Annotated in this window: 53 protein-coding genes and 1 pseudogene (2 of these 54 cut by a window edge); 38 read left to right on the top strand and 16 right to left on the bottom strand. The window is 72.7% G+C overall.

The genetic code is table 11. The features are described from left to right. The 8 genes from K4S16_RS39425 to K4S16_RS39390 form a co-directional block, all read left to right on the top strand. Positions 1-284, top strand: the end of a protein-coding gene (locus K4S16_RS39425) for a FadR/GntR family transcriptional regulator (protein WP_149264194.1). It extends 421 nt beyond the left edge of the window; the window shows 284 of its 705 coding nt (coding positions 422-705); its start codon lies beyond the left edge, outside the window; it ends in the stop codon at positions 282-284. Between the two features lie 112 nt (positions 285-396). Then, positions 397-1,656 carry an ABC transporter substrate-binding protein gene (locus K4S16_RS39420; RefSeq protein WP_149264193.1) on the top strand — a complete coding sequence of 420 codons (1,260 nt, stop codon included), beginning with the start codon at positions 397-399 and terminating at the stop codon, positions 1,654-1,656. Positions 1,657-1,659: 3 nt separating this feature from the next. Then, a complete protein-coding gene (locus K4S16_RS39415) occupies positions 1,660-2,631 on the top strand; it encodes a carbohydrate ABC transporter permease (protein WP_149264192.1) in 972 nt (323 codons plus the stop codon). After that, entirely contained in the window at positions 2,628-3,458 is an 831-nt protein-coding gene (locus K4S16_RS39410; RefSeq protein ID WP_149264191.1) for a carbohydrate ABC transporter permease, read from the top strand. The genes K4S16_RS39415 and K4S16_RS39410 overlap by 4 nt, the downstream gene beginning before the upstream one ends. Before the next feature lie 204 nt (positions 3,459-3,662). After that, positions 3,663-6,749: a glycoside hydrolase family 38 C-terminal domain-containing protein gene (locus K4S16_RS39405; RefSeq protein ID WP_149264190.1), complete on the top strand. Its 3,087-nt coding sequence runs from the start codon at positions 3,663-3,665 to the stop codon at positions 6,747-6,749. A 17-nt stretch (positions 6,750-6,766) separates the two neighbouring features. After that, entirely contained in the window at positions 6,767-8,002 is a 1,236-nt protein-coding gene (locus K4S16_RS39400; RefSeq protein WP_149264189.1) for an enolase C-terminal domain-like protein, read from the top strand. 9 nt (positions 8,003-8,011) lie between these two features. After that, positions 8,012-8,491, top strand: a complete 480-nt coding sequence (locus K4S16_RS39395; RefSeq protein ID WP_149264188.1) for a GNAT family N-acetyltransferase — start codon at positions 8,012-8,014, stop codon at positions 8,489-8,491. A 59-nt stretch (positions 8,492-8,550) separates the two neighbouring features. Next, positions 8,551-8,910, top strand: a complete 360-nt coding sequence (locus tag K4S16_RS39390; RefSeq protein ID WP_149264187.1) for a hypothetical protein — start codon at positions 8,551-8,553, stop codon at positions 8,908-8,910. 72 nt (positions 8,911-8,982) lie between these two features. Here K4S16_RS39390 and sodN read toward each other — a convergent pair whose 3' ends face one another. Beyond that, positions 8,983-9,414, bottom strand: coding sequence for a superoxide dismutase, Ni (sodN, locus tag K4S16_RS39385; protein WP_149264186.1), 432 nt, complete (start codon positions 9,412-9,414; stop codon positions 8,983-8,985). A 152-nt stretch (positions 9,415-9,566) separates the two neighbouring features. On the opposite strand from sodN, the gene sodX reads away from it, so the two are divergent. The 6 genes from sodX (at position 9,567) to K4S16_RS39355 (ending at position 14,476) form a co-directional block, all read left to right on the top strand. Next, positions 9,567-9,971 carry a nickel-type superoxide dismutase maturation protease gene (gene sodX, locus K4S16_RS39380; RefSeq protein ID WP_149264185.1) on the top strand — a complete coding sequence of 135 codons (405 nt, stop codon included), beginning with the start codon at positions 9,567-9,569 and terminating at the stop codon, positions 9,969-9,971. Between the two features lie 117 nt (positions 9,972-10,088). Next, positions 10,089-10,979, top strand: coding sequence for an ABC transporter ATP-binding protein (locus tag K4S16_RS39375; RefSeq protein WP_149264184.1), 891 nt, complete (start codon positions 10,089-10,091; stop codon positions 10,977-10,979). Beyond that, the gene (locus tag K4S16_RS39370) at positions 10,976-11,995 is read left to right on the top strand and encodes an ABC transporter permease subunit (RefSeq protein ID WP_149264183.1); all 1,020 of its coding nucleotides are present in this window, start codon (positions 10,976-10,978) and stop codon (positions 11,993-11,995) included. The genes K4S16_RS39375 and K4S16_RS39370 overlap by 4 nt, the downstream gene beginning before the upstream one ends. A gap of 92 nt (positions 11,996-12,087) precedes the next feature. Beyond that, positions 12,088-12,591: a hypothetical protein gene (locus K4S16_RS45325; RefSeq protein WP_200842377.1), complete on the top strand. Its 504-nt coding sequence runs from the start codon at positions 12,088-12,090 to the stop codon at positions 12,589-12,591. 80 nt (positions 12,592-12,671) lie between these two features. Then, positions 12,672-13,823 carry a sensor histidine kinase gene (locus K4S16_RS39360; protein ID WP_149264182.1) on the top strand — a complete coding sequence of 384 codons (1,152 nt, stop codon included), beginning with the start codon at positions 12,672-12,674 and terminating at the stop codon, positions 13,821-13,823. After that, complete coding sequence (locus tag K4S16_RS39355; protein WP_149264181.1) at positions 13,820-14,476, top strand: response regulator transcription factor; 657 nt, start codon at positions 13,820-13,822, stop codon at positions 14,474-14,476. Before K4S16_RS39360 ends, K4S16_RS39355 begins: the two co-directional genes overlap by 4 nt. Positions 14,477-14,515: 39 nt before the next feature. Here the strand turns inward: K4S16_RS39355 and K4S16_RS39350 are convergent, their stop codons facing one another. Beyond that, the gene (locus K4S16_RS39350) at positions 14,516-15,706 is read right to left on the bottom strand and encodes an NADP-dependent malic enzyme (RefSeq protein ID WP_149264180.1); all 1,191 of its coding nucleotides are present in this window, start codon (positions 15,704-15,706) and stop codon (positions 14,516-14,518) included. 365 nt (positions 15,707-16,071) lie between these two features. On the opposite strand from K4S16_RS39350, the gene K4S16_RS39345 reads away from it, so the two are divergent. From K4S16_RS39345 to K4S16_RS39330, 4 genes are all read left to right on the top strand, one after another. Further along, on the top strand, positions 16,072-16,983 hold the full coding sequence (locus K4S16_RS39345; protein ID WP_149264179.1) for an ABC transporter substrate-binding protein: 912 nt from the start codon (positions 16,072-16,074) through the stop codon (positions 16,981-16,983). Between the two features lie 4 nt (positions 16,984-16,987). Then, on the top strand, positions 16,988-17,899 hold the full coding sequence (locus K4S16_RS39340; protein ID WP_149264178.1) for an amino acid ABC transporter permease: 912 nt from the start codon (positions 16,988-16,990) through the stop codon (positions 17,897-17,899). Positions 17,900-17,967: 68 nt separating this feature from the next. Then, positions 17,968-18,720 carry an amino acid ABC transporter ATP-binding protein gene (locus K4S16_RS39335; RefSeq protein WP_149264224.1) on the top strand — a complete coding sequence of 251 codons (753 nt, stop codon included), beginning with the start codon at positions 17,968-17,970 and terminating at the stop codon, positions 18,718-18,720. A gap of 76 nt (positions 18,721-18,796) precedes the next feature. After that, entirely contained in the window at positions 18,797-19,765 is a 969-nt protein-coding gene (locus K4S16_RS39330) for a zinc-binding dehydrogenase (protein ID WP_149264177.1), read from the top strand. A gap of 48 nt (positions 19,766-19,813) precedes the next feature. Here K4S16_RS39330 and K4S16_RS39325 read toward each other — a convergent pair whose 3' ends face one another. From K4S16_RS39325 to K4S16_RS39305, 6 genes are all read right to left on the bottom strand, one after another. Continuing rightward, complete coding sequence (locus K4S16_RS39325; protein WP_149264176.1) at positions 19,814-20,536, bottom strand: PadR family transcriptional regulator; 723 nt, start codon at positions 20,534-20,536, stop codon at positions 19,814-19,816. Between the two features lie 4 nt (positions 20,537-20,540). Further along, complete coding sequence (locus K4S16_RS39320; protein ID WP_235037377.1) at positions 20,541-21,392, bottom strand: DUF4097 family beta strand repeat-containing protein; 852 nt, start codon at positions 21,390-21,392, stop codon at positions 20,541-20,543. 48 nt (positions 21,393-21,440) lie between these two features. Beyond that, a complete protein-coding gene (locus K4S16_RS45320) occupies positions 21,441-21,617 on the bottom strand; it encodes a DUF6104 family protein (protein ID WP_168221026.1) in 177 nt (58 codons plus the stop codon). A 71-nt stretch (positions 21,618-21,688) separates the two neighbouring features. Then, a complete protein-coding gene (locus tag K4S16_RS39315) occupies positions 21,689-25,399 on the bottom strand; it encodes a multifunctional oxoglutarate decarboxylase/oxoglutarate dehydrogenase thiamine pyrophosphate-binding subunit/dihydrolipoyllysine-residue succinyltransferase subunit (protein WP_149264175.1) in 3,711 nt (1,236 codons plus the stop codon). A gap of 183 nt (positions 25,400-25,582) precedes the next feature. Beyond that, positions 25,583-26,254: an AIM24 family protein gene (locus K4S16_RS39310; RefSeq protein WP_149264174.1), complete on the bottom strand. Its 672-nt coding sequence runs from the start codon at positions 26,252-26,254 to the stop codon at positions 25,583-25,585. Between the two features lie 62 nt (positions 26,255-26,316). Then, positions 26,317-27,225 carry a glutathione S-transferase family protein gene (locus tag K4S16_RS39305; RefSeq protein ID WP_149264173.1) on the bottom strand — a complete coding sequence of 303 codons (909 nt, stop codon included), beginning with the start codon at positions 27,223-27,225 and terminating at the stop codon, positions 26,317-26,319. A 153-nt stretch (positions 27,226-27,378) separates the two neighbouring features. On the opposite strand from K4S16_RS39305, the gene K4S16_RS39300 reads away from it, so the two are divergent. Beyond that, entirely contained in the window at positions 27,379-28,074 is a 696-nt protein-coding gene (locus tag K4S16_RS39300) for a DedA family protein (RefSeq protein WP_149264172.1), read from the top strand. Between the two features lie 25 nt (positions 28,075-28,099). Here K4S16_RS39300 and K4S16_RS39295 read toward each other — a convergent pair whose 3' ends face one another. Then, positions 28,100-29,164 carry a dihydrodipicolinate reductase gene (locus K4S16_RS39295; protein WP_149264171.1) on the bottom strand — a complete coding sequence of 355 codons (1,065 nt, stop codon included), beginning with the start codon at positions 29,162-29,164 and terminating at the stop codon, positions 28,100-28,102. 245 nt (positions 29,165-29,409) lie between these two features. Between K4S16_RS39295 and K4S16_RS39290 the strand changes: the two genes are divergently transcribed. Both K4S16_RS39290 and K4S16_RS39285 read left to right on the top strand, forming a co-directional pair. Beyond that, positions 29,410-30,312, top strand: a complete 903-nt coding sequence (locus K4S16_RS39290; RefSeq protein WP_149264170.1) for an SDR family oxidoreductase — start codon at positions 29,410-29,412, stop codon at positions 30,310-30,312. A gap of 4 nt (positions 30,313-30,316) precedes the next feature. After that, positions 30,317-31,114 (top strand): enoyl-CoA hydratase/isomerase family protein, encoded by a 798-nt coding sequence (locus K4S16_RS39285; RefSeq protein WP_149264169.1) that lies wholly within the window; start codon positions 30,317-30,319, stop codon positions 31,112-31,114. Between the two features lie 91 nt (positions 31,115-31,205). Here the strand turns inward: K4S16_RS39285 and K4S16_RS39280 are convergent, their stop codons facing one another. Then, a complete protein-coding gene (locus tag K4S16_RS39280) occupies positions 31,206-32,048 on the bottom strand; it encodes a sirohydrochlorin chelatase (protein ID WP_149264168.1) in 843 nt (280 codons plus the stop codon). A 351-nt stretch (positions 32,049-32,399) separates the two neighbouring features. On the opposite strand from K4S16_RS39280, the gene K4S16_RS39275 reads away from it, so the two are divergent. The 14 genes from K4S16_RS39275 to K4S16_RS39215 all read left to right on the top strand — a co-directional run bounded on the left by K4S16_RS39275 (position 32,400) and on the right by K4S16_RS39215 (position 48,144). Then, entirely contained in the window at positions 32,400-35,045 is a 2,646-nt protein-coding gene (locus K4S16_RS39275; protein WP_149264167.1) for a nitrate- and nitrite sensing domain-containing protein, read from the top strand. Next, positions 35,045-35,497 carry a roadblock/LC7 domain-containing protein gene (locus K4S16_RS39270; protein WP_149264222.1) on the top strand — a complete coding sequence of 151 codons (453 nt, stop codon included), beginning with the start codon at positions 35,045-35,047 and terminating at the stop codon, positions 35,495-35,497. The genes K4S16_RS39275 and K4S16_RS39270 overlap by 1 nt, the downstream gene beginning before the upstream one ends. 3 nt (positions 35,498-35,500) lie before the next feature. Further along, complete coding sequence (locus tag K4S16_RS39265; protein WP_149264166.1) at positions 35,501-35,881, top strand: DUF742 domain-containing protein; 381 nt, start codon at positions 35,501-35,503, stop codon at positions 35,879-35,881. After that, positions 35,862-36,512, top strand: coding sequence for an ATP/GTP-binding protein (locus tag K4S16_RS39260; protein ID WP_149264165.1), 651 nt, complete (start codon positions 35,862-35,864; stop codon positions 36,510-36,512). The genes K4S16_RS39265 and K4S16_RS39260 overlap by 20 nt, the downstream gene beginning before the upstream one ends. A gap of 105 nt (positions 36,513-36,617) precedes the next feature. Further along, positions 36,618-39,254, top strand: coding sequence for a nitrate- and nitrite sensing domain-containing protein (locus K4S16_RS39255; RefSeq protein ID WP_149264221.1), 2,637 nt, complete (start codon positions 36,618-36,620; stop codon positions 39,252-39,254). Next, on the top strand, positions 39,251-39,697 hold the full coding sequence (locus K4S16_RS45315; RefSeq protein WP_200842376.1) for a roadblock/LC7 domain-containing protein: 447 nt from the start codon (positions 39,251-39,253) through the stop codon (positions 39,695-39,697). Before K4S16_RS39255 ends, K4S16_RS45315 begins: the two co-directional genes overlap by 4 nt. Position 39,698: 1 nt before the next feature. Continuing rightward, the gene (locus K4S16_RS45310; RefSeq protein WP_200842375.1) at positions 39,699-40,091 is read left to right on the top strand and encodes a DUF742 domain-containing protein; all 393 of its coding nucleotides are present in this window, start codon (positions 39,699-39,701) and stop codon (positions 40,089-40,091) included. Then, a complete protein-coding gene (locus tag K4S16_RS39245) occupies positions 40,072-40,680 on the top strand; it encodes an ATP/GTP-binding protein (protein ID WP_149264163.1) in 609 nt (202 codons plus the stop codon). Before K4S16_RS45310 ends, K4S16_RS39245 begins: the two co-directional genes overlap by 20 nt. 207 nt (positions 40,681-40,887) lie before the next feature. Then, complete coding sequence (locus K4S16_RS39240) at positions 40,888-42,075, top strand: ROK family transcriptional regulator (protein ID WP_200842374.1); 1,188 nt, start codon at positions 40,888-40,890, stop codon at positions 42,073-42,075. A gap of 28 nt (positions 42,076-42,103) precedes the next feature. Then, complete coding sequence (locus tag K4S16_RS39235; RefSeq protein WP_149264162.1) at positions 42,104-43,627, top strand: sugar ABC transporter ATP-binding protein; 1,524 nt, start codon at positions 42,104-42,106, stop codon at positions 43,625-43,627. After that, entirely contained in the window at positions 43,624-44,703 is a 1,080-nt protein-coding gene (locus K4S16_RS39230; RefSeq protein WP_235037376.1) for an ABC transporter permease, read from the top strand. Before K4S16_RS39235 ends, K4S16_RS39230 begins: the two co-directional genes overlap by 4 nt. Before the next feature lie 142 nt (positions 44,704-44,845). Continuing rightward, positions 44,846-45,910: an ABC transporter substrate-binding protein gene (locus K4S16_RS39225; protein WP_149264161.1), complete on the top strand. Its 1,065-nt coding sequence runs from the start codon at positions 44,846-44,848 to the stop codon at positions 45,908-45,910. 96 nt (positions 45,911-46,006) lie between these two features. After that, positions 46,007-47,146: a Gfo/Idh/MocA family protein gene (locus K4S16_RS39220; RefSeq protein WP_149264160.1), complete on the top strand. Its 1,140-nt coding sequence runs from the start codon at positions 46,007-46,009 to the stop codon at positions 47,144-47,146. After that, on the top strand, positions 47,146-48,144 hold the full coding sequence (locus K4S16_RS39215; protein ID WP_149264159.1) for a sugar phosphate isomerase/epimerase: 999 nt from the start codon (positions 47,146-47,148) through the stop codon (positions 48,142-48,144). The genes K4S16_RS39220 and K4S16_RS39215 overlap by 1 nt, the downstream gene beginning before the upstream one ends. Positions 48,145-48,343: 199 nt before the next feature. Here the strand turns inward: K4S16_RS39215 and K4S16_RS39210 are convergent, their stop codons facing one another. Then, positions 48,344-49,195 (bottom strand): LLM class F420-dependent oxidoreductase, encoded by an 852-nt coding sequence (locus tag K4S16_RS39210; RefSeq protein ID WP_149264158.1) that lies wholly within the window; start codon positions 49,193-49,195, stop codon positions 48,344-48,346. Between the two features lie 65 nt (positions 49,196-49,260). Here K4S16_RS39210 and K4S16_RS39205 point away from each other — a divergent pair, with 65 nt between their 5' ends. Beyond that, the gene (locus K4S16_RS39205) at positions 49,261-49,746 is read left to right on the top strand and encodes a MarR family winged helix-turn-helix transcriptional regulator (protein WP_160161175.1); all 486 of its coding nucleotides are present in this window, start codon (positions 49,261-49,263) and stop codon (positions 49,744-49,746) included. 180 nt (positions 49,747-49,926) lie between these two features. Here the strand turns inward: K4S16_RS39205 and K4S16_RS39200 are convergent, their stop codons facing one another. The 3 genes and pseudogenes from K4S16_RS39200 to K4S16_RS39190 all read right to left on the bottom strand — a co-directional run bounded on the left by K4S16_RS39200 (position 49,927) and on the right by K4S16_RS39190 (position 52,127). Beyond that, positions 49,927-50,640, bottom strand: a complete 714-nt coding sequence (locus tag K4S16_RS39200) for a cupin domain-containing protein (RefSeq protein ID WP_235037375.1) — start codon at positions 50,638-50,640, stop codon at positions 49,927-49,929. A 9-nt stretch (positions 50,641-50,649) separates the two neighbouring features. Beyond that, positions 50,650-51,312 (bottom strand): annotated as a pseudogene (locus K4S16_RS39195) (NADP-dependent oxidoreductase); the annotation flags it as partial. Between the two features lie 230 nt (positions 51,313-51,542). Then, complete coding sequence (locus K4S16_RS39190; RefSeq protein WP_149264155.1) at positions 51,543-52,127, bottom strand: Uma2 family endonuclease; 585 nt, start codon at positions 52,125-52,127, stop codon at positions 51,543-51,545. A gap of 206 nt (positions 52,128-52,333) precedes the next feature. Here K4S16_RS39190 and K4S16_RS39185 point away from each other — a divergent pair, with 206 nt between their 5' ends. Further along, entirely contained in the window at positions 52,334-52,897 is a 564-nt protein-coding gene (locus K4S16_RS39185; protein ID WP_149264154.1) for a DUF1707 domain-containing protein, read from the top strand. Between the two features lie 112 nt (positions 52,898-53,009). Then, complete coding sequence (locus tag K4S16_RS39180; RefSeq protein ID WP_149264153.1) at positions 53,010-55,607, top strand: sialidase family protein; 2,598 nt, start codon at positions 53,010-53,012, stop codon at positions 55,605-55,607. 270 nt (positions 55,608-55,877) lie between these two features. Here the strand turns inward: K4S16_RS39180 and K4S16_RS39175 are convergent, their stop codons facing one another. After that, positions 55,878-56,063 (bottom strand): hypothetical protein, encoded by a 186-nt coding sequence (locus K4S16_RS39175; RefSeq protein ID WP_149264152.1) that lies wholly within the window; start codon positions 56,061-56,063, stop codon positions 55,878-55,880. A gap of 129 nt (positions 56,064-56,192) precedes the next feature. Further along, positions 56,193-56,469, bottom strand: the final stretch of a protein-coding gene (locus K4S16_RS39170; protein ID WP_235037374.1) for an endonuclease/exonuclease/phosphatase. 1,580 nt of this gene lie beyond the right edge of the window; only the last 277 of its 1,857 coding nucleotides appear in the window; the start codon falls outside the window, past its right edge — the gene reads right to left on this strand; its stop codon occupies positions 56,193-56,195.

Below are 56,469 nucleotides of genomic sequence, written 5' to 3'. Positions count from 1 at the left end.
AGGAGGCGGAGACCCGCCTGCACAAGGCCAACATGGCCTTCCACCGGGAGGTCGCCGGCGTCGCGGGCAACTCCGTGCTCTGCGAGGTCATCGACTCCCTGCTGTCGGTGCACGCCTCCGAGCAGCGGGCGATACAGCGGATCTTCGACGACCGCGTCCGCGACTTCGACGAGCACACCGCGATCCTCGCCGCCATCGAGGCGGGCGAGGAGCGGGAGGCGGAGTCCCTCATGCGGTCCCACCTCGCCGACATCAAGCACGTGATCGAACAGCGGCTCGCCTGAGCGGCCGCCCCACTGCCGCCGGCGCCCGCGCCGTGCGGCCGGTTCACCCTTCCCTGATTCCATCCTTCGACCACCCCGATCGGGCATCGCCGCCCGATGAAGGAGGCTCACCATGGTGCCGTCCAAGCGACTCCAGGTGACCGCGCTCGCCGCGGGCGCGCTGCTACTCGCCGTCGGCTGCGGGTCCGGCGACTCGGGCGGGAGCAAGTCCGAGCTCAAGCTCTACAACGACAAGGGCGCGTGGAAGCCCTTCTTCGAGCAGATGGGCGCCCTCGGCAAGCAGCAGACCGGCCTCGGCATGACGCCGGTCGGCTACACCGACGAGCCGACCTACACGGCGTTCATCAAGACCTCGTTCCGCACCAACGTCAAGCCCGACCTGTTCACCTGGACGACCGGCGGGCGCCTCGAAGAGATCGTCAAGCAGAACCAGGTCGCCGAGACCACGAAGATCTGGCAGGACGCCATCGGCAGTGGCGACCTCACCGAGGACCTGAAGAAGTACTACACCGTCGACGGCAAGCAGTACTGCGTCCCGCTGAACACCGCCTACTGGGGCATGTTCTACAACAAGAAGGTCTTCGCGAAGTACGACCTGAAGCCGCCGACGACGTGGGCGGAGCTGGAGAAGACCGCGCAGACGCTCAAGTCGAAGGGGCAGGTGCCCTTCAACCAGACCACCCCCACGTCGCTGTTCTCCTTCGCCTGGTTCGAGCAGATCCTCGCCGGCACCGACCCCGACCTGTACGAGCGGCTGTCGAAGGGCCAGGCGTCCTACACCGACCCCGGCGTCGTGAAGGCGATGGAGCGCTGGAAGTCGATGATCGACGCCGGGTGGTTCAGCAAGCCCGGCGACAAGGCCGACCCCGCCGACCACTTCAAGTCCGGCGACGCGGCCATGGTCATCAACGGGACGTGGTTCAACACGAGCATGACCCAGCGCGGCCTCAAGCAGGGGACGGACTACGGGTTCTTCTTCATCCCGAACGTGGACCCGGCGCTGCCGAAGCGGTCGCTGGTGTTCGAGAGCGGCCCGCTGTGCTCGCTGCGCAAGGCCCCCGACCCCGCCGCGAGCACCAAGTACCTCAAGTGGTGGATCACTCCCGCCGCGCAGGAGAAGTGGGCGAACGCGCGCGGCGACGTGTCCGGCAACCCGAAGGTCAAGGTCGCCGACCCCGAGCTGGACAAGGTCACCAAGGAGGCCGCCTCCGACGGCAACCGGCTGGTCCTGCGCTACTTCGAGGCCGCGCCCGCCCCCGTGCTCACCGAGGCGCTCAGCGGCTTCGACAAGTTCCTCAACAAGCCGGAGACCTACATGGACGTCCTCAAGAGCATCCAGAAGGTGAACGAGGACTACTGGAAGTCGCACTGATCCATGAGCACGAACAAGGCCACCGCCGACCGTCCCGGGCCGGCGGTGGCGCCCCCCGCGGGCGGCGGCCCCCGCAAGGCGTCCGGCGCCCGCCCCGGCAAGGGGTTCGCGCTGCACGGCCGGTTCCGGCACGTCTACATCTCGCCCGCCGTACTGTTCGTCGCCGTCCTGCTCTACCTGCCGTTCCTGTGGACGGCGTACCTGAGCTTCACCAGCTACGACGGCCTCGCCTCACCCGAGTTCACCGGCCTGGACAACTACAAGCGGCTCCTTGAGGACGATGCGCTCGTCACGTCGATCCGCAACACGCTGCTGTGGGTCGTCGGAACCGTCGTCCTGCCGGTGGGGCTCGGACTGCTCGTCGCCGTCCTCTCCTACGACCTCAAGCGCGGCGCGTGGTTCCGGCTGCCGTTCCTGCTGCCGTACGCGATGTCCGGCGCCGGTCTCGGCGTGATCTGGGGATTCATCCTGCAGCCGGACGGGATGGCGAACCAGATCCTGACCCTGCTCGGCATGCCGGGCGGCGACACCGCGTTCCTGCAGGACGGCCCCCGCAACACCATCGCGATGATCGTGGTGTGGACGTGGCAGCAGCTCGGCGTCAACATGCTGCTGTTCGTCGTCGGCCTCCAGTCGATCCCGAAGGGGCCGATCGAGGCCGCCCGCATCGACGGCGCGTCCGGATGGTCGATGTTCCGGCACGTCGTCTGGCCGCTGATGCGCCCGATCACCACCGTCGTGTTCGGCCTCGCGCTCGTCGCCGGGCTGAAGAACTTCGACATCGTCTGGGTGATGACGCAGGGCGGGCCCGGACGCTCGTCCGAGACCCTCGCCGTGACCATGTACCGGGACGTGTTCGTCGCCAACGAGTACGGCTACGGTTCCGCGGTCGCGGTGCTGCTCACCACCGTCACGGGACTCGCCTCGTACGTGTACCTGCGCCGCCAGGCGAGCAGGGAGGAGACGCCGCGATGAACGGAGCGAAACTGGTCCACGTGCGCCGGGCCGTGCTGGCGGTGCTGGGCCTGGTGTGGCTGTTCCCGACCTACCTGATCGTCGCGAACGCGCTCCGGCCGGCCCGCGACTACGACCCGTCGGACGCGGTGAGGCCGCCGTCCTCCATCGGCCTGCTCGACAACATCGCGCAGGCCTGGGACCGGACCGCCGTGGGCGACACCCTGCTCAGCACGCTGCTGTACAGCGTCGTCTCGCCCGCGCTGGCCGTCCTGATGGGCGCGCTCGCCGGATACGCGATCGTGGTGCTGCGGCTCAGGCACGGCTTCGCCTGGTTCGTGGTGATCTTCGCCGGGACGGTGGTGCCGTTCCAGATGCTCCTGGTGCCGCTGTTCGTCGGCTACAGCAAGGTGGCGCTGTACGACGGCCACCTCGGGCTGATCATCATCTACTCGGCGGTCAACGTGCCGCTGGCCGCCCTGGTGATGCGCAACTTCTTCGGCAACGTCGCCGTGTCGATCTTCGAGGCGGCCCGGCTGGACGGCGCGTCCACCTTCCGGATCTTCTGGCGGATCTACCTGCCGCTGTCGGCGGCGGCCCTCGCCGCCGTGTTCATCCTGGAGTTCACCTTCGTCTGGAACGACCTGCTGTTCGGCCTGACGCTCTCGCAGTCGGAAACCGTCCGGCCCGTGTGGGCCGAACTGTCCGCGCTGACCACCGACGTCTACGCCGGCACCCCCGTGCCGATCGCGCTGGCCGCCGGCCTGGTGGTCTCCCTACCGACCGTCGTGCTCTTCCTGGCGACCCAACGCCTCTTCACCCGCGGCCTAACGCTTGCGCAGCTTTAGCCCAGGGGGGCGACCCCCTGGAACCCCCGTCACGGGGAGGGGGCCGTTTCCCGATCCGCTCCGCGTTTCGTGAAACGGCCCCCTCCCCGGCGGGCCGGGCGACCTCCGGGCGTGACCGCCCTCCGGTCGCCCGGCCCGTGACCCCCGGACCTGACCCCGGACCTTCTGACCTCGGACTCCCAGAGAGGAATGTGACGCATAACGATGACGAGTCGCCTGCTGCAGGCGAGCCTCGGCTCGCCCGACTATGACGGGATCCGTGACGCGCTGCGCCAGGACACCTCCACTGAGGTGCTCGCCGTGCGCGGGCTGTCGGTGCGCGCTGCGGTGCTGCCGCTGTTCAGGCGGGACGAGGGCGGTGCGCTCCTCCAGGCCGTCCGGCTGACGCTGTCCGGGGGCGGCCCCTTGGAGGTGGCCCTCAAGGACGGTGACATCGAGGTCGCCTCGGCGGCGGTCGAGGGTGGGGTCGTCACGCTGCTCGTCCCTGAGGTGGACGGGCCCCGCCGGCTGACCCTGGAGGTGCGCGACTCCGGCGGGCTCGTCGGGGCGGCGCCGCTCGACGTCACCCCGCAGCGCAAGTGGAACGTCTTCGTCGTCCACCACTCGCATCTCGACATCGGCTACACCGACACGCAGGGCACCGTCCTGCGGCATCACCTCGACTACCTCGACGCGGCGCTGCGGCTGGCGCGGGAGACCGACGGGCGCCCGGACGACGCGCGGTTCCGCTGGTCGGTCGAGTCGTCCATGCCCGCCCTGCGTTGGCTCGCCACCCGTCCCGAGGACCAGGTGGCCGAGTTCGCCGAGCGGGCCCGCGCGGGCCACATCGAGGTCACCGCGTTCCCGATGCAGCTGCACACGGAGGCCTGCTCGACGGAGGAGCTGTACCGGCAGCTCCGCTTCGTGGAGCAGTTGCGGCGCGAGTACGGCATCGAGGTCCGGTCGGCGATGCACACCGACATCCCGGGCGCGGTCGTCGGGACGGTGGACGCCCTGAACGCGGCGGGCGTCCGGTACCTCGCCGCCGCGCACAACTGGGCCGGGCGCTCCGTCCCGTACATCACGGGCGGCGACCGGCTCGCCCGCCCGTTCCGGTGGCGGTCGCCGGGCGGCGGCGAGCTGATCGTCTGGTTCACCGACACCCCGCACGGCATGGCCTACATGGAGGGCAACACGGTCGGGCTCGTCGACGGCTACGACCTCGCCGAGGACCTGCTGCCCCGCTACCTCGGCTCCCTCGCCGACCGGCCCTACCCCTACGGGCCCGGGACGTTCGGCTGGTACGCCGCGCCCGGCCAGGTCGGCGCCGCCAAGGACCCCGACTTCCTGGACGCCGTCCACCTGCGCGTCCAGGGCGCGCACGCCGACAACGCCGGGCCGTCGATCGTCCCCGCCGACATCGCGCACCGCTGGAACGAGACCTGGGCGTACCCGCGGCTGCGGATGGCGACCAACGCCGACTTCTTCGAGTACGTCGAGGAGCACCACGGCGACCGGCTCCAGACCCACGAGGGCGACTGGACGGACTGGTGGGCCGACGGCCTCGGCTCCGGCGCCCGGCCGCTCGGCTACGTCCGGCGGGCGCAGAACGTCCTGCGGGCCGCCGAGACGCTGCACGCCCTCGCCGACGAGCGCAGCGGCGAGCGCACCGGCGCCTCCCTCACGGCCACCAGGGCGATCGACGAGGCCTACGACCGGGCCGCGCTGTTCGACGAGCACACCTGGGGCGCCGCCAACCCGTGGGAGGACGCCGAGGAGGGCGGCGACTCAGGCGGCCTCCAGTGGACCCGCAAGTCCCAGGTCGGCTACCAGGCCCACGACGACGCGCTCGACCTCCTCCAGGCCGGCGCGCGGCGGATCGGCGCGACGTTCGGCGCCTCGCCCGGCGCGCTCGCCTCGTTCCTCGTCGTCAACCCCGGCACCGCCGCCCGCACCGACGCGGCCCGCGCGTTCCTGCCCCGCGACATCGTCGCCGTGGACGTGCCCATCGCGCTCGTGGACGCCCGCACCGGCGAACCCGTCCCGCACCGCGAGGAGGAGGTCGACCCGGACGAGTGGCCCACCCGCCCCATCGGCCGCCACCTGGAGGCGGTGGTCCCGGACGTCCCCGGCCACGGGTACGTCCGCGTGGACGTCGTCCGGGCCGAGGCGGCGGCGCCGGAGCCGGCCGACCTCGGCCTCGGCGGGACGATCGAGAACGAGTTCTACCGGGTGTCCTACGACGTCCGCGAAGGGCACATCGGCTCCGTCTTCGACAAGACCGCGGGCAGGGAGCTGGTGAACGCCGACTCCGTCGCCGGGTTCGGGCAGTACGTCTACGACCGGTACGCGACCGCGCCGCACTTCAACCACATGTCCGGGCACATGCTCGTGCACGACAAGACGATGCTCGGCGACCGGGCCGTCGCCACCCACGCCACCGTCACCGAGTGCACCCGCACCCCTGCCGGGGAGCGGCTCGTCGTAGAGCTGCACGGAAAGGGCGTCGACTGGCTGCGCACGACCATCGACCTGTACGCCGGGGTGCCGCGCGTGGACGTCCGCTACCAGCTCGGCAAGCAGCCCACCGCGGCCAAGGAGGCGGTCTTCTTCGCCTTCCCCTTCGCCGTGGACGGCCCGCCCGCCGCCTGGGAGTTGACCGGCGGCGTCGGCGGCACCGGCGTCCCGAGCGTCCCGGGATCGGCGGAGCACATGCGCCCGATCCGGCACTGGGTCGCGTTCGAGGACCCCGACCTGACCGTCGCGTGGGCCACGCTGGAGGCGCCGCTCGTCCAGTTCGGCTCCATCCACATGCCCTACGCGCCGTTCCCGCCCACGCTCGACAACGAGGACGGCACCGTCTACTCGTGGGCGCTGAACAACATCTGGGACACCAACTTCCCGTCCCAGCAGCAGGGCGAGACCACCTTCCGGTACGCGTTCGCGTCCGGCGCGGCGGGTTCGGGCCGCCGGCTCGGCGCCCGCACGGCCGCCGGGATCACCGACCCGTTCGTCGCCACCCTCGCCACCGGCGACATGCCCGCGGCCGACTCGGGAACCTTCCTGCGCGTGGACGACCCGGACGTGCTCGTCACCTCCGTCGGCCGCGCGCGCGACGGCGACGGCCTGGCCGTCCGGCTCCAGTCGCTCGCCGCCGGCCCGGTCGAGACGGGCCTGCACGTGCCGGGCGCCGCGAGCGCCCTGCTGAGCGGCGGTCTGGAGCGTGACCCGGCGGAGCTGCCCGTCCGGGACGGCACCATGACGGTGCGGCTGCCCGCCTGCGGCGTCGCCACCGTCACGGTTCGGCGTTGAGTACGGATCGGGGACACATGAAGATCACAGGCATCCGCGCCACCACGGTCACCGTGCCGCTGGAGGCGCCCCTCCTGCACAGCAACGGCGCCCACTGGGGCCGCTTCGTCCGGACGATCGTCGAGGTCGAGGCCGACAACGGCCTGGTCGGGCTCGGCGAGATGGGCGGCGGCGGGCAGAGCGCCGAGGCCGCGTTCCAGGCCCTCGCCCCGCACCTGGAGGGCCACGACCCGTTCGAGCTGGAGACGCTCCGCTTCAAGATCGCGAACCCGACGGCGAGCCTCTACAACAACCGCACCCAGATGCTCGCCGCCATCGAGTTCGCCTGCCTCGACCTCGTCGGCAAGCACCTCGGCGTCCCGGTGCACGACCTGCTCGGCGGCCGCATCCGCGACTCCGTCCCGTTCGCGTCCTACCTGTTCTACCGCTACCCGGGCGCCGGGGGCTCGCCGGAGGTCCGCACCCCCGAGCAGCTCGTCGAGCACGCCAGCGCGCTCAAGGACGCGCACGGCTTCACCGTCCACAAGCTGAAGGGCGGCGTGTTCCCGCCGGGCCACGAGCTGGAGTGCTACAAGGCGCTCGCCGAGGCGTTCCCGGGCGACCGCTTCCGCTACGACCCGAACTCCGTGCTGAGCCTGGAGGAGGGCCTCCGCTTCGGCAAGGCCATCGAGGACCTCCCCAACGACTACCTGGAGGACCCCGTCCTCGGGCTGGAGGGGCTGCGGCTCGTCCGCGAGCGCGTGAACGTCCCGCTCGCCACCAACACCGTCGTCGTCAACTTCGAGCAGCTCGCCGCGAACGTGCTGCGCCGCAGCGCGGACGTCGTCCTGCTCGACACCACGTTCTGGGGCGGCATCCGGCCGTGCGTGAAGGCCGCCGGCGTGTGCGAGACGTTCCAGATCGGCGTCGCCGTGCACTCCTCCGGCGAGCTCGGCATCCAGCTCGCCACCATGCTGCACCTCGGCGCCGTCCTGCCCAACCTCACCTACGCCGCCGACGCGCACTACCACCACCTCGCCGACGACGTGATCGAGGGCGGCCCGATGCGCTACGAGGGCGGCAGGATCCCGGTCCCGGCGGGCCCCGGCCTCGGCGTCGGCCTGGACCGCGACAAGCTGGCCGAGTACGCGGAGCTGTACAGGGAGCTCGGCGGCTACGCCTACGACCGCGACCCCGGGCGCCCGGGCTGGTACCCGCTCGTCCCGAACGACCGGTGGGCCGACCCCGCCGCCGCACTGCCGCCGCTCGAATAGCCTGCCCCTGTGATTCGTTACGCGACACCCGCCGACGTCCCGGACATCCTGCGGCTGATCCGCGAGCTGGCGGACTACGAACGGGCCCTCCACGAGGTGAAGGCGACCGAGGAGCAGCTGCACGACCGCCTGTTCGGCGACGACCCCAAGGTCTTCGCCCACGTCGCCGAGCATGACGGCCGGGTCGTCGGGTTCGCCGTGTGGTTCCTCACGTTCTCCACGTGGAACGGCACGCACGGCATCTACCTGGAAGACCTGTTCGTCGAGCCGGAGTACCGCGGCCACGGCTACGGCAAGACGCTCCTCACCGAGCTGGCCCGCATCGCCGACGACCGCGGCTACGGACGCGTCGAATGGTCCGTCCTGAACTGGAACGAGCCGGCGATCGGGTTCTACGAGGCCCTCGGCGCCACCCCCCAGGGCGAGTGGACGGTCTACCGGCTCACCGGCGACGCCCTCACCCGCGCCGCCCGCCCCTCCGCCGGCTGAGGAGCGGCGCCCGGGCCGGGGTTGCATCCGGTACCGAGGTACGGGCTTACGTTCGGGCCATGGAACTTCAGCAGGTACCGGCCCGGCCGGACGACCAGGGATGGGCGCCGCAGGCGTGCGCGCTGCCGACCGCCGAGCGGCCGCTGCGGGTGGCCGAGTTCGACGCGCTGTTCGCCGAGGCGGTGACCGCCGTGCGGCCCGCCGGGCCGGGCCGGGTGCGGATGGAGCTGCGCCCCGAACCGCGGCTGGCCGCACGGGCCGCCGAACTCGCCGCCCGGGAGACGGGCTGCTGCTCGTTCTTCACCTTCGCCGTGACCGCCGCCGGCGGCGCGCTCACCATGGAGATCAGCGTCGACGCCCGGCACACCGAGGTCCTGGACGCCCTGGCGGCCCGCGCCGCCCGGCTGACCGCCTCCTGAACATCGCCGCGGCCCTGGCATGCCGCGAGGGCCGTCCGGAGGCGGACGGCCCTCGCGATGACCTGGAGGCGGTCAGGCCTGCTTGGTCTCCCAGAAGATCTTGTCGATCTCGGCGATCTTCGCGAGCAGGTCGTCGGCCGCCTTGGCGTCCATGCCGCCCTTGGTGCCCGAGGCGCCGGCGAGCTTGGTCGCCTCGTTGAACAGCTGGTGCAGCTGCGGGTACTTCTCGAAGTGCGGCGGCTTGAAGTAGTCGGTCCACAGCACCCAGAGGTGCTCCTTGACCAGCTGCGAGCGCTGCTCCTTGATCAGGATCGCCCGGGCGCGGAACTCCGGGTCCTCGTTGGCGGCGTACTTCTCAATGATCGCCTTCACGGACTCGGCCTCGATCCGGGCCTGCGCCGGGTCGTAGACGCCGCACGGCAGGTCGCAGTGCGCAGACACCGTGGTCTTCGGGCGCAGAAGCTTGAGCAACACCTGCGATTCCCTTCCCTCGTTGCGGATCATGCTCAGGTCACCGACATTACCCTTGTGCCCCGGGGCCCGTCCGGGCAGGGCGCTCGGTAATTCGGCCTAAGACCCGGGCCGTCCGGCCCGGAACCTCTCCAGCAGTGTTGTGACCGCCGCCCGCCGAAGTATGCGGGCCGACGAGGAGGACCATGCGGCTCCGGACCCCCCGCCACCGTTCGCTGTGCGCCCTCGCCGGAGCCGCGGCGCTCGCGGTGGCCGCCGCGCGCAGGCTGGCGACCGTGGAGGTCACCGGCGACTCGATGCTGCCGGGCCTGCGCCCGGGGGACTGGCTCCTCGTCTGGACCGGAGCCCGCCCCGCCCCGGGCGACGTGGTCGTGGCCGAGCACCCGGAACGGCGCGAACTGCTCATCGTCAAACGCGTCTCGCACCGCTCCGGGGACGGATGGTGGCTGGAGAGCGACAACCAGCGCGCCCGCGGCCGCCGCGACAGCTGGGACTTCGGCCCCGTCCCCGACGACCTCGTCGTGGGGCGGGTCGTGGGCCGCTACTGGCCCCGCCCGCGCGTACGCCCGGCCCGGCGGCCGGCGGGGTGACCGGACCCCCGTTCCGCTGAGCCGCGGCGTCGAACCGGCCGAAAGTACGACCGCCGCGGGCGTGAACCGTGCTTTGGGCCGGTGATCCGAGGCGGCGCCGTCGCCGACGATTCCGGCATGCCAATCGAAGATCCGGTCCCGATGCTGCACGCAGAGGGACTGACGAAGAGATACGGACGCAGAGCGGCGCTGAGCGACGTCGACCTGCGCGTTCCGGCCGGTCGCGTCGTGGGCCTGGTGGGCCCGAACGGGGCCGGCAAGTCGACGCTGCTGAACCTGGCCTGCGGGCTGCTGGAGCCGACGTCGGGCTCGCTGCGCGTCCTCGGGTCCAGGCCGGCGGCGAGCGCCGCGCATCTGGCCAGGGTCGGGTTCGTGGCCCAGAACACCCCGGTGTACCCGTCGTTCAGCGTGGCCGACCACCTGCGCATGGGGGCGCGCCTGAACCCGTCCTGGGACCGGGGGCTGGCCGAACGGCGCATCGGGCAGGTCGGGCTGAACCCGGAGCAGAAGGCGGGACGGCTGTCGGGCGGACAGCGCGCGCAGCTGGCGCTGACCGTCGCCGCCGCCAAGCGGCCCGAACTGCTGATCTTCGACGAGCCGGCCGCGGCGCTCGACCCGCTGGCGCGGCAGGGGTTCCTGGCGAACCTGATGGAGTTCGTCGCGGAACTCGGTGCCGGCGCCGTGCTGTCGTCGCACCTGCTCGGCGACATCGAGCAGGTCTGCGACTACCTCATCGTGCTGTGCGACTCGCGGGTCCAGGTGGCCGGCGACGTCCGGGACCTGCTGGCCGGCCACCACCGGCTGGTCGCGCCCGGCGGCGACCTCGGCTCGCTGCCCGCGGGCGTCGAGGTCGTCCGGGCCGAGCACGGCGGCGCGATCGTGCGCACCGGCCTCCCGCCCGCGGGGCTGCCGCTCCGGGCCGAGCCCGTCAGGCTCGAAGAGCTGGTGCTCGCGTACATGTCGCGGGCGAACGCGCCCGCCGGTCGGGAACGGGAGGGAGCACGATGATCTGGTTGAACTGGCGGCAGTTCCGCCTCCAGGCGATCGCCGGTGCGGCCGGGCTCGTCCTGATCGCCGCCTATCTGCTCTACCTGGGCGTGGACATCCGGGACGCGCACGACGCCTACCGGTCCCGGTGCACCGACCCGGCCGGCTGCGCGCAGGCCGCCGTCCAGTTCCAGGGGGCCTACCGGAACACGCTGCTGTTCCTCGCCGCCGGACTCCAGTTGATCGCCGTCGTCATCGGCGCGTTCTGGGGAGCGCCGCTGGTCGCCCGGGAACTGGAACTCGGCACCCACCGGCTGGTGTGGAACCAGAGCGTGACGCGCCGCCGCTGGCTGATCGCCAGGATGGCGTTCGTCGGCCTGGCCGCGGTGGTCGTGGCCGGCCTGGCCGCCCTGCTGCTCACCTGGGCCGCCGCCCCCTACGACGAGGTCGCCGCCGACCGGTTCGGGACGATCGAGTTCGGCGCCCGCAACATCGCCCCGGTCGGCTACGCCCTCCTCTCCTTCGCTCTCGGCACCACCATCGGCCTGCTCGTCCGCCGGACGCTCCCGGCGATGGCCATCACGGGCGTCGTCTTCATCGCCGTCCAGTTCGCCGTGCCGAACCTGGTGCGCCCGCACCTCATGCCGTCCGAGAAGACGGCCCTGCCGATGACCGCGCAGGCCATCAACCAGGCCAAGAACCTGGGCAGCATCACCGGCGCCCCCGTCATCGGCGGCCTCCAGGTGCCCGGCGCCCCGGACGCGTGGATCAGCGAGACCAGCCCGCTGCGCACCGCGGACGGGCGGACGCTCAGCGGGAGCAAGTTCAACGCGTGCCTCGACACCCCGCCGAAGACCGGCGCCGGCGGCACGTTCGGCGACGCCGCCGTGTGCCTGGCCGCACTCGACCTGCACGTCGACGTCGAGTACCAGCCCAGCGACCGCTACTGGGGCTTCCAACTGGCCGAGACCGGGCTGTACCTGGTGCTCGGCGCGCTCCTCACCGCGGTCGCTCTGCGGCGCGTCCGGCGCGCGTGAAGCGACCGATCCCCGACAGCGAAACCAGGTCTCCCATGTCGCATGCGAACGGTCATCAGGATGGTGCCGGCGGGTCTCCGGCGAAAACGGACGTGCTGGTCAACGCGGGGCTGGGTGTGGTGTTCGCCCTGGGCGCCGCCTTCACCGCGTACATGCTCATCCGCAGCTGGGGCGGTGCCTACTGGCTATACACCACCGCCGTCTCCGCGGTGGTGTGCGGGCTGGCGCTGCTGCGCGGGCGGCGAAGGGCGTGGCCCCCGGTCGCGGGCCTGGTCGTGGCGGCCGGTGCCGTGGCGGGGTCCCTGGCGGCCGACCTGCCGCGGGAGCCGTCGCCCACGACGGCCCTGGCCCTCGCCGTGCTCATCGGCTCCTCGCTCAGGTCGCTGCCGGTGCCATCGGCGGTCGCCGTCGCCGCGGGCGGTGCCGCGGTCACCGCTTTCGGCTGGTCCGCCGGGCCCACCGCCCCGATGGCCCTGGCCACGCTGCTGGTGGTCGGCGGGTTCGTCGCGGGGTCGGCGCTCCGCGCGGTCGACCTCGTCCGGCGGTCCGGGGCGCCGGGGGCCGGGTCGCCGCCGACCGGCCGGCCGCGGTGGTAGGGGCGGGCCGCGCCCGGGACGCCCCCTGCGGCGATCCGTCCGCATGCGGCGCCGGTCGGAGCGGGGATAGCCTCGTCGGCGTGACCGTTCCGGGTGGATGGGGCCGGGGCGCCTCCGTGGCAGGGCTCGCCGCCGTGTTCCTCGCGGCGATCGCCGTGCAGGCCGCCGCCATCGCGCAGACCTGGGGCGGCTGGTACTGGGTGCCGGGCGCCGTCTCCGCGGCGGTGGTGTGCGTCCCCGCGCTGCTGGGGCTGCGCAGGCCGCTCTGGCCGGCGGTCGCCGGGTTCGGCCTCGCGGCGGCGGCCGTCCTCGTCCGCCTGGCCGGCCCCGACCTTCCCGCCGAGCCCAGCCCGGCGATGACCCTGGGGCTGGCGGTGCTGACCGGCTCCGCCCTCCGGACCCTCGCGCCGGTGCGGGCCGCCGCCGTCGCGGCCGCCGGACCCGTGCTGATCATCGCCGGTCAGCTCGCCGCCGGCACCCCGTCCGGCGGCCTCGCGGCGCTGACGGCGCTGGACGGCCTGGTCTGGCTGGCCGCCGTCGGCGCCGGGCTCCCGCTGCGGCTCCTGGACGCGCGGGCGCGCCGGGTGGCCGAGGAGGTCCGCCGGGACGAGCGGCTGGAGCTGGCCCGGGAGCTGCACGACGTCGTGGCCCACCACATCACGGGCATGGTGGTCCAGGCGCAGGGCGCCCAGGTGGTCGCGCGACGGAACCCGGAGCAGGTGGGCGAGTACCTCGGCGAGATGGAGGCGGCGGGCACCGAGGCCCTGGCCGCGATGCGGCGGGTCGTCGGTCTGCTGCGCGACGCCGACGACGCGGCGCCGGCGTCCCCGGGGACGGAGCGCCTGGGCGCGCTGGTGGAGCGCTTCCGCCGGCAGGGCCCGGAGGTGCGGCTGAGCATGCCGGACGGGGCCGCGGACGCCCAGTGGCCGCCGGAGGTGACCACCACCGTGTACCGCGTCGCCCGGGAGGCGCTGACGAACGTGCTGCGGCACGCGCCCGGGGCCCGGTCCGTCACGGTCACCGTCGAGCGGGCCCCGGGCGGCGTCACCGTCGAGGTCGCCGACGACGCCCCGGCGGCCCCGGCCCGGCACCCGCATCGCGGCGGTTACGGATTGATCGGCATGCGTGAACGCGTCGAATCGCTCGGCGGCTCGCTGCGCGCCGGACCGCGGCCCGGCGGCGGCTGGTCCGTGCGGGCGGAGCTTCCCGTCCCCGCGGGGGAGCCCAAATGACGATCTCGGTCCTGCTCGCCGACGACCAGGCGATGATCCGCCGAGGGCTGCGGCTGATCCTGGAGGACCAGCCCGACATCAGCGTCGTCGCGGAGGCGGCCGACGGGGCCGAGGCGGTCGACCTGGCGCGTCGGCTGCGCCCGGACGTGTGCCTGGTCGACATCAGGATGCCCCGGCTCGACGGCATCGCGGTGACCCGGGCGCTGGCCGGCCCGCGGGTGCCCGACCCGATGCGGGTCGTCGTGGTCACCACCTTCGACCTGGACGAGTACGTGTACGGGGCGCTGCGCGGCGGCGCGGTCGGCTTCGTCCTCAAGGACGCCGGACCCGCGCTGCTCGTCGAGGCGGTCCGCGCCGCCCACAACGGCGAGGCGCTGGTCTCGCCCGCCGTCACCGTCCGGCTGCTGCGGCACCTGGCGGCCGCCTCGGCCCCGCCGCGCGCCGTGCGGCCCCCGCCCCTGTCGGACCGCGAACTCGAAGTCGTCCGGGCCCTGGCGCGAGGCCGGACCAATCAGGAGATCGCCGCCGAGCTGTTCATCTCGCTCAGCACCGTCAAGAGCCACCTGTCGGGCATCCAGACCAAACTGGGGGTGCGCAACCGGGTCGGCATCGTCACCTGGGCGTGGGAGAACAACCACGTCGAACCGTCCTGAACGGCCCGTGTCCCGGGCGGGACACGGGCCGTCGGAAGGTCAGATGCGGGCGACGCCCTCTTCGCGGGCCTTCGCGGCGACCGCGGCCGTGACGGCGGGGGCCACCCGGTCGTCGAAGGGGCCGGGGATGACGTAGTCGGCGGTCAGGTCGTCGCCGACGATGTCGGCCAGGGCGTTCGCCGCGGCCAGCTTCATCCCCTCGGTGATGGTGTGGGCCCGGACGTCCAGCGCGCCGCGGAAGATGCCCGGGAACGCCAGCACGTTGTTGATCTGGTTCGGGAAGTCGCTGCGGCCGGTCGCGACGACCTTGGCGTGCCGCCGGGCGACCTCCGGGTGGACCTCCGGAGTGGGGTTGGAGAGCGCGAAGACGATCGCGTTCTCCGACATCGTGGCGACGCACGACTCGTGGACGGTGCTGCCGGACAGGCCGATGAACACGTCGGCGCCGCGCAGCGCCTCCTCCGTGGAGCCCTTCAGGTGCGAGCGGTTGGTGATCGCCGCGATGCGCTCCTTGACGGGGTTCAGCCCGTCGCGCCCCTCGTGGATGATGCCCTTGCTGTCGGACAGGGCGATGTCGCCGATGCCCGCCTCGATCAGGATCTGCGAGACCGCGATGCCGGACGCGCCCGCGCCCGCCACGACCGCGCGCAGCTCCGACAGCGGCTTGCCGACGTAGCGCGCCGCGTTGGTGAGGGCGGCGAGCGCGACGATGGCGGTGCCGTGCTGGTCGTCGTGGAAGACGGGGATGTCGAGGGCGGCGCGCAACCGGTCCTCGATCTCGAAGCAGCGGGGGGCGCTGATGTCCTCCAGGTTGATGCCGCCGAAGCTCGGGGCCATCCGGATCACGGTGTCGACGATCTCGTCGACGCCGGTGCAGCTCAGCGCGATCGGCACGGAGTCGACGTTCGCGAACTCCTTGAACAGCAGGGACTTGCCCTCCATGACCGGCATGGACGCGGCCGGGCCGATGTCGCCGAGGCCGAGCACGGCGGTGCCGTCGGTCACGACCGCGACGACCTTGGAGGTCCAGGTGTAGTCGTAGGCCAGTTCGGGGTTGTCTGCGATCGCGGTGCACACGCGGGCGACGCCCGGCGTGTAGGCCAGCGAGAGGTCGTCCTTGTTGCGGACGGGGATGGTCGAGCGCATCTCGAGCTTGCCGCCGCGGTGCAGCGGGAACGCCGGATCGTCGTCCAGTGAGGGCGGTTCGGTGGGAATGGGCTCAGCAGCCACAGCGACCCCTGTCAGTGAAAGTTGGCTTTCTTGCGATGCCGCCGCGGGTGGTGGTGTGGTGTGGTGGCCGGTCACCCGGTGCTATCTCGCGACGCACGGGGGTCACCCGTTGTCTGATTGTGCCACACGGGGTGGTGCCCCTCCCGTGGCCGGGGTGGGTGGTGACCGTCACGTGACCGTGCCCACACCGTGTCCGGTCCGTCGCGTTGCGTGGGGCATACCCCGGTGAACGCATATTGATCTGGGGCTGCCTCGTTGCGTGATTGTTTCGCACCCTTTATCCAGATCAGGGACGTTGTACGCCAAACTGTGCACCTGACCTTCGGATCTACGCGGATCCGACGAAACCACCTGGAGGGGGACCAGTGATCACCGGTTCTCTGCGCCGCCGCGCCGTCGCGGCGAGCGCGCTCGTACTGACGGGCGCGCTCGCGCTGTCCGCATGCGGCGACAGCAACGACTCGGGCGACTCGGGCTCCGCGGCCTCGAACACGAGCGTGGACAGCAAGCTCGCGGCGATGGTCCCGGCCGCCATCAAGAGCGACGGGAAGATCTCGATCGGCACCGACGCCTCGTACCCGCCCAACGAGTCCGTCGACCCGGCGTCGCAGAAGATCGTCGGCTGGGACGTCGACCTCTTCAACGCCGTCGCGGCCAAGCTCGGCCTGAAGACCGAGTACAGCAACGCGGGCTTCGACACGATCATCCCGGGCGTCCAGTCCGGCAAGTACGAGGTCGGCGTCTCGTCCTTCACCGACACCAAGGAGCGGGAGGGGGCCGTCGACTTCGTCACCTACTACTCGGCCGGGACCACCTGGGCCGTGCTGAAGGGCAACCCGAAGGGCGTCAACCCCGACGACGCCTGCGGCAAGTCCATCGGCGTCCAGCAGGGCACCGTTCAGGTCGACGACCTCAAGGCGCGCAGCAAGAAGTGCACCGACGCGGGCAAGCCGGCCATCAAGCCCGTCGTGCGCAAGCAGCAGACCGAGGTCAACAACGACCTGGTGGCGGGCAAGGTCGACGGCATGGCCGCCGACTCGCCCATCGTCGGCGACGCGGTGAAGAAGACCGGCGGCAAGCTGCAGATCATCGGCCAGACCTACGACACCGCCCCCTACGGCTATGCGATCGGCAAGAACTCCGGCCAGTTCAAGGAGGCCATCCAGGCCGCGCTGAAGGCGCTGATCGCGGACGGCACCTACAAGAAGATCCTCACCGATGCCGGTGTGGAGACCGGCGCGATCACCGACCCGAAGATCAACGGGGCGCAGAGCTGATCGCATGACGGTCGACAACGACGTCGAGAAGGGACGGCCTGAGGCGATCAAGGCCGTCCCGGTCCGGCATCCGGGCCGCTGGCTCGGGGCGGCGGTCGTCCTCGTGCTGGTCGCCATGTTCATCCACTTCCTGCTGACCAGCAAGGCGCTGGACTGGGCGGAGCAGTGGAAGTACCTGTTCTCGGATCCGGTGCTCAAGGGCGTCCGGAACACCGTCTGGCTCACCCTGGCCGCCATGGTCGGCGGCGTCGTGCTCGGCATCGTGCTCGCGCTGATGCGGCTGTCGGCCAACCCCCTGCTCAGCGGCGCGGCCTGGGTGTACCTGTGGTTCTTCCGCGGCACGCCGCTCTACACGCAGCTGCTCATCTGGGGTGCGATCGGCTCGCTGTTCCCGACGGTCGGGATCGGCATCCCGTTCGGACCCGAGTTCGAAACGTGGAAGACGCAGGAGCTGGTCAACGCCGCGATCGCGGCGTCGCTGGGGCTGATCCTCAACGAGGCCGCCTACATGGCCGAGATCGTCCGGGCCGGCATCCTGTCGGTGGACGAGGGCCAGCAGGAGGCCGCGAGCGCGCTCGGCATGTCCCGGATGCAGACGATGCGGCGGATCGTGCTGCCGCAGTCGATGCGCGTCATCGTCCCGCCGACGGGCAACGAGGCGATCTCGATGCTGAAGAACACCTCGCTCGTCGTGGCCATCCCGTACTCGGAGCTGACCTTCACGGCGCAGACCATCTACGCCAGCACCTACAAGATCATTCCAATGCTGGTGATGGCCTGCCTGTGGTACCTGCTCATCTCCTCGCTCATGATGATCGGGCAGCACTACCTGGAGCGGTACTACAGCAGGGGCACCAGCAAGGGGGCGGACGCCAGGCAGCGGTTCCGCTTCCGCGGCGGAGGAGGCGGCCAGTGAACGGAGGCGAGGACATCGTGGGCGACGCCCCCGGCGTCCCGGAGCCGGCGGTCGAGAGCGGCGGGCTGATGGTCAAGGCCGAGGCGGTGCACAAGTCGTTCGGCCGCCTGGAGGTGCTCAAGGGCATCAACCTGGAGGTCAAGCCCGGCGAGGTGATGTGCGTCGTCGGGCCGTCCGGGTCCGGCAAGTCGACGTTCCTGCGCTGCATCAACCACCTGGAGAAGATCAACGCGGGACGGCTGTGGGTGAACGGCCACCTCGTCGGCTACCGGGAGAAGGGCGGCAAGCTCTACGAGCTGCGCGACCGGGAGGTCGCCGCCCAGCGCCGCGAGATCGGCATGGTGTTCCAGCGGTTCAACCTCTTCCCCCACATGACGGCGCTGGAGAACGTCATGGAGGCGCCCTGCCGGGTGAAGAGGCAGCCGAAGGCGCAGGTCCGGGAACGGGCCGTCGCCCTGCTGACCCGGGTCGGGCTCGGCGACAAGGTGAGCAGCTACCCGGCGCAGCTGTCCGGCGGGCAGCAGCAGCGGGTCGCGATCGCGCGGGCCCTCGCCATGGAGCCCGCGCTGATGCTGTTCGACGAGCCGACCTCCGCCCTGGACCCCGAGCTCGTCGGCGAGGTCCTGGAGGTCATGAAGCAGCTCGCCCTCGACGGCATGACCATGGTCGTGGTCACCCACGAGATGGGCTTCGCCCGCGAGGTCGGCGACTCCCTGGTCTTCATGGACGGCGGCGTCGTGGTCGAGGAGGGCACCCCCCGGGAGGTCCTGACCAACCCGAAACACCCCCGAACCCAGGACTTCCTCTCCAAGGTCCTGTGACGTCCGAGCACGCGGCCCGTCCCCGACAAGCGGGGGCGGGCCGTTTGCGCGGGCGGCCGGCGGTTAGTGTCGGTTCATGTTCGCTGTCACGGCCACACAGATCGACGCAGACAATCCGCTGAACGGGCTCACGCTGGGGGAGCGGCCCGATCCCGAGGCACCGGACGGGTGGACGACCGTCACGGTGAAGGCCGCCGCGCTCAACCACCACGACCTGTGGTCGCTGAAGGGCGTCGGGCTGTCCGCCGACCGGCTCCCCATGATCCTCGGCTGCGACGCGGCCGGAGTGGACGAGGACGGCAACGAGGTCATCGTCCACTCGGTGATCGGCGACCCGGCCCGGGGCGGCGGCGACGAGACCCTCGACCCGAAGCGGTCGCTGCTGTCGGAGACCCACCCCGGGACGCTCGCGGAGAAGGTCGCGGTGCCGCGCCGCAACCTCGTCCCCAAGCCCGCGGAGCTGTCGTTCGAGGAGGCGGCCTGCCTGCCGACCGCGTGGCTCACCGCGTACCGCATGCTGTTCGACAAGGCAGGGCTCCAGCCCGGCGCGTCCGTGCTGGTGCAGGGCGCGGGCGGCGGCGTCGCGACCGCGGCGATCGCGCTGGCGGCCGCCGCCGGGTACCGGGTCTACGCCACCAGCCGCAGCGAGGCCAAGCGCAAGCGGGCCGAGGAGCTCGGGGCGGACGCCGCCTTCGAGACGGGCGCGCGGCTGCCCGAGCGCGTCGACGCCGTGATCGAGACGGTCGGGCAGGCGACCTGGTCGCACTCGCTGAAGTCGCTGCGGCCCGGCGGCCGGATCGTGGTGTCGGGCGCGACCAGCGGGCAGGTGCCGCCCGCCGAGCTGAACCGGGTGTTCTTCCTCCAGCTCCAGATCGTCGGCTCCACCATGGGCACCCGCGACCAGCTGGAGCGGCTCGCCCGCTTCCTGGTCAAGACCGGCGTGCGGCCGCACGTCGACCGGGCGCTGCCGCTGAGCCGGGCGAAGGAGGGCTTCGCCGCGATGGCGGAGGGCGACCTCTTCGGCAAGATCGTCTTCACGCCGTGAGGACGTGACGCCGTGACGCCGTAGGGCGGGCCGTGGCCGGGAGGCCGGTCACGGCCTCCGGTCGAAGATCTCGTTCCGCAGCCGCTCGCGGGTCTCGTCGAGGAGGGCCTGCGCGGCGGCGAGGTCGTCGTCGTCCAGCCGGGCCTTCTTCGCCGACTTGCGGACGTCCTCGACGAACCGGCGGAGCAGGCGCTCCAGCTTGAGGCGGGCGACGTCCTCGCGGGTACCGGTCGCCGTCTTCCAGGCGTCGTCCCAGTTCTGCCGCCACTCCTCCTTCCACGCCTGCTTCTGCTCCCGCCAGTACTCCTTCTGCCGGCGCCACTCGTCCTTCTGGCGCTCGGTGGTCTCCTTCCACGCGTCCTTGGACGTGGTCTTGCCCTGGTCGCGCATCGTCCGGGCGGCCTGGGTCAGCTCCTCGCGCAGCGTCCGGACGGTCTGCCGGACGTCCTCCTGCACGCCGCGGGCGAACTCCTGCGCGGAGGCGGCGATCTCCTCCTCCAGCTCGGCCAGCTCGTCCATCCGGCGCTCCAGCTCCTCGCGGCCCTTGTCGGTCAGCGAGTACACCTTCTTGCCCTTGACCACCTCGTGGGTGACCAGGCCCTCGGCCTCCAGCCGGGCCAGCCGCGGATAGATCGTGCCGGGGGAGGGGGAGTAGACCCCGAGGAACCGGTCCTGCAGGAGCCGGATCACCTCGTAGCCGTGCCGGGGGCTCTCCTCCAGCAGCTTGAGCAGGTACAGCCGCAGGCGACCGTGGCCGAAGACGGGGCTCACGTCGTCACTTCTCCATTCGGGGTGTGGTGATCTCCGGCGCGTCGTCGTCGCGGCCGAGGAGGGCGATCGCGCCGGACACCGTGTTGACCGAGATCCGGCCCGAGCCGTCCCCCGTCTTGCCGGTGACGGCGCGCGAGACGGTGCGCTCCTGCCGGTCGAGCGCGAAGGACGTCTCGATCCGCCCGGCGGCCGAGTTGAGCGCGACCTGCGCGCCGGTGGACGCGGGGACGCGCAGCGCCACCTCGCCCGAGACCGTGTTGACCTCGACGGCGCCGTCCCGGGCCAGGTCGACGTCGGCGGCGATGCGGCCGCTCACCGTGCGGGCCGCCAGCCGCTCGACGGACGCGCCGGCCAGGGTCAGGTCGCCGGACACGGACGTGAACGACATCGTCCCGTCGAGCCCCTGCGCCTCGATCGCGCCGGAGACCGTGTTGGCGTCGATCGCGCCCGCCACCCCGTCGAGCGTCACATCGCCGGAGGCGCTCTTGATGGACGTGCGTGCCGTCGTGCCGGTCACCACCGCGTCCGCCGACACCAGGTTGAGGTTGACGGGGCAGTCGCGCGGGACGGTCACGGTGATCGACGCGCGGACCTTCTGGTTGCGCAGCCAGCCGAGCACGCCCTCCCAGAGCTTCTCGTGGGTGACGGTCAGCATCCCCGCCTCGTGCGTGACCACCAGCGGCGGGCCCTCGACGCTCCCGACCATGATGGAGGGGCGCTCGTCGGAGGCGAGCACCGACACGCTGCCCGCGATCAGCGTCACCCGCAGCGCGACCACGCCGTCGAAGTCGAGGGTGGTCGGTTCGTCGATCGTCCAGCGCGACATCGCGATGTGCCCTTCGTCCGAGGCCTGCATCCAGTAAACACGATATGTCGCGTTCGCCGGAAGTCAAGACATGTCGCGTTAGTCCTCCTCGTCGTCCAGCCTGGCCAGCCAGGTGGCGAGGCGGTCGACGGGGGTCTCGAACTCGGGGTTCAGGTCGACGAACTCGCGCAGCCGGCCGGCCAGCCACTCCAGGCTGACCTCCTCCGCGCCGCGCCGGTCGACCAGTTCCTCGATGCCCCGGTCGGTGAAGTACATGCCGTCTCTCCCCATGGAAGCCCGAGGGCCCCGGCGCGGTGCACCGGAGCCCTCGGGTCGAATCCGTACCGCTACTTCTGCTCGCCGAACAGGCGCGCGAGCAGCGCGTCCTGCTCCGCCTGGTGCAGCTTCGCCGACCCCACCGCGGGGGACGAGGACGCCGGGCGCGACACCCGCGACATCTTCAGCCCCTCGATGTGGTGCGGCAGCTTCAGCGCCATGAACGGCCAGGCGCCCATGTTGGCGGGCTCGTCCTGCACGAAGACGATCTCGACGCCGGCCGGGTACTTGGCCAGCTCCGCCTTGATCTCGTCGACCGGCGGCGGGTAGAGCCGCTCGACCCGCACGACCGCGGTGTCGTTCGCGCCGGCCGCCTGGCGGGCCTTCACCACGTCGTAGTAGATCTTGCCGGTGGTGAGCAGCACCCGCCGCACGCCCGCCGGGTCGATCGCCGGGTCGCTCTCGGGGATGACCGGCTGGAACGCGCCGGCGGTGATCTGCTCGACCGGGGACGTGGCCGCCTTCAGCCGCAGCAGCGACTTCGGCGTGAACACGACCAGCGGCTTGTGCCGGTTCGACAGGACCTGCCAGCGCAGCAGGTGGAAGTAGTTCGCCGGCGTCGTCGGGTAGACGACCGTCATGTTGTCCTGCGCGCACAGCTGCAGGTACCGCTCGATCCGCGCGGACGAGTGGTCGGGCCCCTGGCCCTCGTAGCCGTGCGGCAGCAGCAGCACGACGCCCGAATGCTGGCCCCACTTCTGCTCGCCGGAGGAGATGTACTCGTCGACGATCGACTGGGCGCCGTTGGCGAAGTCGCCGAACTGGGCCTCCCAGCAGACGAGCGCGTCGGGGCGGGTCATCGAGTAGCCGTACTCGAAGCCCATCGCCGCGTACTCGCTGAGCAGCGAGTCGTGCACGTAGAACTTCGACACGCCCTGCCCGAACTGCTTGAGCGGCGTGTACTCCTCGCCCGTCCTGCGGTCGACGAGCACCGCGTGCCGCTGGCCGAACGTGCCGCGCCGGGTGTCCTGCCCGACGAGCCGCACCGGGTGGCCGTCGATCAGAAGCGAGCCCATCGCCAGCAGCTCGCCGGTCGCCCAGTCGATCGCGTCGTCCTCGATCATCTGGGCGCGGCGCTGCAGGATCGGCTGGAGCCGCGGGTGCGGGGTGAAGCCCTCCGGCAGGCTGACCTGCGACTCGATGATCCGCTTCACGGTCTCCTGCGGGATCGCCGAGCCGGCCTTGCCGTGGTCGATCGGGATGCGCTCCTCGACGTCCGGCTTCACGACCGAGCCGGGTTCGAGGGGCTTCTTCACGGCCTCGCGGGTCTCGGTGAAGGCCCGCTCCAGCTGCTCCTGGTAGTCGCGGAGGGCCTGCTCGGCCTCCTCCACCGTGATGTCGCCGCGGCCGATCAGCGCCTCGGTGTAGAGCTTGCGCACGGACCGCTTGGCGTCGATCAGGTCGTACATGAGCGGCTGCGTGAACGAGGGGTTCTCGCCCTCGTTGTGGCCGCGCCGCCGGTAGCAGACCATGTCGATGACGACGTCCTTCTTGAACGTCTGCCGGTACTCGAACGCGAGCCGCGCCACCCGCGCGCACATCTCGGGGTCGTCGCCGTTCACGTGGAAGATCGGCGCCTGGATCATCCGCGCGACGTCGGTGGCGTAGACGCTGGAGCGCGAGTACTCCGGCGCCGTGGTGAAGCCCACCTGGTTGTTGATGATCACGTGCACGGAGCCGCCGGTGCGGTAGCCGCGCAGCTGCGACAGGTTCAGCGTCTCGGCCACCACGCCCTGCCCGGCGAACGCCGCGTCGCCGTGGATCAGGATCGGCAGGACGGTGAAGCCGGCCTCGCCGACGTCCAGGAGGTCCTGCTTGGCGCGGACGACGCCCTCCAGCACCGGGTCGACCGTCTCCAGATGGGAGGGGTTGGCGACCAGCTCGGTGTGGATCTTGGAGCCGTCGCTCGCGACGAAGTCGCCGGACGCCCCGAGGTGGTACTTCACGTCGCCCGAGCCCTGCGCGCTGCGCGGGTCGAGATTGCCCTCGAACTCGCCGAAGATCTGCCCGTAGGACTTGCCGACGATGTTGGCGAGGACGTTCAGCCGGCCGCGGTGCGCCATGCCGATCACGACCTCGTCCAGGCTGGCCTTCGCCGCCGCCGAGATCACCGAGTCGAGCAGCGGGATGACCGACTCGCCGCCCTCCAGGGAGAACCGCTTCTGCCCGACGAACTTCGTCTGCAGGAACGTCTCGAAGGCCTCGGCGCTGTTCAGCCGCCGCAGCACGTGCAGTTGCTCCTCGCGCGAGGGCTTCTCGTGCGGGACCTCCACGCGCTCCTGGATCCAGGCGCGCTCCTCCGGGTCCTGGATGTGCATGTACTCGATGCCGACCGTCCGGCAGTACGCCATCCGCAGCACGCCGAGGATCTCGCGCAGCCTCATCGTCGGCTTGCCGCCGAACCCGCCGGTCGCGAACTCGCGCTCCAGGTCCCACAGGGTGAGGCCGTGCTTGAGGATGTCGAGGTCGGGGTGGCGGCGCTGCTTGTACTCCAGCGGGTCGGTGTCGGCCATCAGGTGGCCGCGGACCCTGTAGGCGTGGATCAGCTCGTGCACGCGGGCGACCTTGGCGACGTCGTCCTCGTGGGTGGCGGAGATGTCCTTGACCCAGCGCACCGGCTCGTACGGGATGCGCAGCGCCTCGAAGATCTCGTCGTAGAAGCCGTCCTCGCCGAGCAGCAGCTGGTGGATGCGGCGCAGGAAGTCGCCGGACTGCGCGCCCTGGATGATCCGGTGGTCGTAGGTGGAGGTCAGCGTCATCACCTTGCTGATCCCCATGCGGGCCAGGGTGTCGCTGGACGCGCCCGCGAACTCGGCCGGGTACTCCATGGCGCCGACGCCGATGATCGTGCCCTGGCCGGGCATCAGCCGCGGCACCGAGTGGACGGTGCCGATCGTGCCCGGGTTCGTCAGGCTGATCGTGGTGCCCTGGAAGTCCTCGAGGGTGAGCTTGCCGCCGCGGGCCTTGCGGACGATCTCCTCGTAGGAGGCCCAGAACTGGCGGAAGTCCAGCGTCTCGGCGGCCTTGATGCTCGGCACGACCAGCTGCCGCGAACCGTCGTCCTTCTGCAGGTCGATGGCCAGCCCGAAGTTGACGTGTTCGGGCCTGATCAGCACCGGCTTGCCGTCCACCTCGGTGAACGCGGCGTTCATCTCGGGCATCGCGGTCAGCGCCCTGACGATCGCGTACCCGATGAGGTGCGTGAAGGAGACCTTGCCGCCGCGCCCGCGCTTGAGGTGGTTGTTGATGACGATGCGGTTGTCGATCAGCAGCTTGGCCGGGACGGCGCGCACGCTCGTCGCCGTCGGCACCGCGAGGCTGGCCTCCATGTTGGTGGCCGTCCGGGCGGCGACGCCGCGCAGCCGGACCTCCTCGGCGCCCGCCGGCACCGGCGGGGGGGCCGGCTTCTCGGCCTTGGGGGCCGGCGCCTTGGCGGCCTGCTTGGCCGGGGCCTTCGGCGGCGCGGCCGGCGGCTGCGGTGTCGGCGGAGCGGCCGCGGTGCCGTTCGCGGCCCTCGGGGCCGCGCCGTCGGCGGGGGCCTGGGGGGTGGCGGACGCGGGCCGGCTGTCCGGCTGGTAGTCCGCGAAGAAGTTCCACCAGGCTTCGTCAACGGAGTTCGGGTCGTCGAGGTACTTCTGGTACAGCTCGTCGACCAGCCACTCGTTGGCGCCGAAATCGGTCATCTTCGGGTCGGCACTTGTTTGCGACGACTCTGTCGACACGGCGGAGATCGCCCTCTTCCGCAGCTCGCAGGTAAGTTCTGAGACGCAACAAGGCTACTCGCACTTGCCCCCGAACCATGCCAGCGTGTCGCAAGCCCGCCCCCGCCGTCCCCCCGCGTTGGCCGAACCCGCCGAAGGCAGGGCCGTGCCTTCGGCAAGATCTACCAGGCGATCTTCGTGGGGTCAGTGAGTGTGCGGTGCGACCGTGGGGCCTTCGGAAGCCTGGATGAGGACGAAGCCCTGGCCCTGGTAGGCGAGCTGCATCGCCTCGCCGCTGCCGCGGCCGATGAGGGCGCCGGCCTTGAAGGTGCGGTTCACACCGACCTGGAGGCTGGTGCTCCACGCGACGGCGGACTGGCCGTCGGCGAACGTGGGGGCGCGGCCGCAGTCGAGCATCACGGGCGTCCCGTGCGTGGTCAGCGCCACCCAGCCGGTGCCCTGGAGGGTGGTGTTGAACAGGCCGCCCGCGGCGATGCCGGCGCCCTGGACGCGCTGGATGTCGGACTGCAGGTGCGAGTCGTAGGCGAGGATGTTCTTGCCGTTGACGGTGATCCCCTCGTTCTCCAGGTAGAACAGGTGGATGTCGTCGGCGTCGTTGGCGACGAACAGCAGTCCCTGGCCCTTGACGCGCATGAGGGGGACGCCCTCGCCGGTCAGGGCCTTCTTCATGAACTTGCCGATGCCGCCCGCGCCCTCGTAGTCGAACTCCATCTGGCCCTGGAAGGCGACCATGGACCCCTGCCGGGCGAGGACGTCGCCGTTCAGGTGGATCCGGAGCATCTTGGAGTTCTGGAGGGCGAAGTGGCCGGGGAGTTGCTGGCCCTGCTCGAGGTTGCCGAAGAACTGGCTGCGCATGGTCGGGTCGTGCCTCTCGTGCGGATTACAGGAGGTGCGCCAGCATAACGAGGCAGAGGCCGTCAACGTCCCCGGTCGTGCGGGGACGTCCAGTCCACGAGCGGACCCTTGGCGACGACGCCGGACGGGTTGATGTTGCGCTGCGTCACGTAGTAGTGCCGCTTGATGTGGTCGAAGTTAGTGGTCTCGCCGAACGCCGGGATCGAGTACAGGTCGCGGGCGTAGCCCCAGAGGTTGCCGTAGTCGGCGAGGCGCCGCAGGTTGCACTTGAAGTGGCCGTGGTAGACGGCGTCGAAGCGGGCGAGCGTCGGGTAGAGCCGGACGTCGGCCTCGGTGATCTCGTCTCCGAAGAGGTAGCGGCGGGTGCCCAGGCGCTCCTCCAGCCGGTCCAGGGTGTCGAAGAGGGCGTCGAAGGCCTCCTCGTAGGCGCCCTGCGAGGTGGCGAAGCCGGCCTTGTAAACGCCGTTGTTCACGGTGTGGTAGACGAGGTCGTTCAGCTCGTCGATCTCGGGGCGCAGCGCCTCGGGGTACAGGTCGGGCGCGCCGGGGCGGTGGTGGGCGGTGAACTCGGTCTCGAACATCGTGGTGATGTTCGGGAAGTCGTTGGTGACGAGGCGCTCGCTCTCGGTGTCCCAGATGCAGGGCACGGTGTAGCGGCCCTGGAACGCGGGGTCCGTGGACAGGTACAGCTCCGAAAGGAAGACGGCGCCGGTCACGGGGTCGCGGTCGGGGAACCGCCAGCCCTTCTCGTCCCGGATGGGGTCGACGACCCCGACGCCGATGACGTCCTCCAGGCCCAGCAGGCGCCGCACGATGAGCGTCCGGTGGGCCCACGGGCAGGCGTAGGAGACGAAGAGCCGGTACCTGCCGGGCTCGGCGGGCAGACCGCTCGACCCGTCCGCGGTGATCCGCTCGGTGAACCGGTTCGCCTGCCGGACGAAACGGCCTCCCTCGACCTCCTGCACGCTCATGCCCGTCTCCCTCTCAAGTAGGTGAGGACGACCCGGAGACCGACCCCTGCGGGCGATCCGGGTCCGGGAACCCCGCGGCTACCATAACCGTCGGTATCCAGTGTGAAACGGCCGCGAGGCCGGCCCGGCGGATCGACGAGGTGGCGGGGGTCCATGCTCGAGCAATTCAACGCCCTGGTGGACGGCCTGCCGCCCGCGATGATCTACCTGATCATCGCGGCGCTGGTGTTCGCCGAGGCAGCGCTGTTCGTCGGGTTCGTGTTCCCCGGCGAGACGGCGATCGTGGTCGGCGGCGTCCTCGCCAGCCAGCACGTCCTGTCGCTGCCGCTGCTGTTGGTCATCGCGGTCTTCGCCGCCGTGACGGGCGACTCGGTCGGCTACGAGATCGGCCGCAAGTACGGGCCGCGGCTGCTGGACGTCAAGATGATGCGAAGACACCGCGCGAAGGTCGCGGCCGCGCAGGACCTGATCCGCCGGCGCGGCGCGTTCGCGGTGTTCATCGGACGGTTCACGGCGCTGCTGCGGGCGCTCATGCCGGCCCTCGCGGGCAGTTCGCGGCTGCCGTATCCGAAGTTCCTGCTCTTCAACGTCATCGGCGGCGTCGTCTGGGTCGTGACGTTCACGCTCGGCGGCTTCTTCGCGGGCACGGCGTTCGAGCACGCGGCCAAGCTCGCGGGGCGGGGCCTGGCGATCGGGCTGGCGGCCGCGGCCGTCGTCGCGCTGGTGGTCTGGAGCGTCCGCAAGCACCGCCGGGAGGCGCGCGAGGAGGCCGAGGCGCAGGCCGCCGAGGAGGCCGCCGAGGACGAGGAAGAGGAAGCGGACGAGTCGGCGTCGACGCTGCCGTCCTGACCGGCCGTCCCGATGCCGGGAGCGCTCAGAGGTGCATCTGGCCGGTGATCATCGGCAGGTCGAGGTAGGTGCGGATGCCGGGGTCGGCGGCGCAGACGGCCGGGACGGAGTTCAGCGCGTGCGCGGACGCCGCGGAGACCGCGTCGGAGACCCACTCCTCGCCGGCCGACAGCGTGAGCGAGGGCCGGCCGTCCACGCGCAGCGAGTACCCGGGCCGGCCCCACTCGTCGGGCATCCGCGCGGCGTCGGCCTTGTGCACGACCTCGACGGTGATGACGGGGCGGCCGGCGGCGATGCCGCTGAACGTCCAGCGGGCGGCGGCGACCGTGCCGCGCGGGATCGGCCCGGCGGCGGTGGAGAGGTCGGCGCCGGCCAGCCGGTGGTCGACGTCAACGTCGATCTCGTCCAGCTCGACGCCGAGCCCGGCGGCGATCAGGTGCAGGCTCTCGGAGAACAGCATGCGCATCGCGGCGCGGGTGGGCCGCAGCGCGCGCAGGTACGCCTCCTCGTCCTTGCCGAACCCGAGCACGCGGTGGACCATCCGCCAGGAGGGGTGCCGGGCGAAGTCGGTGCACTCGCGGGCGTAGACGTGGGTGATCCGGCGGGACAGCCGCGACAGCACCAGCGGCATCACGTCGGCCATGAAGCCGTGGCTGACGCCGCTGCCGTGCACCGACACCCCGCCGCGCTTGCAGGCCTGCTCCAGCTCGTTCACGAAGAACGGGCCGTGCGCCTGCGGGTAGACCAGCCCGCTGAGGGAGATCAGGTTCTTGCCGGACGCCAGCAGCGCGCAGATCGTCTCCAGTTCGGCGAACCGGTCGCGCGCGGGGCTCGGGGCGTAGACGACGCAGTCGGCCTTCAGGTCGAGGATCTCGCCGAGGTCGCCGGTCGCGGTGACGCCGACCGGGTCGCGGCCCGCCAGCGTCCCGGCGTCGGCGCCCACCTTGGCCGGGGTGTGCACCCACACGCCGGCGAGCTCCATGTCGTCGCGGTCGAGGACCCCCCGGATCGCGCTGCGGCCGAGCGCGCCCGTCGCCCACTGGACCACGCGGTGGCGGCGGCCGGACGGGGACGCGTCGGCGAGGCTCATCGAGACGGGACCTCCGTTGCTCCTGGCGGCGTCGACGAGTGAGGAGACTACGCGGCAGGCACGGGAGAATTGCGGCGATCTCCGCAACTTCCTCCCTCGTCCCACCCTACGCGGGACTGATCCGGCGCACGGCCGGGAAGGAACCCCGGGGGTCGCGGCCGAGCGCGATTCGGTTCAGTGGTACCACTGGTAACCCCCCGATGATTACCTGGGGGCGTAGTCGGTGCGATGTGAGGAGACACGAGATGTCGGAACTGCGCTACGACGGCCGCGTGGCGGTCGTGACCGGGGCTGGCCACGGCCTCGGCCGCCAGCACGCGCTGGAGCTCGCCGCGCGCGGCGCCAAGGTCGTCGTCAACGACCTCGGCGGTGACCGGACCGGTACCGGCGCCTCCGCCGGCCCCGCCCAGGAGGTCGTGGACGAGATCAAGAAGAACGGCGGCGAGGCCGTCGCGAACCCCGACAACGTCGCCACCCCCGAGGGCGCCCAGGCGATCGTCAAGACCGCGCTGGACGCGTTCGGCAAGGTCGACATCGTGGTCAACAACGCGGGCATCCTGCGCGACAAGTCGTTCAAGAACATGTCGGTCGAGGAGTTCGACGCGGTCATCGCCGTCCACCTGCGCGGCTCGTTCCTGGTCTCCAGCGCCGCCTGGCCGCACCTGCGCGAGCAGGGCTACGGCCGGATCGTGAACACCTCGTCGCCCGCGGGCCTGTTCGGCAACTTCGGCCAGGCCAACTACAGCACGGCCAAGATGGGCCTCGTCGGGTTCACCAAGACCCTCGCCCAGGAGGGCGCGAAGTACAACATCAAGGCCAACGCGATCGCCCCGGTGGCCTGGACCCGCATGACCGAGGACCTGCTGCCCGCCGACTTCGCCGACAAGCTCGGCGTCGAGCAGGTGACGCCGCTCGTCGCCTACCTCGTCCACGACTCGGTCGAGGACTCCGGCCAGGTCTACACGGTCGGCGGCGGCCGGATCGCGAAGATCTTCGTGGCGGAGGGCCCCGGCTACGGGCAGAATGCGACGCTGTCGGTCGAGGACGTCCGGGACAACTGGGCGGCCATCAGCGCCAACGAGCCGCTGACCGTGTTCGGGAACGTGGGCGAGCAGATGGGCCCGCTGATCCAGCAGCTCACGTCCTGAGCCGTTGGCCGGGATCGAGCTCGACCGGCGGGACGGGGTGCTCACGATCACCCTGTCCCGCCCGGAGCGCCTGAACGCGGTCGACGGCGCGCTGACCGAGGAGATGCTGGACGTCCTCCACGGGCTGGCGCGCGACCCCTCCACCCGCGTGGTCGTGCTCACCGGCGCGGGCCGCGGGTTCTGCTCGGGGATGGACATCCAGGGCGGCGACCCGGGCGAGCCGGCCGGGGAGGGGCGCGTCCAGCGGCTCTACCGGGGCATCGCCCGCGGCGGCGAGGTCACCGCGCGGCTGCGGGAGATCCCGCAGCCGGTGATCGCGGCGCTGCACGGCCCCGTCGCGGGCATGGGCGTGTCCTGGGCGCTGGCCTGCGACCTGCGGGTCGCCGACCCGACGACCCGCTTCGTCGTCCCGTTCGTCGACCTCGGGCTGTCGGCCGGCGACTGCGGCCTGTCCTGGCTGCTGCCGCGCCTCGTGGGCCCGGCGAAGGCCGCCGAGATCACCTACCGGGCGCAGCGCCTGGACGCGGCCCGCGCCGACGCCCTCGGCCTCATCACCGAGATCGCCCCCGAGGGCGGGGACCTGGCGGCCGCCCAGGCCCTCGCCGACGAGCTGCTCACCAGGTCCCCCTACGGCCTGAGCCGCACGAAGGAACTGCTCAACGCGTCCCTGGACGTCCCGGGCCTGCGCCGGCAGCTCATGGCGGAGACGGCCGTCCAGACCCTCGCCTTCTTCAGCGAGGACCTCGCCGAAGGCATGACGGCCACCCTGGAGAAACGCCGCCCCGAGTTCAAGAACCGCTGAGAATCCCCGCGTCGACTTGCGGCGTGTTGCCCTTACCGCCGCCGCCATAAGGGCAACATGCCGCAGGTCGACGCACCCGGTGGCGACGGCGCTAGTCGGCGAGGGCGGTGGAGAGGGCTTCGACGTAGCGGAGTGCGGCCAGGCGGGCCAGGGCCGGGTGCGCGCCGAGGGGCGCGGAGTGGGCGGAGCCCACGGAGGCGGCGGCGGCCGGGACCAGCGCGGCCTCCGGCTCGGGCCCGATCAGGTGCGGGGCGACGGCGATGGACGCGGCGCCGGCCGCGCGCAGCTGCTCGTAGGCGGCCTTCACCGACGCCTCGTCGTTCAGCGAGGCTGTGAAGACGGGGGCCGCGAGCCGGGAGGCGAGGAGCACGCCGGTGACCTCGGCCTGCCGGACGGCGGCCGCGTCGCCCGGGGTGGCGACGATCACACCGGACGCGGCCGTCACCATCGTCATGAGCCTGATGCGGTCGGCGCGGGCGAGCCCCGCGTCGGCGAGCCGGTCGTGCAGCGCCTCGGCGATGAGCGGGTGCGGGCCGAGCGGCTCGGCGGCGACGGTGCGCACGGGCGCGGCCGCCACGGCGGCGCGCACGGCGGCGTCCAGCGCCGGGTCGGGACCGGTGGACAGCGGTACGACCACGGCCGCGAGCTCGTCGTCCCGCTGCCGGAGTCCGGCGAGCACGGCGTGCAGGCTCGCCTCGTCGCCCTCCAGGTGCCCGACATGGGCCGGCTGCCCGGTGTGCTCGATCTCGACGAGCCGGGCGAGCTCGGCGCCGATGTCGGTGCCGGCCCGCCTGGCGGGTCCGGGGACGGCGAGGACGAGCGTGGGGGATCCGGGGGGCAGCAGGAAGGACTCGTCGCCGCGGTGCCGGCCGCCGCGGGGTGTGCGGCGCCGTCGCGACGGCAATGCCTCGGATGCCTGGCTTTCGGGACTCACGGCGGGCATCGTAACGCCCTCCGGCCCGGGAGCCGTCCTCCCGGCCCGGCCGTCGTCGTTGCCTGTAGGAATCGTGGGTCTCCTTCCCGGACCGGCCGCGGTGCGGGCGGTGGATGAAGAAGCAGAGTATGGCGCAATCTTGCGGAGCAACAGGGGGAAATGAAGCAAATTGTCCGGATTTGCCGCTATCCTCTTCCCGCGAGGCTCGCCAAGATCGTCTTGCCTCCGCGCATTGCCGCAGGTAGCAATGAATGGCAGCAAATGCGGCCGAATGCCGTCAAGGGGTTGCGGGGGCGTCGCGGGCGGCCTTTATGATCCAGGGACCCTCCGTGCCGGAACGTTCGAGGTCACATGAAATCCCCCCGTAGGCGGTCGATCCGCTCGAAGGTCACCGCGCTGCTGCTCGTGCCGCTGCTCTCACTCGTCGCGCTCTGGGGATACGCCGCGATCGTCACCGGCCGCGACGCGCTCGCCCAGCGCCGGTACCACACGCTCGACCGCAAGTTCGCGCCGAGCGGCCAGGGCGTCCTGGTCGAGCTGGGCAAGGAGCGCCTGGCCTCGGCCGTGTTCCTCAGCACCCCGCGCTCCGCCGCGGGCGCCACCCCCGCCGCCCTGGTGTCGCAGCGCTCGCGCGTCGACGCGGCCGTCGAGCACTTCCGCCGCGAGGCCACCTCCGCCGCCGCGCGCAGCGCCACCAACGCCCAGATGGAGTCCCGCGTCGACGACGTCCTGCGGGCGCTCGGCGGGCTCGGCGGGCTGCGCGCCGCGGTCGACGCCCGGTCCGTCGACCGGTTGGCCGCGGTCAACGGCTACGGCACGATGGTCGACGACATGCACCGGCTCTACGACAGCCTCGTGGTCATCGACGACTCCGGGCTCTACAACTGGACGCTCTCCACCCGGCACGCCGGTCGCGCCATGGAGCTGCTCCAGCGCGAGAACGCGCTGGTCGCGGGCGCCTTCATCACCCGGGGCCGGATGACCGCCGCCGAGCACCGGCTGTTCGTGGAAATGGTCGGCGAGCAGCGCTGGCAATGGTCCAAGCAGCGCTCGATGCTCGACCCCGCGGTCTACCGGACCGGCACCGCGCAGGTCTTCGCGTCCCCGCAGTACCAGGCGTTCAAGGCGATGGAGGACCGGATCGCCGACGCCGACCCGCGCAGGCCGCTGCCCGTCCAGGCCGCCGAGTGGCAGCGGACCGCGCAGCCGCTCGTGCTGTCGGTCAACGCGATGGTGCTCGGCAACTCCAAGCGCGCCGGGGAGCACGCCGACGACCTCGGCCGCGAGGCCTACCTCAGGCTCGCCGCCGTCGGCGGCCTCGGCCTGCTGGCGATCCTGCTCTCGGTGCTGCTGTCGCTGCGGTTCGCGCGCGGGTTCGTCCGCGAGCTGGTCGGGCTGCGCGGGTCCGCCGAGGAGCTCGCCGAGCAGCGGCTGCCCGGCATCGTCCGGCGGCTCAGCCGCAACGAGAGCGTCGACGTCGCCGCGGAGGCCCCGCCGCTGAGCGCCGGGCGCACCGCCGAGGTCGCCCGGCTCGCCGAGGCCTTCGCCAAGGTGCAGCGGACCGCCGTCGACGCCGCCGTGGGCCAGGCCGAGCTGCGCGCCGGCGTCAGCCGCATCTTCCTCAACATCGCCCGCCGCAACCAGTCGCTCCTGCACCGCCAGCTGACGCTGCTGGACGGCCTGGAGAGCCGCGCCGAGGCCGACGACCTGGAAGACCTGTTCCGCATCGACCACCTCACCACCCGCATGCGGCGGCACGCCGAGAGCCTCATCATCCTGTCCGGCGCCACGCCGGGGCGCGGGTGGCGGCGGCCGGTGCGCTTCGCCGACGTGCTGCGCGCGGCCGTCTCGGAGATCGAGGACTACACACGCGCGACCGTGCTGACCGACGCCGAGGACGGCCTGGTCGGCGCGGCCGTCACCGACGTCGTGCACCTGCTGGCCGAGCTGATCGAGAACGCGGCGTCGTTCTCCCCGCCCAACACCGAGGTGCGGGTGATGGCCGAGCGGGTCGGCACCGGGTTCGCGGTCGAGATCGAGGACCGCGGCCTCGGCGTGAAGCCCGAACTGCTCGCCGAGGCCAACCGGCGGCTGGCCGAGCCGCCCGAGTACGACCTGGTCGACACCGACCAGCTCGGGCTGTTCGTCGTCGCGCGGCTGGCCGCCCGCCACGACGTCTCCGTGACCCTGCAGCGCTCCCCGTACGGCGGCGTCACCGCGATCGTCCTGTTCCCGCACGAGCTCGTGGTGCCGGCCGAGCAGATGGCCGCCGGGATGCTGCCGCCCGGGGAGGGGCCCGACGAGGACGCCGCGGCCGAGACCGCCGGCGGCGGTGCGCAGGGGTGGGCGCCGGCGCTCCTGCCCGCGCCCGTCCCCGACGCGGTCGTCCCGCTGCACGACTCCGCGGCCTCCGGGGAGTTCACCGCGCTCCCCGTGGAGGAGCCGCACCTGCGCCGCCGGCGGAACGCTCCAGGGCAGGCGGAGGGCGCCGGCGGCCCGCTGGAGCCGCCGCCCGCGCTGCCCGAGCTCACCGCGCCCCCCGGACCCGCCGCGCACCCGGCGCCCGCCGCGCCCACCACGCCCACCACGCCCGCCACACCGTGGGGCGTCCCGGACCGGCCGGCGCCCACCCCGCCGCCGCGTCCCGCCCCGAACCCCTGGTCGGACGACGCGGTGCCGCCGCCGGACGAGCGGCCCGCCGACCCCGGAGCTCCGGTGGCCGGCGAGGACGCCGCCTACCCCGCGGACGGCGCCGCGGACGAGGCCGCCGAGGACTGGGAGCCCGCGGGCACCTACGCCGGGCTGCCCCGCCGCGTCCGGCAGAAGAACCTGGCCCCGCAACTGCGCAAGAGGCCCCCGTCGCCGCCAGGGGCCGGCGAAGTCACGACCGGGGCCGTCGCACGCTCGCCCGAGGAGGCACGCTCGCTGATGGCATCGATACAGCAGGGATGGCGGCGCGGACGCGCGTCCGACATGGGGGATGAGGGGACCCGATGATGCACAACACCGTGACCGGTGAGCTGAACTGGCTGCTCAACGACTTCGCCCAGCGGGTCACGACGGTGCGGCAGGCGGTGATCCTTTCGCGCGACGGGCTGGCCGTGGCCGCCTCCAACGAGCTCGCCCGGGAGGACGCCGAGCACCTGTCGGCGCTGGCGTCCGGCGTGCAGAGCCTCGCGCGCGGCGCCGGCCGGCACTTCGCGGGCGGCAACGTCCGGCAGACCATCATCGAGATGGACGCGCTGCTGCTGTTCGTGACGGCCGCGGGCGACGGCACGTGCCTCGCGGTGCTGGCCGAGGCGGACGCCGACGCCGGACTCGTCGCCTACGAGATGGCGGTGCTGGTCAAGCGGGTCGGCCAGCACCTGCAGGCGAGCCCGAGATTCGGGGCGGAGCAGGGCGGCCAGGGCTTCGGAGGCGCCGGGGGGTCCGCGCCGCGGGGCTTCTGACCGATGACCCCGCCGGGAGAGCGCTGGCTGGACCGCGAGGCCGGTCCGCTCGTGCGCCCCTACGCGCTGACCCGCGGACGGACCCGTCCCGAGGGCGCGGGCTTCGCGCTGATCGCGGTGGTCGCGGCCACCGGCGTCCCGCCGGGCGACCGGCTGCGCTACAGCCCCGACCACGCGCGGGTGCTGCGCGGCTGCGCGCGGCCGGTCGCGGTCGTCGACCTCGCGGCCGACCTCGGCCTGCCCCTCGGCGTCGTGCGGGTGCTGCTCGGCGACCTGCGGGACGAGGGCCTGGTCGCGGTGGTCGACGAGGCGCACCCGGCCGCGGGCCGCCGGCCCCCGTCCGGCGTGCTGAGGGAGGTGCTCAATGGACTCCGCGCGCTTTGAGGGCGCGGCCGCCGGGCCGGGCTCGGCGGCCGGGCGGCTCGTCACCACCAAGATCCTCATCGCGGGCGGTTTCGGCGCGGGCAAGACCACCATGGTCGGCTCGGTCAGCGAGATCCGCCCGCTGCACACCGAGGAGCCGCTGACCGACCGCGGCGCCGGGGTGGACGACGTGTCCGGCGTCGCCGCGAAGTCGACCACGACCGTCGCCATGGACTTCGGCCGCATCACGCTGTCGGACCAGCTGCTGCTCTACCTGTTCGGCACGCCCGGCCAGGAGCGGTTCTGGTTCATGTGGGACGAGCTGGCGACCGGCGCGATCGGCGCCGTCGTGCTCGCCGACACGCGCCGGCTGACCGGCTGCTTCCCGGCGATCGACTACTTCGAGCGCCGCGGCCTGCCGTTCGTGGTGGCCGTGAACTGCTTCGACGGCGAGCGCACGCACCGGCCGCGCGACATCGCCATCGCGCTCGACCTGGACCCCGGCGTCCCGGTGGTGCTGTGCGACGCGCGCCGCCGAGAGTCGTCCAAGGAGGTGCTCATCGCGCTGATGGAGCACGTCCTGACCTGGCCCGACGAGCGGGAGGAGGCGCCCGGCGGCCCGATGGCCGATCATCGAGAACCCGCGACGTAGTAGGCTCCCGCACACCCCCGTACTCCACGCATCGGGAGGTTTCCCCCGCATGTTCCGCCCCCCAATGCCGATCGCGACACACGTGAGCAGGGTCCGCCAGCCGTGATGGGCCCCCGCTTCTCCTCCATCCGGGCGAGGATCAGCCTGCTGGTGCTGGTGCCTCTGCTGGCGCTCGCCTCGCTGTGGGCGTTCCTCACCGGCTTCACCTACGGCGACGCGCACCAGCTGCTGCAGAGCCGCCAGTTCCAGGAGAAGACCGTGCTGCCCACGCAGCGCCTCATCGACGCGCTGCAGAAGGAGCGGCGGCTGTCGATGGCCGAGCTCGGCGGCGCCCGGGCCGAGCCCGGCGTGATGCGGACGCAGCGGCAGAGCACCGATGAGGCGGGCGAGGAGGTCCGGGCGGGCGCCCGCGACCAGGGGCTGCGGGGCTCGATCCAGCCCCAGGTCGTCGACCGGCTGGACACGCTCGTGGACCGGATCGGCACGCTGCGCTCCGTCCGCCGCGGCGTGGACCAGCGTGTCGCCGACCGCGCGCAGGTGCTGCGGGAGTACAGCGACATCATCGACGCGGGCTTCGCCATCTACAACGCGACCACGCCGGGCGACGGGTCCATCACCGCGCACGCCCGCACGCTCACCTCGTTCGGCCGTGCCCGCGAGTTCATGTCGCGCGAGGACGCCCTGCTGACCGGCGCCCTGGCGGCCGGGCGCATCACCGCCGCCGAGCGCGGCCAGTTCGCGCAGCTCGTCGGCGCCCAGCGGCTGCTGTACGCCGACAACGCGCCCAACCTGCACCACGACTACGAACGCTACGAGCGGCTCGCCGCGTCGGCGCCGTTCGTCCAGCTGCGGACGCTGGAGGACCGGGTCATCCGCGGTGCCGAGCCGCCCCGCGCCGCCGTGCGCAAGACCCGTGAGGCGAGCGCTCGGCCCGCCGAGGGCGCCCGCACCGGGCAGCCCGCCGCCCGCGCCCCGCACACGCCGGTCATCGAGCCCGCCATCTGGCGGTCCCTCGCCGACACCGTCAACGGGCAGCTGTTCCAGCTGGAGAACCGGGTCCTCGACGACGTCACCGCCCACGCGCAGCACATCGCGATCGGCGCCTTCACGCGGCTGGCCCTCGCCGGCGGCGCCGGCCTGCTCGCGATCGTGCTGACCGCGCTGATCGCGATCCGGGTGTCCCGGCGGCTGCTGCAGGAGTGCCGCACCCTCGCCTCCGGCGTCATGGACTTCACGCGCAAGCGGCTGCCGCTGCTGGCCGAGCAGGTCCGCGCCGGCAGCCCCGTCGAACCCGAGCCCGACCCCGAGGTCGACTACCGCATCACCGAGATCCGGCAGATCGCCGAGTCCTTCGACCGCGCCCGCGAGGCCGTGCTCGTCGCCGCCGAGGGCGAGGTCGCGGCCCGGCGCGGCATCAGCGAGGTGTTCGTCAACCTCGCCCGCCGCAACCAGGCGCTGCTGCACCGGCAGCTCAGCCTGCTCGACACCATGGAGCGCCGCACCGAGGACCCGTCGGAGCTGTCGGACCTGTTCCGCCTCGACCACCTCGCGACGCGCATGCGCCGGCACGCCGAGGGCCTGGTCATCCTGGCCGGCAAGACCGCCGGGCGCGGCTGGCGCCGTCCCGTCCCGCTGGTGGACGTGGTGCGCGGCGCCGTCGCCGAGGTCGAGGACTACCCGCGCGTCCGGGTGCAGCCGCTGCCGCGCGTCGCGCTGCTCGGCTCCGCCGTCGCCGACGTCATCCACCTGCTCGCCGAGGTGGTGGAGAACGCCACCACGTTCTCGCCGCCGCAGTCGCCGGTGCGGGTCAGCGGCCACGCGGTCGCCAGCGGGTTCGCGATCGAGGTCGAGGACCGCGGGCTCGGGATGACCGAGGAGGCGCTGCGCAGGGCCAACGAGCGGCTCGCGCACCCGCCCGAGTTCGACCCGTCCGACAGCGCGCAGCTCGGGCTGTTCGTCGTCGCCCGGCTGGCCGAGCGGCACGACATCACCGTCACCCTGCGCCCGTCCCCGTACGGGGGGACGACGGCGATCGCGCTGATCCCGAGCTCGCTCATCGTGGAGAGCTCGGAGCCGGAGCCGTCCGCGGTGCGCCGTTCCACCGGGCCGATGCAGGCGCTGCCGAACCCGGCCGCCGCGCTCCCCGCCGCCGCCCGCCCCGCGTCCGAGCCCGGGCGCGGCGAGTCCGGCGGGTTCGTCCGGCTGGTCGCCGAGGCCGAGCCCCTTCCGCCCGCGCCGCTCCCGCCCGCGCCGCCCCGTCCCGTCGAAGAGCCCGAGCCCGCGGCCCCTCCGCGAGCCGAGACGCCGCCCGCGCCTGCGCAGGCCGAGGCGCCGCCGGAGCCTGCCCAGCCCCTGCGCGAGGGCGAACTGCCCAAGCGCAGGCGGCAGACGCACCTGGCGCCCCAGCTCAAGGAGCGGGTGGACGCGCACCTCGCCGCGCAGGGGCAGGCCCCGCCGCCCGCTCCGGAGCCGGCCGCGCCCCCGGCGCCCCCGGACCCGGCGCCGGCCGGGATGCCGCTCGCCGCGCCCGTCCCCATGGACGTCCCCGCGGACGGGGCCGGGCGCGACCCGGCCGGGACCGTTCCCACGGGAGAGGAACCGGACGACGGCGCAGCCCGCTCGCCCGAGACGATGCGATCGATGATGTCCGCGATGCAGCGCGGCTGGCAGCGCGGCCGGCAGGACGCGGCCGACGCGGAGGCCGCGGGCGACGAACGTGACCAGGAGGACGACGCCACATGACACAGCCCCAGCACTCCGGCGCGGAGGTCCCGGGCGGAGCCGGAGGTGAGCTCAACTGGCTGCTGGACAGTCTCGTCCAGCGGGTCGCCCCGGTGCAGAATGCGGTGGTGCTGTCCAGCGACGGCCTCCGGATCGCTGCCTCCAGCGGGCTGGCGCGAGAGGAGTCCGACCACCTGGCCGCCGTGGCCGCCAGCTTCCAGAGCCTGGCGCGCGGGGCCGGGGAGTCGTTCGGCGGCGGGCCCGTCCGGCAGACGATCGTGGAGATGGAGTCGTCGTTCCTGTTCGTCACCGCCGCCGGCAGGGGCGCCTGCCTCGCCGTCCTCGCCGACGCCGAGGCCGACCTCGGGATCATCGCCTACGAGATGGCGATGCTGGTCACCCGGGTCGGCCAGCACCTGTCGGCGAACCCGCGGGTCGCCGCGGCCGACTCCGGCGGCGCGTGAGATGGGCGGCACGGCCTGGTACGACGACGCGGCGGGCCCCGTCGTCCGCCCGTACGCGCTGACCCGAGGCCGGACGCACTACGACGGCGTCGAGTTCGACCTGGTCGCACTGATCGTCGCGGCCGACCCGCCGGAGCCCGCGGACGACCACGCACTTCCGGCGGCCCCATGGGCACCGGAGCCGGAACATGACATGATCCTGGAGCTTTGCCGCACCCCGTTGTCGGTCGCCGAGATAGCGTCGGATCTGGAACTTCCCCTCGGGGTCGTCCGTGTCCTGCTCGGCGACCTGCTCGACCACTCGCTGATTCAGGTCCGGCGCCCCGCGCCGGTGGCGCAGTTCCCCAGCGAGCGCGTACTCAAGGAAGTGATCGATGGAATCCGTGCGCTCTGACGCGGTCGCCCAGCAGGGCGACTCGGCGCTGACGGTCAAGATCCTCGTGGCCGGCGGCTTCGGCGTCGGCAAGACCACCCTGGTCAGCGCGGTCAGCGAGATCCGCCCGCTGCGGACCGAGGAGGCGCTGACCGAGAAGAGCATCGGGATCGACGACACCACGGCCGTCGCGTCCAAGACCACGACCACCGTGGCGATGGACTTCGGGCGCATCACCCTGCCCAACGGCCTGGTGCTGTTCGTGTTCGGTACCCCCGGCCAGGACCGGTTCTGGTTCATGTGGGACGAACTGGCCAAGGGCGCGCTCGGGGCGGTCGTCCTCGTCGACACCCGCCGCCTCGCCGACTGCTTCGCCTCGGTCGACTACTTCGAACGCCGCGGCGTCCCGTTCATCATCGGGGTCAACCGCTTCGACGGGGCCGGCCAGCACTCGGCCGACCAGGTCCGCGACGCCCTCGACCTGTCCCCGGAGATCCCCGTGATCTCCTGCGACGTCCGCGACCGCGAGGACGCCAAGCGCGTCCTCATCACTCTGGTCGAACACATCATGCGAACGATGAGCTCAGGCCGCCAGACGGTGTCCTACTAGCCAGACGCAGAGGGCCACGGCCCCGCTCGGTGCGCGCATGCGTACCGGGCGGGGTCGTTGCTTGTGTGCGGCTTTGTCCTCTGAGTGGGGAAAGTTTGGATGATCTAGTGAAAAGGTCTTCTCAAAGCGGCGAAAGCGGGTTACGGTCTCGGCCATGAGACCGGCGTCACACGGCGCCGGGCCCGTGATTCCCGAGAGGACGGCGTGATGCGCATGTCGGCTCGTCCGCAGAACGTGCATCAGGCACGCCTGCTGCGGCTGCTGCGTGACGAGGGGCCGCGCTCGCGCGCCGAGCTGGGCGACGTGGTCCGGCTGTCGCGGTCGAAGCTCGCCGTCGAGCTGGACCGGCTCGTCGAGCTGGGCCTCGTGGAGGGGGCCGGGCTGGCCGCGTCGCGCGGCGGGCGGCGGTCCGGGATCGTCCGGCTGTCGCCGAGCCTGCGGTTCGTCGCCTTCGACATCGGCGCGACCTCGATCGACGTCGCGGTGACCGACGGCGAGCTGGAGGTCCTCGGCCACGTGAGCGAGCGGTGCGACGTCCGGCAGGGCGCGACCGTCGTGCTGGACCGGGCCCTGGACCTGCTCGGCAAGCTGCGCGACGAGGGGCTGATCCCGCAGGTGCACGGGACGGGCATCGGGGTGCCCGGGCCGGTCAGCTTCCGGGACGGCATGCCGGTCGTCCCGCCGATCATGCCGGGCTGGGACCGGTTCCCGGTGCGGGACGCGATCGGCCAGGAGCTCGGCTGCCCGGTGCTCGTCGACAACGACGTGAACCTCATGGCGCTGGGCGAGCTGCACGCCGGGCTCGCCCGGTCGGTGGACGACTTCCTGCTCGTGAAGATCGGCACCGGGATCGGCTGCGGCATCGTGGTCGACGGCGCCATCTACCGCGGCGTGTCCGGCAGCGCGGGCGACATCGGCCACATCCGGGTCGACGACGACGGCCCGATCTGCGCCTGCGGAAACGCCGGGTGCCTGGAGGCGTTCTTCGGCGGCGCGGCGCTCGCGCGGGACGCGGAGGCGGCGGCGCGGTCCGGGCGCTCGCCCGCGCTCGCGGCGCTGCTGGAGGCCCACGGGGCGCTGGCCGCCGAGCACGTCGGCGAGGCGGCCGCCGCCGGCGACCCGGCCGCCGTGCAGATCATCCGGGAGGGCGGCCGGCACGTCGGCCAGGTCCTCGCCGGGCTCGTCAGCTTCTTCAACCCCGGCCTCGTCATCATCGCGGGCGGCGTCGCGGGCCTCGGCCACGCGCTGCTCGCCGAGATCCGCAGCGTCGTGTACCGGCGGTCCGCGCCGCTCGCGACCGGCAACCTGCCGATCGTGCTGTCCGAACTCGCCGGCGCCGCCGGAGTGGTCGGCGGCGCCCGGCTCATCAGCGACCACGTCTTCTCCGCGTCCTGACCCCCTGCCCGGCCCCCGAGGAGGCCCGATGGGCTCGACCGAACCCGAACCGCTGCTGCGGATGCGCGGCATCGTCAAGCAGTTCCCCGGCGTCCGCGCCCTGGACGGCGTCGACCTCGACGTCCGCCCCGGCGAGGTGCACTGCCTGCTCGGCCAGAACGGCGCCGGCAAGTCCACGCTCATCAAGGTGCTCGCCGGTGCGCACCAGCCCGACCAGGGCGAGATCGTGTTCGGCGGGGCGCCGGTGCGGCTCGCCGGACCCACCGCCGCCATGCGGGCCGGGATCGCCACCATCTACCAGGAGCTGGACCTCGTGGACGGCCTCTCGGTCGCCGAGAACATCTTCCTCGGGCACGAGAAGGCCCGGCTGGGCTTCACGCGCCGGGGCGAGGCCGAGGGGGCGGCGCGGGAGCTGCTCGGCCGGCTCGGGCACGGGGAGATCCCGCCGCGCCGCGAGGTCGGCCGGCTGCCGGCGGCGGGCAAGCAGGTCGTCAGCATGGCCCGCGCCCTGTCGCACGACGCCCGGCTCATCGTGATGGACGAGCCGTCCGCCGCGCTCGCCCACGACGAGGTCGCCAACCTGTTCCGCATCATCCGGGAGCTGACCGCCGCCGGCGTCGCCGTCGTCTACATCTCGCACCGGCTGGAGGAGATCCGCGAGATCGGCGACCGGGTGACCGTGCTCAAGGACGGCCGGTCCGTCGCGGGCGGGCTGCCCGCGCGGACCACCTCCACCGACGAGATCGTGTCGCTGATGACCGGGCGCGACGTGGAGTACGTGTTCCCGGAGCGGCCCGAGCCCGAGGACGGCCGCCCCGAGGTGCTGCGGGTCGAGGGCCTCACGCTCCCCGGGGCGTTCGAGGACGTGTCGCTCACCGTCCGCGCGGGCGAGATCGTCGGGCTGGCCGGACTCGTCGGGTCCGGGCGCTCGGAGATCCTGGAGACGGTCTACGGGGCCCGGCGCCCCGCGCGGGGACGGGTGCTCGTGGACGGCCGCCCGGTCCGTCCCGGCGACACGGGCGCGGCGGTGCGGCGCGGCATGGGCATGGCGCCCGAGGAGCGCAAGAGCCAGGCGCTGCTGCTGAACGAGACCGTCGCCGCGAACGTCACCGTCGCCTCGCTGCCGCGCTACGCCTCGTTCGGCTGGCTCATCCGCCGCCGCGAGCTCGCCGACGTGCGGCGCCAGATCGAGGCGCTCGACATCCGGCCGCCCGACCCGCGCCGCCCGGTGGTGACGCTGTCGGGCGGCAACCAGCAGAAGGTCGTGCTGGCCCGCTGGCTGCTCGGCACGACCGGCCTGCGGCTGCTGATCCTCGACGAGCCCACCCGCGGCGTGGACGTCGGCGCCCGCGCCGAGCTGTACGCGGTGATCCGCGAGCTGGCCGGGCGGGGGATCGGGGTCCTGCTGGTGTCCGGCGAGGTGCCCGAGGTGCTCGGGCTCGCCGACCGCGTCCTCGTCGTCCGGGAGGGGCGCGTCGTGCACACCGGCGACGCCCGCGACCTCGACGAGGGCGCCGTGCTCAACATGATCATGGAGGGGAGTGCCCTGTGACGGACACCTTTCACTCCGGAGGGTCGGCCCCCCGGACCGAGAAGGACGCTGGCGGGCACGGCGGGGCACCGACCCGGCCGGCCGGCAAGAGCGGGAGCGGCGGGCCGTGGCGGCCGTTGCGCCGGGGCGGCGCCGCGGAGGGCCGCGAGATCCACCACCTCGGGCTCGTCGCCGCGCTCGTGCTGCTGTGCGCGGTCGGCGTGGCGACCAAGCCGGACAACTTCGCGACGTCGGGGAACGCCGTCGGCATCCTCGCGCTCGCCGCCACCATCGGCGTGATCACCGTCGGCCAGACCTTCGTGATCATCGGCGGCGGGATCGACCTGTCCGTCGGGTCGGTGATGGCGCTGGCGTCGGTGTGGGCGACGACCGTGGCGACGCAGTCCTACGGCCCGGCGGTGATGGCGCTGTGCGCGATCCTCGTCGGGACCGGCGCGGGCGTCGCCAGCGGGCTGCTGATCTCCTACGGGCGGCTGGTCCCGTTCATCGCCACCCTCGCGATGCTCGTCGCGGCGCGCGGGCTCGCGCAGCGCATGTCGGACCGCAGGACCCAGCTCGTCCGGCCGGAGAACGACGCGATCGAGGCGCTGTCCACCACCAAGGTGCTCGGGCTGCCGCTCGTCGTGTACATCTTCGCCGCGGTCGCCGCCGCCGGATGGCTGCTGCTCAACCGCACCACGTTCGGCCGCCGGACGTTCGCGGTGGGCGGCAACCCCGAGGCGGCGCGCCTGGCCGGCATCGACGTCCGCCGGCACACCCTGCTGCTGTACGCGCTGTCCGGGTTCTGCTGCGGCATCGCCGCGATCATCATCATGGCGCGGACCACCACCGGCTCCAGCACCCACGGAGACCTCTACGAGCTGGACGCGATCGCCGCCGTCATCATCGGCGGCACGCTGCTCACCGGCGGGCGCGGCACCGTCATCGGGTCGATCCTCGGCGTGCTGGTGTTCACGCTCATCACCAACCTGTTCATCCTGAACGGCCTGGACACCAGCGACCAGCTGATCGCCAAGGGCGCGATCATCGTGATCGCCGTGCTGCTGCAGCGCCGCGGCCTCCGCTCGCCCACCTGACCCGCACGCCCACCCGGCCCTTTCGCCCGCGGCCGTCCGGCACCGTCCGGCGGCGACCGACACCCCACCCCCCACGTCCGGCGCCGCGCGTCCCGGGGAACGCGCGGCGCGGGACGACCCATCCCTTGATCAGGAGCACGTCATGCGTGATCAGAGCCCTCGTCCCACCCGCAGAGGCGTCCTGTTCGGCGGCGCCGTCGTCGCGGCGGGCAGCCTCGCCGCGGCCTGCACCAGCAACAACGAGAAGGACGACCCGAGCCCGGCGGCGCAGGCCGGGTCGCTCGGCGGCGACAACGACAAGCCGGGCAAGCAGGTCACCATCGGGTTCTCCGCGCCCGCCGCGGACCACGGCTGGATCGCGGCGATCGCCAAGAACGCCGAGGGCCAGGCCAAGAAGTACAAGGACGTGACGTTCAAGCCGGTCGAGCCGACCAACGACATCAACCAGCAGATCTCCGCCGTCGAGTCGCTGATCCGGGCGAAGGTCGACGTGCTCGTCATCCTGCCGAACGACGGGGAGCAGCTGAACCAGGTCGCCCGCAAGGCGATGGACGCCGGGATCCCCGTCGTCAACCTCGACCGCGTCTTCCCCGACAAGCTGTCGTACCGGACGTGGGTCGGCGGCGACAACTACGGCATGGGCGTCTCCGCGGGCCACTACATCGGCAAGAAGCTGAAGGACAAGGGCGTCGCCAGCCCCGTGATCCTGGAGATCCAGGGCATCGCGACGCTGCCGCTGACGCAGGAGCGCAGCAAGGGCTTCGCGGACGCGCTGAAGTCCTACGGCTTCTCCGTCACCGCCAAGCAGGACGCGAAGTTCACGGTGGAGTCCGGCAACCAGGTCGCGAGCAACCTGCTCCAGGCGCACAAGAAGATCGACGCGCTGTGGAACCACGACGACGACCAGGGCGTCGGCGTGCTCGCCGCGATCAAGCAGTCCGGCCGCAAGGAGTTCTTCATGGTCGGCGGCGCGGGCTCGGCCAACGCGATGCGCGACATCAAGTCGGGCGGCGGCGTGCTGGAGGCGACCGTCACCTACCCGCCGACGATGGCCGCGTCCGCGATCAAGCTCGGCCGGCTCATCGCGCAGGGCAAGGGCATGGCCGACCTGGTCGAGCTCCAGGTGCCCCAGTCGATCACGCTGGCCTCCGAGACGGTCGCCAAGAACAACGTCGACACGTACATGCCGCTCGGCTTCGAGTCCTGAGCGACGGGGGCGCCGGCGCGTCCGCCCGCGGGCGGGCGCGCCGGCCCGGGGGTCCGGGGCCCGCTCCCGGAAGACGACACAGAGAGGTGAGCTGACATGACGACCGTCGGAGTCGGGATGGTCGGGCACGCGTTCATGGGACGCGCCCACTCCCAGGCGTGGCGCAGCGTCGGGCCGTTCTTCGGGCCGCCGCTGACGCCCGTCATGACCGCCCTGGCAGGACGTTCCGCCGAGCGCGCCCGCGCCGCCGCCGAGGCGCTCGGCTGGGCCTCGGTGGAGACCGACTGGAAGGAGCTGCTCCGCCGCGACGACGTCCAGCTCGTCGACATCTGCACGCCGGGCGACAGCCACGCCGAGATCGCGGTCGCCGCGCTCGACGCGGGCAAGCACGTACTGTGCGAGAAGCCGCTCGCGAACTCCGTCGCCGAGGCGGAGGCGATGGCCGCCGCCGCGGAGCGGGCGCGCGGGCGCGGCGTCCGGTCGATGGTCGGGTTCAACTACCGGCGCGTCCCGGCCGTCACCCTCGCCCGCAGGCTGGTGGGCGAGGGGCGGATCGGCGCCGTCCGGCACGTCCGGGCCCAGTACCTGCAGGACTGGCTGGCCGACCCGCAGGCCCCGTTCACCTGGCGGATGGACCGCGACAGGGCCGGGACGGGCGCGCTCGGCGACATCGGCGCGCACATCATCGACACCGCGCAGTTCGTCACCGGGCAGTCGCTCGTCGGGGTGTCGGCGGTGATGGACACGTTCGTCCCGGAGCGCCCGCTGCCGGGCGGCGGCACGGCGCAGGTCACCGTGGACGACGCGGCCCTGTTCGTCGGCCGCACCGACGGCGGCGCGCTCGCGTCGTTCGAGGCCACCCGGTTCGCCACCGGCCGCAAGAACGCGCTGCGGATCGAGGTCAGCGGCTCCTCCGGCGCCCTGGCGTTCGACCTGGAGTCGCTGAACGAGCTGTGGTTCTACGACCGCGAGGAGGACGGCGCGACCGCCGGCTTCCGGCGGATCGTCGTCACCGAGCCCGTCCACCCGTACGTCGACCGGTGGTGGCCGCCCGGTCACATGCTCGGCTACGAGCACACGTTCACCCATCAGGCCGCCGACCTGCTCACCGCGATCGCGGAGGGCGTCGACCCGCGCCCGTCGTTCGCCGACGGGCTGCAGGTGCAGCGCGTCCTCGCCGCGGTCGCCGCCAGCGCGGCCTCCCGATGCTGGGCCGAAGTCGAAGGGAGCGAATGATGACACGACCGGTCACGCTGTTCACCGGCCAGTGGGCTGACCTGCCGTTCGAGGAGGTCTGCCGGCTGGCGTCCGGCTGGGGCTACGAGGGCCTGGAGATCGCCTGCTGGGGCGACCACTTCGAGGTCGACAAGGCCCTCGCGGACGACGACTACGTCCCGCGCAAGCTGGAGACGCTCGCCAAGCACGACCTCAAGGTGTGGGCGATCTCCAACCACCTCGTCGGGCAGGCCGTCTGCGACAACCCCGACGAGCGGCACAAGGCGATCCTGCCGGAGCGGATCTGGGGCGACGGGGAGCCCGAGGGCGTCCGGCGGCGCGCCGCGGACGAGATCAAGGACACCGCGCGGGCCGCCGCGCGGCTCGGCGTCGACACGGTGATCGGGTTCACCGGCTCCTCGATCTGGCACACGGTCGCGATGTTCCCGCCCACCCCCGAGGCGATGGTCGAGCGCGGCTACGCCGACTTCGCCGAGCGCTGGAACCCGATCCTGGACGTGTTCGACGAGGTGGGCGTCCGGTTCGCGCACGAGGTGCACCCGAGCGAGATCGCCTACGACTACTGGACGACCGTCCGGACGCTGGAGGCGATCGGGCACCGCCCCGCGTTCGGGCTGAACTTCGACCCGTCGCACTTCGTGTGGCAGGAGCTCGACCCGGTCGGCTTCCTGTTCGACTTCCGCGACCGGATCTACCACGTCGACTGCAAGGACACGAAGGTCCGCACGGGCGACGGCCGCCGCGGCCGCCTGTCGTCCCACCTGCCGTGGGCGGACCTGCGGCGCGGCTGGGACTTCATCTCCACCGGCCGCGGCGACGTCCCGTGGGAGGACGTCTTCCGCGCCCTCAATGCGATCGGCTACGCCGGGCCGATCTCCGTCGAGTGGGAGGACGCCGGGATGGACCGCCTCCAAGGCGCCCCTGAGGCCCTGGAGTTCGTCCGCGGCCTCAACTCCATGGAGATCCCGACGGCGTCGTTCGACTCGGCGTTCACATAGCATTTTTCTCCTCCTTCGGGCGCAGGGCGCCCTCCATCGTCGAAAAACGCGGGCGATCGCTGGCATCGCTCCGTCTCGCCTGGCGGCTCGCTGCGCGATCAGATTCTCGCTTCGCTCGAATCTGCCTTCGGACGCGATCGCAAGTGTTGAGGTGGTCGCGTGGTTACGGTGATGGTTGCCCCCTGAGGCCGGCCCGGTGTCAGGGGGCGGGGCGGGCGCCGAGCTTCCGCGGGGCGTGGTCGGTGACGAACCGCTCCAACTCGGACGCCGGGACGCCCATGGGCGGGACGATGATGAGCCGGTCCACTCCCAGCTCGCCATACTCCCGGACGAACCCGGCGTCCGGGGGACGGGGCGGGCTGATCGAGACGTGCAGGGGATCGCGGCCCGCGTCGTCGGTGAGGGCCCGCAGCCGTCCGATCGTCTCCGCGGCGGCGCGGCGCCCGAGCATCCACCCGTACCAGCCGTCCGCGTGCCGGGCGGCCCGGCGCAGCGCGGCGGGGCTGTGGCCGCCCGCCACGACGGGGATCGGCCGCTGCGCGGGGCGCGGGTGGGCGTCCACGCCCCCGAAGTCGACATGGCGGCCGTGGAAGGTCGGCTCGTCGTCGTACCAGAGGGAGCGCATCGCCGCGAGGTGCTCGTCGGTGCGGGCGCCGCGCCCTTCGGGGGAGACGCCGACCGCGCGCATCTCCGGCTCCAGGTACCCGGCGGCCATGCCGAAGACGAGCCTGCCCCCGCTGAGCACGTCGAGGCTGGCGAGCTGCTTGGCGAGGACGAGCGGGTTGCGCTGCGGCAGGACGACGACCCCGGTGCCGAGCGCGATCCGCTCCGTGCGTCCCGCCAGGTGGGCGAGGGCGACCAGCGGGTCCAGGAACGGCGCGTCCGGCTCCGCGGGGGACGGCTCGACGCGCGGGCGCGGCAGCACGACGTGGTCGCCGGCCCATACCGAGTCGTATCCGAGGTCCTCGGCCAGGGCGGCGATGCGGGCGGCGACCTGCGGCTCCGCGCAGGCGTACATGTTGACGGCGAAGAGTCCGAGAGTAGGTGCCATCCGTAGATAATCGAACTTTTCTATGATCGAGTCAACCGATGATCGAACGGATATACCCTGCTGCCATGGCGGAGGGTTCCATGCGCGACGGGCTGCCGGAGGGGCTCGCGTCCCTGGCCGGCTTCCAGCTGTCCAAGTGCGGATGGTGGCTGGAGCAGCGGCTGGAGGAGGAACTGGAGCCGCTCGGGATCCGGGTGCGGCACTTCCTGGTGCTGGCGATGCTCAGCACGTCCGAGACGCTGTCGCAGCAGGAGATGGCCGACTGCCTGCTGCTCGACCCCACGCTGATGGTCGGGCTCGTGGACGACCTGGAGGCGCGCGGCCTCTGCGAACGCACCCGGGACCCGCGCGACCGCCGGCGGTACCGCGTCCGCGCCACCGAGGACGGCCGCGCCCTGCACCGCCGCGCGCGTACCCTCGCCGACGAGGTGGGCGCCGAGGTCTTCGGCCCGCTCTCGGACGACGAGCTGAGCACCGTGGTCCGAGCGATCGGCCGCGTCATGGAACCCTTCTGGGCCGAGCAAGCGCTCCACCCCCGCCGCAAGCGCTGAGGGCCAGGACGGCGTACCGTGACGGCAGCATCCATCGCCGCAACCACGCAACAACCTCAATGGTTGCGATCGCGTCCGAAGGCAGATTCGAGCGAAGCGAGAATCTGATCGCGCAGCGAGCCGCCAGGCGAGACGGAGCGATGCCAGCGATCGCCCGCGTTTTTCGACGATGGAGGGCCTTCAAGGCCCGAAGGAGGAGAAAGACGCCGTGAAGTCCGCGAAATCGAAGCCCGGGGAGACTACACAGCTGACCAGGACCTCCTGGTCGGCCGCCGGGCGGGCGGCCTGCCAGACGCCGGGCGGGACGACTGCCTGCGGCACCTGCCCGCCCGCCACGTCCGCGCCGAGCGCGATCGGTTCGGGCGTCTCCTCGGGGCGGTCGCCGTCCCCGCCGAGGAGCAGGGTCAGCGGGCCGCCGCTGTGCCACAGCCACAGCTCGGCGGACCGGACGGTGTGCCAGATCGACTCCTCGCCGGGCGGCAGCAGGAAGTAGATGGCGGTGGCGGAGGCCCGCTCGCCCGGGTAGCCGTCCGGCGTGAACGCCGCGTCCGAGCGCCACGTCTCGCGGTACCAGCCGCCCTCGGGATGCGGCAGCAGGTCGAGCGCCTCGGCGGTGGCCGGGCGGTCCAGGGCGGCGACGTGCCGGCCGGCGGGGTCGCGCCGCAGGTAGCGGACGCGGGACGCGGTCGTGCGGTCGATCACGCCGCGGGCCGGCACCGCGCCGGGCGCGGGGTCCAGCGTGACGGCGACGAGTTGGCCGCCGGTGAACACGTCGTCGGCGACCGCCAGCAGCCCGGGTTCGTCGTTCGGCGCCCAGACGGCCCCCGCCTCTCGCAGGACGAAGCGGGGACCGGGCTGGGCGCGCCAGCCGTCGAGCGTCGTGAGGAGCAGCACGCTCCGAGCCTAGACGGTCAGAACGATCTTTCCTGTGACCCGGCCGGTCTCGCCGCGCTCGTGCGCCTTCGCCGCCTCCTCCAGCGGGAACACCGAGTCGATCTCGGCGCGCAGCCTCCCGGCCTCGGCGAGCGCGGCGATCTGCGCCAGCGCGTGGTGGTCGGGCTCCACGAGCAGGGTCTCCGAGCGGACGCCGCTGGTGTCCATGTCGTCGAGATTGCTGAGCACCACCGACACCAGCGTCCCGCCCGGCCGCAGCACCCGCAGCGAGCGCGGCCCGTAGTCGCCGCCGATGGTGTCGAGGACGACGTCCACGTCCTTGACGACGTCCGCGAAGTCGACGCCGCGGTAGTCGACCGGCTCGTCCACGCCGATGCCGCGCAGGAAGGCGTGCTTGCCCTCGCTCGCCGTGCCGATCACGTAGGCGCCGCGCGCCTTGGCGATCTGCACGGCCAGATGCCCGACCCCGCCCGCCGCCGCATGGATCAGCACCCGGTGGCCCTCCCGCACGTCGGCGGTGTCGACCAGCGCCTGCCACGCGGTCAGCGCGGCCAACGGCAGGGCCCCCGCCTGCACGTGGTCGATGGCGGACGGCTTGGCGACGAACGTCCGGGACGGCGCCGCGACGTACTCGGCATGGGAACCGGCCCCGAACGGGTAGCGGAGCACCCCGGGGTCCTCGGCGAACGCGGGGCCCTTATCGCAGACGCAGCAACCATCGCCGCATCCACGCAACAACCTCAAGGGTTGCGATCGCGTCCGAAGGCAGATTCGAGCGAAGCGAGAATCTGATCGCGCAGTGAGCCGCCAGGCGAGCCGGAGCGATGCCAGCGATCGCCCGCGTTTTTCGACGATGGAGGGCCTTCAAGGCCCGAAGGAGGAGAAAGACGCTATAAACACAGCTAGTCCATTTCGGAGAGGCGCGCGGGATCGAAGGCGATGGGGTAGGGGCGGTCCAGGGCGATGGTCTCCCCGGAGCGCGCCTTGCCGGCCATCTCGTAGCGGCCGTCCCGCAGTTCCAGCAGGGTGACGGCGGGCCGCGGCTCCAGGTCGACGAGCCAGTAGTGCGGGATTCCGGTCGCGGCGTACTCGTCCACCTTGCGGACGCGGTCGATCTGCTCGTTGACCGTGCGCGGCGTGACGACCTCGGCGACGAGGAGGAGGTCGGGGCCGTAGTAGGTGCGGGTCCGGCGTTCGAGCGCCGCGCGGGCCACGTCGCGCGCGACGACGAACACGTCCGGCTTGCGGACGCCCGCCGGGGTCGTGACGTCCTGCGGGGCGCCGGCGACGTGCACGTCGGCGTCCGCCTGCCGCGCCGCCTCCTTCAGGACGGTCTTGAGCTGTTCGGCCGCGTGGTCGTGCCATAGGTCGCCGGGCAGCTCGTTGAGCCAGCCGTCGGCGAGCTCGTACCGGCGGCCCTCCTCGGGCAGCGCGTCGAGGTCGTACAGCGTGTACGGACCGTGCGCGCGGCCGAGCGTCCCGCCCATGGATCGTCCCCCCTCACCTCGATGAACGGGCTGATCCGAATCTACTGGACGGGCGTCCGTAAAGGTCGCAGCCATGATCGCGCGTCGGGATGCGGTCGAATGTCTCGAAAGCCGAGCGGCGGCGAGTTACGATACATCGCGTCTTGACCCTCCACCCGCTGGAGGGCGCAGGCTGCGGAGGCGGAACGCCCCGAAGGAGAGATGCGATGAGCGTCGAGCAAGACCGGGCTGCGCCCGCCGTGCGCGCCTCGGACCGCGACCGCGACGAGATGCTCGTCCGGCTCCACACGGCCTTCGCCGAGGGTCGGCTGAGCGAGTCGGAGCTGGACGAGCGCAGCGACCTGGCCCTCGCCGCCCGCACCCACGACGACCTGAACGCGCTGGCCGCCGACCTGCCGTCCGGGCGGAGCGCCCGGGAAGAGGCCGGGAACGCGCCCGCGGGCCGGTTCCAGGTCGCCTACAAGGGCTCGGTCACCCGGGCCGGGCGGTGGCGGCTGCCCGAGCGGTTCACGACCGTCGTCTACAAGGGGACGGGCCTGCTGGACCTCCGCGACGCCGACCTGGACGGGGAGGTCACGACCCTGTGGGTGCTCGCCTACAAGTCCACCGTGCAGATCGTGGTGCCGCCGGGCGTCCGCGTGGAGGCCGACGGTCTGGGCGTGTCCGCGGAGGTCCGCGGCGACCCGGGAGCCGGGGCGCCGGTCCTGCGCGTCCGGGGCTATGCCTACAAGGGGGCGATCGAAGCGAAAGATCGGATATCTCGGGCGTGAGGTGATAGAACGCTCCCGCGGCCCCCATCGGCCGCCGTTCACGTGATGTCAGTACAAGGGCACCCGTGGCGCGATTTGATGGTGACTCGACTGGGACCGTGAAGGAGCGCGTGTGGCGGCGAGGACCCCGGAGCAGCACGAGGCCCGGCGGACGGCCGAGGAGGGCCCGGCGGACTCACGCCACGTGCGGCGGCGCCTCACCTTCGGCGTCGCGGGCGACCTCGCCGACATGCCCGCCACGCTGTCGCCCTGGCAGCGCGCCTACGAGGCGTGGCGGGCGGCCGGGCTGGAGTGGGGCCACGGCGCCCCGCCCCGGAGCGTCGAGCAGCGCCCCGCGAGCCGCGACGCCGTCCGCGCCGATCCCGAACGCAGCGGCGCCGCCGCCCCTGAGACGCCTTCGGCGAAGGCACCCGCCCGGTCGAAGCCAGGCGTGGCGGTGGCCGCGAGCGCCCCGCCCGCGCCCCCGGAACCGAAGGCCACGCAGCCGAATCCCTCGCAGGTCCCCGCGCGACCGAAGCCCCCGCAGCCGAACGCGGTCCGGCCGCGCCCGGTGAAGCCAGATCCGCACGATGTCCTGGTGGCCGGTCCGCCGCGGCCCCTGCCCCGCCCGGTGATGAGGTCGGGGCCGACGCGGCGGCTGCGCGCGCGTGCGGCGGTCGCGGCCGGGCTCGCCGTGGTCGCCGGCGGTGTCATCTTCGCCGTGTCCCGGGGCGACGACGGGCCGGACGGGACGGGCGTCCCCGCGCCGATCGCGGCGGGCGAGCTCTTCGCCTCCGATCCGGCGGCCACGAGCGACGGCCTCGTCCAGGACCTCACGACCATCGCCTCGGCGGGCGCGACCGTCGTCGCGGCGGGCACCGAGGGCGACGGCGTCCCGGGCCGCGAACAGACCCGCTTCCTCGTCTCCGCCGACGCGGGGCACGCCTGGTCGCTCGCCCGGCTGCGCACCGCGGACGGCTCCGCCGTCCCTCCCGGCGACACCCCGCGCCTCGTCGACGGCGGCGCCGGCCGCTGGGCGGCGCTCGGCCGGACGTCCGCGGGCGGCGTCGTGGCATGGACGAGCGAGGACGCCGCGACCTGGACGCGCCGCCCGCCCGCCGCGGGCTTCACGCCGTCCGACCAGGTGAACGATCTGGCGCGCACCGGCCAGGGCTTCCTCGCCGTGGGCGCGTCCGGCGGCCGCGCGGTCGCCTGGAGCTCGGCGGACGGGCGGGCGTGGCAGCGCGTCGACGCCGCGGGGATCACCGCCTTCGACCGCGTGGCGGCGTCCGGCAACGTGGTCGTCGCCCACGGCACGTATGGCAAGAGGGTCATCCAGAAGCGCGGCAAGAGGAAGGTCACGCGGACCGTGCGCGCCGACGGCCTCTGGCGGTCCACCGACGGCGGCCGGACGTGGACGCTCGCCGGCGTCCCGCAGGCGCAGGGCTCGTACGGACCGACGAAGGGCCTGGCGGTCGGGCCCGGCGGGTTCGCGACCGTCCGCGAGGGCAGGCAGACCACCGGCCGCAAGAAGCACCGCAGGACCAAGCGCTTCGGCGTCCTGTTCACCTCGGCGGACGGCGCCCGGTGGCAGGCCGTGAGCCGGTTCGGCGGCACGGGCGTCGACCGCTTCGACGGCACGCCCTCCGGCCTCGCCGTCATCGTCGAGGGCGCGAAGGGCGCGCACACCGTCCTGCGCAGCACCGACGGCCGCACCTGGCAGCCGGGCGGCACCGTCCCGGCGCCGGTGCGCGGCAGCGGGCTGACGGTCGCGAACGGGAAGGTCGCCGTCTCCGGGCGCCAGGGCGACGACGGCTACCTGCTCGGCGTGGACCTCCGCACCGTCCCGGGCGCCGTCCACCCGGAGCGCTCGGTCAGGTCGCTCGCCGCGGCGCCGGGCCTCTCCGTCGCGGTGGGCAGCACCAACGGCAACGCGGCGATCTGGACGGCCCCGGACGGCCGCGCGTGGAAGCGCGCCGGGTTCCCCGCCACGGCCGGCGGGCTGTCGGACGCCGTCCACGGCGGGCGCGGCTGGCTGGCGGTCGGCCGCGTGGCGGGCGCGTCCTCCGGCCCTCTCGCGATGACCTCGCAGGACGGGCTCACCTGGCAGAAGCCCGAGTTCCCGGCGGGCCCGCCGCCCGTCGCCGCCGCCGCCGGCCCGGCCGGCTACGTCGCGGTCGGGACCGGCGCGGCCTGGCGCTCGGCCGATCTACGCGCCTGGACCCGCGCGGGCCTGGACGGCGCCGCGTCCGACGTGGCCGCGACGAGCAGGGCCTACGTCGCGGTCGGCGGCCGCGGCAAGGAGCCCGCGGCGTGGACGTCGCCGGACGGCCTCAAGTGGACGGCCGCCAAGCTCCCGCCCGGCCTCGCCGTGCCTCTCACCCATGTCGCCGCCAAGGGCGACACCCTGGTCGCGATCGCCGGCGACGCCGCCGCGCTGGTGTCCACCGACGCGGGCGCGACCTGGACGCGGCGCGATCTGGGAGCGGGCCTGGCCGCCACCGCCATCGCGGCGACTCCCGCCGGCTTCGTCGCGGCGGCCTCCGCGAAGGACGACGCGGTGGTCCTGGCGTCCCGCGACGGAACGGGATGGCGGCGCCTCGCCGTGCCCGGGCTCGCCGGACCCGGCGACCAGCGCCTCACCGCCCTGACCGCCATGGGGTCCACGGTCCTGGCCACCGGAACCGAGACCGACTCCCCGATCCTCTGGCGCGCCCCCGCACCCGGGTGAGGCCGGGGGCGTCCTTCGGGATCCGCGGGCAGGGCCGGGCGACGGTCAGCCGTTGCAGCCGCAGGAGCAGCCCTTCGCGCACGAGCATCCGCTGCCGTGTCCGCAACTACAGTCTTTTTTCGTCATGAGCGGAAAGTAACGTTCGCCGCACTGTGCGGTCTATGACCGGAGCGGCGACGTGCACCTGTCGCGCGGGAGACGGCCCGCTCTTCAGGACACGGGCCGCCCCGCGGCGGGGGTGCGGGGCGGCCCGTGCCCGGTTCCGGGGGATCAGAACTCGATGTGGAAGTCCACGCCGAGCAGTACGAGGACCCACAGGAAGATCGCCAGCAGCGCGCTGATGATCTTCGCGACCAGGCCCTCGTTGATGTAGCCGCGGTCCCAGGCGATGAACACGCCGATGACCAGGTAGATGAGGCCGAACAGACCGATGTGCGGCCGATATCGGGTCGCCATGGAAGGCGTCTCCTCCCGGTGGGGGGTTGTGCCGATCGGTCGCTGCCCCACCGGCCGGGAAGAAAACCTCGGAGGCGTTCCGGACGTTACCGTTCCGTACTTTTTGGCAGCCCCCAAAATCGGGGAGCGTTATCTTCCGGCCAGCGCGATGCGGACGACCGTGGGGTCGCGGTCGCCGGCGCGGTCGGCGAACTCCGCGTTGCGGTGCACCACGTCGTACTCGTGCCGGCTCCCGCGCAGCGCCCGGCTCAGCAGGATGTGGTCGAGGTCCTCGGCGTTGCCGCCGGTGATCGCCGTGTAGCGGTCGCCCGTGGGCAGTTCCGCGGGCAGGTCGGCGAGCCCCGCGCCCGCGGCGAGGGTGCGGACCGGCGCGGACGTCCCGCGGTCGCCGAGGTCGCCCGCCACG

This window comes from Actinomadura sp. K4S16, assembly GCF_008327685.1.
Classification (GTDB): domain Bacteria; phylum Actinomycetota; class Actinomycetes; order Streptosporangiales; family Streptosporangiaceae; genus Spirillospora.
Note: the sequence above shows the minus strand (reverse complement) of the source record. Positions and strands in the feature narration are given on the sequence as shown.

Coding starts and splice junctions, on each gene's coding strand:
- K4S16_RS39420 (WP_149264193.1), top strand. CDS start 397: ATGGTGCCGTCCAAGCGACTCCAGGTGACCGCGCTCGCCGCGGGCGCG.
- K4S16_RS39415 (WP_149264192.1), top strand. CDS start 1,660: ATGAGCACGAACAAGGCCACCGCCGACCGTCCCGGGCCGGCGGTGGCG.
- K4S16_RS39410 (WP_149264191.1), top strand. CDS start 2,628: ATGAACGGAGCGAAACTGGTCCACGTGCGCCGGGCCGTGCTGGCGGTG.
- K4S16_RS39405 (WP_149264190.1), top strand. CDS start 3,663: ATGACGAGTCGCCTGCTGCAGGCGAGCCTCGGCTCGCCCGACTATGAC.
- K4S16_RS39400 (WP_149264189.1), top strand. CDS start 6,767: ATGAAGATCACAGGCATCCGCGCCACCACGGTCACCGTGCCGCTGGAG.
- K4S16_RS39390 (WP_149264187.1), top strand. CDS start 8,551: ATGGAACTTCAGCAGGTACCGGCCCGGCCGGACGACCAGGGATGGGCG.
- sodN (WP_149264186.1), bottom strand. CDS start 9,414: ATGATCCGCAACGAGGGAAGGGAATCGCAGGTGTTGCTCAAGCTTCTG.
- sodX (WP_149264185.1), top strand. CDS start 9,567: ATGCGGCTCCGGACCCCCCGCCACCGTTCGCTGTGCGCCCTCGCCGGA.
- K4S16_RS39375 (WP_149264184.1), top strand. CDS start 10,089: ATGCCAATCGAAGATCCGGTCCCGATGCTGCACGCAGAGGGACTGACG.
- K4S16_RS39370 (WP_149264183.1), top strand. CDS start 10,976: ATGATCTGGTTGAACTGGCGGCAGTTCCGCCTCCAGGCGATCGCCGGT.
- K4S16_RS39355 (WP_149264181.1), top strand. CDS start 13,820: ATGACGATCTCGGTCCTGCTCGCCGACGACCAGGCGATGATCCGCCGA.
- K4S16_RS39340 (WP_149264178.1), top strand. CDS start 16,988: ATGACGGTCGACAACGACGTCGAGAAGGGACGGCCTGAGGCGATCAAG.
- K4S16_RS39335 (WP_149264224.1), top strand. CDS start 17,968: ATGGTCAAGGCCGAGGCGGTGCACAAGTCGTTCGGCCGCCTGGAGGTG.
- K4S16_RS39330 (WP_149264177.1), top strand. CDS start 18,797: ATGTTCGCTGTCACGGCCACACAGATCGACGCAGACAATCCGCTGAAC.
- K4S16_RS39320 (WP_235037377.1), bottom strand. CDS start 21,392: ATGCAGGCCTCGGACGAAGGGCACATCGCGATGTCGCGCTGGACGATC.
- K4S16_RS45320 (WP_168221026.1), bottom strand. CDS start 21,617: ATGTACTTCACCGACCGGGGCATCGAGGAACTGGTCGACCGGCGCGGC.
- K4S16_RS39310 (WP_149264174.1), bottom strand. CDS start 26,254: ATGCGCAGCCAGTTCTTCGGCAACCTCGAGCAGGGCCAGCAACTCCCC.
- K4S16_RS39305 (WP_149264173.1), bottom strand. CDS start 27,225: ATGAGCGTGCAGGAGGTCGAGGGAGGCCGTTTCGTCCGGCAGGCGAAC.
- K4S16_RS39300 (WP_149264172.1), top strand. CDS start 27,379: ATGCTCGAGCAATTCAACGCCCTGGTGGACGGCCTGCCGCCCGCGATG.
- K4S16_RS39295 (WP_149264171.1), bottom strand. CDS start 29,164: ATGAGCCTCGCCGACGCGTCCCCGTCCGGCCGCCGCCACCGCGTGGTC.
- K4S16_RS39290 (WP_149264170.1), top strand. CDS start 29,410: ATGTCGGAACTGCGCTACGACGGCCGCGTGGCGGTCGTGACCGGGGCT.
- K4S16_RS39275 (WP_149264167.1), top strand. CDS start 32,400: ATGAAATCCCCCCGTAGGCGGTCGATCCGCTCGAAGGTCACCGCGCTG.
- K4S16_RS39270 (WP_149264222.1), top strand. CDS start 35,045: ATGCACAACACCGTGACCGGTGAGCTGAACTGGCTGCTCAACGACTTC.
- K4S16_RS39265 (WP_149264166.1), top strand. CDS start 35,501: ATGACCCCGCCGGGAGAGCGCTGGCTGGACCGCGAGGCCGGTCCGCTC.
- K4S16_RS39260 (WP_149264165.1), top strand. CDS start 35,862: ATGGACTCCGCGCGCTTTGAGGGCGCGGCCGCCGGGCCGGGCTCGGCG.
- K4S16_RS39255 (WP_149264221.1), top strand. CDS start 36,618: ATGGGCCCCCGCTTCTCCTCCATCCGGGCGAGGATCAGCCTGCTGGTG.
- K4S16_RS45315 (WP_200842376.1), top strand. CDS start 39,251: ATGACACAGCCCCAGCACTCCGGCGCGGAGGTCCCGGGCGGAGCCGGA.
- K4S16_RS45310 (WP_200842375.1), top strand. CDS start 39,699: ATGGGCGGCACGGCCTGGTACGACGACGCGGCGGGCCCCGTCGTCCGC.
- K4S16_RS39245 (WP_149264163.1), top strand. CDS start 40,072: ATGGAATCCGTGCGCTCTGACGCGGTCGCCCAGCAGGGCGACTCGGCG.
- K4S16_RS39240 (WP_200842374.1), top strand. CDS start 40,888: ATGCGCATGTCGGCTCGTCCGCAGAACGTGCATCAGGCACGCCTGCTG.
- K4S16_RS39235 (WP_149264162.1), top strand. CDS start 42,104: ATGGGCTCGACCGAACCCGAACCGCTGCTGCGGATGCGCGGCATCGTC.
- K4S16_RS39225 (WP_149264161.1), top strand. CDS start 44,846: ATGCGTGATCAGAGCCCTCGTCCCACCCGCAGAGGCGTCCTGTTCGGC.
- K4S16_RS39220 (WP_149264160.1), top strand. CDS start 46,007: ATGACGACCGTCGGAGTCGGGATGGTCGGGCACGCGTTCATGGGACGC.
- K4S16_RS39215 (WP_149264159.1), top strand. CDS start 47,146: ATGACACGACCGGTCACGCTGTTCACCGGCCAGTGGGCTGACCTGCCG.
- K4S16_RS39210 (WP_149264158.1), bottom strand. CDS start 49,195: ATGGCACCTACTCTCGGACTCTTCGCCGTCAACATGTACGCCTGCGCG.
- K4S16_RS39205 (WP_160161175.1), top strand. CDS start 49,261: ATGGCGGAGGGTTCCATGCGCGACGGGCTGCCGGAGGGGCTCGCGTCC.
- K4S16_RS39190 (WP_149264155.1), bottom strand. CDS start 52,127: ATGGGCGGGACGCTCGGCCGCGCGCACGGTCCGTACACGCTGTACGAC.
- K4S16_RS39185 (WP_149264154.1), top strand. CDS start 52,334: ATGAGCGTCGAGCAAGACCGGGCTGCGCCCGCCGTGCGCGCCTCGGAC.
- K4S16_RS39175 (WP_149264152.1), bottom strand. CDS start 56,063: ATGGCGACCCGATATCGGCCGCACATCGGTCTGTTCGGCCTCATCTAC.